Source organism: Streptomyces sp. NPDC097129, assembly GCF_055668065.1.
Map to the genome: position 1 here is coordinate 56,443 of NZ_JBVOQE010000013.1, position 57,487 is coordinate 113,929.

The window sequence follows — 57,487 nt, forward strand, 5'->3', positions numbered from 1 at the left end:
ATCGCCCCCGACCGGGTCATCGTCGACCCCGGCCTGGGCTTCTCCAAGGACGCCGAGCACGACCTCGCCCTCCTCGCCGACGCGCACCGGCTCCACGCGCTCGGCCACCCGCTGCTCATCGCCGCCTCCCGCAAGCGGTTCCTCGGCCGTGTCCTCGCCGGCCCCGACGGCGCGCCCCCGCCCGCCCGCGAACGCGACTCCGCCACGGCCGCCGTCTCCGCGCTCGCCGCGCACGCGGGCGCGTGGGCGGTCCGCGTCCACGAGGTCCGCGCCACGGCGGACGCGGTACGGGTCGCCCGCGCCGTCGAGGGAGCGCGTACGGCGCCCGGCGCGCACCCCGCCTCCTCCGCGCCCGCGTCCCCCGAGCCCGCGCCCGCGCGGCCCGCCTCCTCTCCCGAGCCCGGCGCCCACCGGCCCGAAGGAGCCCGGTGAGCGCCCCGCACACCGACGTCGAACAGGTCGAGGCCGCCAACACGGCCTTCTACGAGGCACTGGAACGGGGCGACTTCGAGGAGGTCGCCTCGACCTGGCTCACCCCGGCCGACCTGGGCGTCGACGAGACCTACCACGACCCGGCCGACGCCGGCGTGGTCTCCTGCGTGCACCCCGGCTGGCCCGTGCTCACCGGCCGCGGCGAGGTCCTGCGCTCGTACGCGCTGATCATGGCGAACACCGACTACATCCAGTTCTTCCTCACCGACGTGCATGTCTCGGTCACCGGGGACACGGCCGTGGTCACCTGCACGGAGAACATCCTCAGCGGCGGCCCCGCCCCCACCGACGGCGAGGAGCTGGGACCGCTCGTGGGGCAGCTCGTGGTCGCCACGAACGTGTTCCGGCGCACGCCGGAGGGGTGGAAGCTCTGGTCGCACCACGCCTCGCCCGTTCTGGCCGAAAACGACGAGGACGAGAGCGAGGAGTCACCCTCCTGAGTGGGTAGGCGATCTACGGGAACGCCCGCGGGACCAAGAAGTGGTTGGAATCACGGGCGCCCGGGTAGGGGCGGCTACCAGCCCGTGAGCCAGCGGGTTTCCCAGGGGAAACACGCGGTGAACCCTTCCCGACCCCGACCGGCCCGGCGCCCCGTGGCCCGGCCCTGTCAGTGCCCGCAGGTAGATTCGACTGAGGCCGACGCACCGCCCGCACGCGGTACGTACCGGCCGCACCCGACGATTGCAGGAGTGATTCGCGTGGATCGTGTCGCGCTGCGCGGCCTGAAGGCCCGCGGGCACCACGGTGTGTTCCCCAAGGAACGCGAAGAGGGCCAGACCTTCATCGTGGACCTCGTCCTCGGCCTGGACACCCGGCCGGCCGCGGCGGACGACGACCTGGCGAAGACCGTGCACTACGGCATCGTGGCCGAGGAGGTCGTGGCCGCCGTCCAGGGCGAGCCCGTCGACCTCATCGAGACCCTCGCCGAGCGCATCGCCCAGGTGTGTCTGAAGCACGAGGGGGTCAAGGAGGTCGAGGTGTGCGTCCACAAGCCGGACGCTCCGATCACCGTCCCCTTCGACGACGTGACCGTCACGATCACCCGGAGCCGAGTATGACCGCACCCTTCACCAAGGGCCACAGCGACCCGACCGTACAGCCGGTACCCGCCTCCGTGGTCGAGCAGGTCGACGCCGCCGACACCACGCTGCAGAACCCGAAACGGGCCGTGATCGCTCTCGGCTCCAACCTCGGCAACCGGCTCGAGACCCTCCAGGGCGCCATCGACGCCCTGGAGGACACGCCGGGCGTACGCGTCAAGGCCGTCTCCACGGTCTACGAGACCGAGCCGTGGGGCGTCGACCCCGGCAGTCAGCCGTCGTACTTCAACGCCGTGGTGCTGGTGAAGACCACCCTGCCCCCGTCCTCCCTGCTGGAGCGGGCGCACGCGGTGGAGGAGGCCTTCCACCGGACGCGCTCCGAGCGCTGGGGTGCGCGCACCCTCGACGTCGACATCGTCGCCTACGCCGGTGTCCTGTCCGACGACCCGCACCTGACTCTTCCTCACCCGCGCGCGCACGAACGCGCCTTCGTCCTCGCTCCGTGGTACGACGTCGAGCCCGACGCCGAACTCCCCGGCCGCGGCACGATCGGACAGCTCCTCGACTCCGTCACCCGCGAAGGTGTCGCGCCCCGCAAGGACCTGGAACTCCACCTGCCCGAGTAGTCGTTAAGGTCGAGGCGGGGCCGCGTGCGCGGCCGCACAGGACGGGAGCCGCCCGTCACCCGGTCCGGGGGAGCTGAAGGGTCACCGTGAAAGAGCTGCGCATCAGGGTGCTGGCCGGTGTGTTGGTCGTCGCCGGAATCCTGTCCTGGGCGGGCGCCCGCCTGTGGAACTCGGTGGGCACCCTGCCCAGCGTCCCCGTGGCCGCCCCGATCGTCCTCGCGCTGATCGCGGTGGTCCTGCTGGCCACGGCGCTGTCGCTGCGCGCCCGCCTCAGGGCGCAGCGCGACCGCGTCCCCGACGCCAAGGGCGTGGACCCGCTGATGGCGGCCCGGGCGGTCGTCTTCGGGCAGGCCAGCGCGCTGGTCGCCGCCCTCGTCGCCGGCATGTACGGCGGCACGGGCGTCCTGCTGCTGGAGCTCCTCGACATCCCGGCCCGCCGCGACCAGGCCATCTACGCCGGCCTCTCGGTCGTCGCGGGCATCTGCGTGATGGCGGCGGCGCTCTTCCTTGAGCGGGTCTGCAAGCTCCCGGAGGACGACGACCAGAGCAACAACAACGGGGCGGCACACCCGGCGTGAGGCCGCCCCGCGGGAACCCTCGGGCTCACTTGGCCATGATCAGGCTCATCGCCTCGTTGCGGGTCGCCGCGTCCCGCAGCTGACCGCGCACGGCCGAGGTGATGGTCTTCGCGCCCGGCTTGCGGATGCCGCGCATCGACATGCACATGTGCTCGCACTCGATGACCACGATGACCCCGCGCGGCTCGAGGATCTCCATCAGGGCGTCCGCGACCTGCGTGGTGAGCCGTTCCTGCACCTGCGGGCGGCGGGCGTAGACGTCCACGAGCCGCGCCAGCTTGGACAGCCCGGTGATCTTCCCGCTGGTGGACGGGATGTAGCCGACGTGGGCGACGCCGCGGAACGGCACCAGATGGTGTTCACAGGTGCTGAACACCTCGATGTCCTTCACCAGCACCATCTCGTCGTGCCCCAGGTCGAACGTCGTCGTCAGGACGTCCTCGGGCTTCTGCCACAGACCCGCGAATATCTCCCGGTACGCCCGGGCCACGCGCCCCGGCGTCTCCTTGAGGCCCTCGCGGTCCGGGTCCTCACCGACCGCGTAGAGGAGTTCACGCACGGCGTTCTCGGCGCGCTTCTCGTCGAACTCGCCGATCGTGCCCTCGCTGTCCAGCGTCACGGGGTCGGTCATCTGGGTTCCTCGTTCCTGTACCTGTCACGCGTGGGACGCCCACGCGATCCGAACCGCGGTATACGAAAAACCGCGCCCCCCAGGCTAAAACCCGGGGGGCGCGGCATCCATTCCGGCCCGGTGGCCGAAACGGCTAGCTCTCGGGACGGTCCTCACGCGACGGCTCGGTCGTGGAGGCGGGGTCCGCCGCCGTCGACTTCGCCGTGCTGATCGCGGCCGTCGCGCCGTTGGCGCCGTTCGTCATGGCGAGCTCCTTGGGGGAGAGCACCGGCGGACGGGTGGACGGCGTACGCCGGGAGGAGCCGGTCCAGGCGGGACGCGGCGGGCGCTTGACGATGGGGGCGAAGATCTCGGCGATCTCCTCCTTGCCCAGCGTCTCCCTCTCCAGCAGCTGCAGGACGAGGTTGTCGAGCACGTCGCGGTTCTCGACCAGGATCTCCCAGGCCTCGTTGTGCGCGGTCTCGATGAGCTTCTTGACTTCCTCGTCCACCAGCGCGGCGATCTCCTCGGAGTAGTCGCGCTGGTGAGCCATCTCACGGCCCAGGAACGGCTCGCTGTTGTCGCCGCCGAACTTGATCGCGCCGAGACGCTCGGTCATGCCGTACTGGGTGACCATCGCGCGGGCCAGGTTGGTGGCCTTCTCGATGTCGTTCGCGGCGCCCGTGGTCGGGTCGTGGAAGACCAGTTCCTCGGCCGCGCGACCGCCCAGCATGTAGGCGAGCTGGTCGAGCATCTCGTTGCGGGTGGTGGAGTACCTGTCCTCGTCCGGCAGCACCATCGTGTAGCCCAGGGCACGGCCGCGGGACAGGATGGTGATCTTGTGGACCGGGTCGGAGTTCGGTGAGGCCGCCGCGACCAGGGCGTGACCGCCCTCGTGGTACGCGGTGATCTTCTTTTCCTTGTCCGACATGATGCGGGTCCGCTTCTGCGGGCCGGCGACGACGCGGTCGATCGCCTCGTCGAGCATCTTGTTGTCGACCAGCTTCTGATTGGAGCGGGCCGTGAGCAGCGCGGCCTCGTTCAGCACGTTGGCGAGATCGGCACCGGTCATGCCGGGGGTGCGCCGGGCGACGGCCGACAGGTCGACGTCCGGGGCGACCGGCTTGCCCTTCTGGTGGACCTTGAGGATCTCCAGTCGGCCCTGCAGGTCCGGCGGATCGACGGCGATCTGCCGGTCGAAGCGGCCCGGACGCAGCAGCGCCGGGTCGAGGATGTCGGGCCGGTTGGTGGCGGCGATCAGGATGACGCCGCCCTTCACGTCGAAGCCGTCCATCTCGACGAGCAGCTGGTTCAGGGTCTGCTCGCGCTCGTCGTGACCACCGCCGAGGCCGGCGCCGCGGTGGCGGCCGACCGCGTCGATCTCGTCGACGAAGACGATCGCCGGGGCGTTCGCCTTGGCCTGCTCGAACAGGTCACGGACCCGGGAGGCACCGACACCGACGAACATCTCGACGAAGTCGGAACCGGAGATCGAGTAGAACGGGACGCCCGCCTCGCCGGCCACGGCGCGCGCGAGCAGGGTCTTGCCGGTACCCGGGCGGCCGTAGAGCAGCACGCCCTTGGGGATCTTGGCGCCGACGGCCTGGAACTTGGCCGGTTCCTGGAGGAACTCCTTGATCTCCTGGAGCTCCTCGACGGCCTCGTCACAGCCGGCGACATCGGTGAACGTCGTCTTGGGGGTGTCCTTGGTGATGAGCTTGGCCTTGGACTTGCCGAAGTTCATCACGCGGCTGCCGCCGCCCTGCATCTGATTCATCAGGAACAGGAAGACCACCACGATGAGGACCAGGGGCAGCCCGAGGGAGAGCAGGATCCCGAGGAACGGGTTCTGCTTCGAGGGCGAGACCGTGTAGCCCTTCGGGATCTGCTTGTCCTGGAACTTGGTCTGCAGCGTCCCGGCGATGGTCACGCCCTGGTCGCCGATGTAGCTGGCCTGGATCTTCGAGCTGCCGTCGACCTTGACGCCGTCCTTCAGCTCTACCTTGATGTTCTGCTCGTCGCCGGTGGTGAGCTTGGCCTGCTCGACCTTGTTGTCGTTGATGGCCTGGACGACCTGGGAGGTGTCCACCGTCTTGTAGCCGCCGGACGAGCCGACGACCTGCATCAACACGACCACGGCAAGGACGGCCAGCACGATCCACATGACCGGCCCACGGAAGTATCGCTTCACGTCCATCCACACGGAGCGGTGCCGCCCCGTCCCTCCTGCCATAGTGAGTTTGATAAGACAGTTCTTCTGACGGTACCCCAGCCTTGGCGTCCGAAGCCGCACGGGAGCGCTGGCGAACCCGTCTGCATGCTCCAACGGAGGGAGGCCCGCCGGGGTTCCCGATCGTCGCAGGAACCGTGCCCGGCTGGGCTAGCCGCCGTAGACGTGGGGCGCGAGCGTACCGACGAACGGCAGGTTGCGGTACTTCTCGGCGTAGTCGAGTCCGTAGCCGACGACGAACTCGTTGGGGATGTCGAAGCCGACCCACTCCACGTCGATGGCGACCTTGGCGGCGTCCGGCTTGCGCAGCAGCGTGCACACCTTCAGCGAGGCGGGCTCGCGCGAGCCGAGGTTGTTGATCAGCCAGGACAGGGTCAGGCCGGAGTCGATGATGTCCTCGACGATCAGGACGTGCCTGCCCTTGATGTCGGTGTCGAGGTCCTTGAGGATCCGCACCACGCCGGAGGACTGGGTGCCCGCGCCGTATGAGGAGACGGCCATCCAGTCCATGGTGAGGGGGGTGGACAGCGCCCGGGCCAGGTCGGCCATGACCATCACCGCGCCCTTGAGGACACCGACGATCAGCAGGTCCTTGCCCGCGTACTCCGCGTCGATCTTCGCGGCCAGCTCGGCCAGCTTCGCGTCGATCTCTTCCTTGGTGATGAGCACCTGCTGAAGGTCGGCACCCATGTCTTTCGCGTCCACCCGCATCACTTTCGGTCGGTCGTCCCACCGGCCGGTCCGGCCCCTGCCGCCGGTGCGGAGGGGTCGGGACTCAGCCTTGCCGAATCACCAGTCTGCCACCCTGGCGCTGGGCGACGACTTTGCCCGGCAGATTGATGGCTCCCTGACCGCGCCAGCCGGTGATCAGCCGGTCCATCTCCTCGATGTGCCGGGCGAAGAGGGAACCGGCCGGGGCGCCGGCCTCGATGGCGGCGCGGCGCAGGATCCGGCGGCGCACGGCGGGCGGCAGGGCGTACAGCTTGGCGCACTCCAGCCGGCCGGCCGCGTCGCGCACACCGGCCTCGGCCTGGCTGGCCCAGGCGTCGAGGGCGTCGGCGTCGTCGCGGGAGAGCTGGGCCGTACGGGCAAGGGCCTCGACGACGCCCTTGCCGAGGGCCTTCTCCAGGGCGGGCAGGCCTTCGTGGCGCAGCCGGGAGCGGGTGTAGGCGGGGTCGGCGTTGTGCGGGTCGTCCCAGACGGGCAGGGACTGGACCATGCAGGCCTTGCGGGCGGTCTGCCGGTCGAGCTGGAGGAAGGGACGCCGGTAACGGCCGCCGGCCCCCGAGACCGCGGCCATGCCGGACAGGGAGCGGATGCCGGAGCCGCGGGCGAGGCCGAGCAGGACGGTCTCGGCCTGGTCGTCGCGGGTGTGGCCGAGCAGGATCGCGGCGGCGCCGTGGCGTTCGGCGGCGTCGTCCAGGGCGGCGTAGCGGGCGTCGCGGGCGGCGGCCTCGGGGCCTCCGTCGCGGCCGACGGTGACCGCGGTGGACTCCACGGGCGCAAGGCCGAGGCCGGTCAGGCGCAGGACGACTTCGGCGGCGCGCAGGTCGGAGCCGGGCTGCAGGCCGTGGTCGACGGTGACGCCGCCGGCGCGGATGCCGAGGCGGGGGGCCTCGAAGGCGAGGGCGGAGGCGAGCGCCATGGAGTCGGCGCCGCCGGAGCAGGCCACGAGCACGAGCGGCGCGGGAGGGCGCTCGAGGACGGTGTGCCCGGCGGGGGCGGCAGCCGGGGAGGCGTGCTGTTCGGTGAGGATGTCGTGGAGGACGCGGCGGACCGCCAGGCGTATCGCCGCGACCGCGGGATGGGGACCCATGTCCGGTTCCCTTCAGGAAGCTCGTCGGGGGGTGAACCCGAGTCGGTCACTCAGAGTGTGTAGATGGTGACAGAAACGGGCGGTGACCCGAGCATTGCACGCCTGTCCACGGCTCACGGTCCCTCGGACGGGTGATTGAAGGGGCGTTCTCCTGCCGTCGGCCGGGTCGCGTTCACCACGGTGGTCCGCCGTTCACGCCTCGGGCCTGCGGTGCACCCGCGCGACCCAGTCCGCCGGTTTGGAGAGTTCCGCCTTGGTCGGCAGCGTGTTCGGAGAGGTCCACACCCGGTTGAAGCCGTCCATGCCGACCTCGTCGACGACCGCGCGCACGAAGCGCTCGCCGTCCCGGTACTGCCGCAGCTTGGCGTCCAGGCCGAGCAGCTTGCGCAGGGCGAGGTCCAGGCGGGAGGCGCCCTTGGCGCGGCGCTGCTGGAACTTCTCGCGGATCTCGGCGACGGAGGGCACGACGGACGGGCCGACGCCGTCCATCACGAAGTCGGCGTGGCCCTCCAGCAGGCTCATCACGGCGGTGAGGCGGCCGAGGATCTCCCGCTGGGAGGGGGTCTGCACCAGCTCAACCAGGGAGCGCCCGCCGTCGTCCTCCTCGCCCTCGGGGCGGCCGCCGGCCAGTGACTGCGCGGCCTCCCGGACGCGCTCCAGGATGGTCATGGGGTCGACGTCGGTCTCGGCGAGGAACGACTGGATCTCGCCCTCCAGGTGGTCGCGCAGCCAGGGCACGGCGCTGAACTGGGTGCGGTGCGTCTCCTCGTGCAGGCACACCCAGAGGCGGAAGTCGTGCGGCTGGACGTCGAGTTCGCGTTCCACGTGGACGATGTTGGGGGCGACGAGCAGGAGACGGCCGCCGCCGTGTTCGCCGGCCGGGAGCTCGCGGGTGGAGGGGGCGAAGGTCTCGTACTGGCCGAGGACGCGGGAGGCGAGGAAGGACAGCAGCATGCCCAGTTCGACGCCGGTGACCTTGCCGCCGACGGCGCCGAGGACCTGACCGCCGGGGGTGCTGCTGCGGCGCTCCTGCATCTTCTCCAGCAGCGGCTTGAGGATCTCGCGGAAGCCGGCGACGTTGGCCTTCACCCAGCCGGGGCGGTCGACGACGAGGACGGGGGTGTCGTGGATCTCGCCGGTCCCCATACGAGTGAAGCCCCGGACGTGTTCCTCCGAGGCCTTGGCGTGGCGGCGCAGTTCCGTGACGACGTCACGGGCCTCCTCACGGCTGACCTCGGGTCCCGGCCGTACGAGCCGGGTCGCGGTCGCGACCGCCAGATTCCAGTCGATCATCCCAGCAGATGCGGCACCACCGATGCTCGTCATGTGTCAACCGTACGTGAGCGTTCCCGCTTGGGGCAGGCCGTGGGAGCGGCCGAGCGGGTGGGCGCCGGGACACCGGGACCGCGGCGGCGACGGTGGCCGCCGGGCGTCCGGGGCGGCGCGGGGTTTCTCAGCCCGCCAGTGCTGTGGCCGCCCGGTCCAGGGCCCGTTGGGCCGCTTCGGGGTCCGTCGTGTCCGCGGCCAGGAAGGCGAAGGCCAGGACGTGGCCCTGGCGGTCGACGACCGTGCCGGCGAGGGCGTTGACGCCCGTCAGGGTGCCGGTCTTGGCGCGGACGATGCCGGCCGCTCCGTCGGCGTAGCGGGTGGTCAGGGTGCCGGTGAAGCCGGCGACGGGGAGGCCGGTGAGGACGGGGCGCAGGTCGGGGCGGGCCGGGTCGGCGGCGGTGACCAGGAGGGCTGTCAGGAGGTGTGCCGTGAGGCGGTCGGTGCGGTCGAGGCCGCTGCCGTCCTTGAAGGCGGCCCCGGTCAGCGGCAGCCCGAGCCCGGCGAGCTGCCGGTGGACGGCCTCGCCGCCGCCCGCGAAGTCGGCGCGGACGCCGGTGGCGAGGGCGGTCTGGCGGGCCAGGTGCTCGGCGATGTCGTTGTCGCTGTTGGTGAGCATCCGCTCGACCAGGTCGGACAGCGGCGGGGACGTCACCGTCGCGAGCGTCTGGGCGCGCGCGGTGGCCTTGGAAGGGCCGGGGGACTTGGTGCGGATGCCCTGGGCGTGCAGGAGGCCTGCGAAAAGGCGGGTGGCGTCCGCCGCGGGTTCGGCGGAGCGCGGCGCGGGACCGGACGCCGAGTCGTCGGTGCGGGCCTCGTCCACCATGAGGGCGGTGACGGGGGCGAGGTTCTCGTTGACCCCGATGGGGTGAAGTTCGGGACCGGCGTACAGGCTCGTGTCGTAGGACAGCGTCACCTCGTTCACGCCGCGCTTCCTCAGGGCGGCGGCCGTGGACGCGGCGAGGGTGCGCAGGCTCGCCCAGTCCCCGGCGTCCGCGCGGGCGGTCAGGGTGGGGTCGCCGCCGCCGACCAGGATCAGCTCGCGGGTGTCGGGCTCCAGCACCGCGCGCGTGGTGAGGCGGTGGTCGGCTCCCAGGGCCGAGAGGGCGGCGACGGCCGTGGCGATCTTCGTGGTGGAGGCGGGCGTGAGCGCGTCGTCGGCGCCGATGCCGTACAGGCGCGTGCCGGTGGTCAGGTCGACGACGACGGCCGCGTGCCGGTCGCCGAGGGCGGGGTCCCTCAGCAGCGGGCCGAGGAGTCCGGACAGGGCCGGCCCGCCGGGTGCGGACCGTACCGAGGTCGCGGGGCCGCCGAGGCCGGTCAGGACGGCGGGGGCGCTGGGCGCGGGCCGCGGCACCCCGCCCGCCGCGCCGGACGATCCGGACGAATCAGACGTACGGCCGTGATCTGCGCCACCCGTGCCTTCCTGGGCGGCGGCCCACTCCCGTTCGGCCGTACGCTGACCCGAGTCCCAGGGTCCGGCGGCGGTGACGACGCCGGCGGCCAGTGCGAGACCGACGGTGGCGGCACCGGCCGTGTACTGCCAGGTCCTGACGGGCTGCGTCCGGGTGGCGCGCATGCCGCGCAGCCGGGCGGCGGTGGTGGCGGCAGCGCGTCGCAGTCGCGGCCGTACGGTGTGCGCGATCCGCGCCATGTGCCCTCTCGCGGCCCGCCAGGGCCTCAGTTCCGGCACGACCACCAGCCCCTTTCGCGATCACACACTGGCGTGAGGGACACTTAATCACCCGAAGTATGTGTTGATCATGGAGGAGCCACCGGTGGAGTTCGACGTCACGATCGAGATCCCGAAGGGTTCGCGGAACAAGTACGAAGTGGACCACGAGACGGGTCGGATCCGCCTGGACCGGCACCTCTTCACCTCGACGGTCTACCCGGCCGACTACGGCTACATCGAGGGCACCCTCGGCGAGGACGGCGACCCGCTGGACGCGCTGGTCATCCTGGACGAGCCCACCTTCCCCGGCGTGCTGGTGAAGTGCCGCGCCATCGGCATGTTCCGCATGCGTGACGAGGCCGGCGGCGACGACAAGGTGCTGTGCGTGCCGGCGTCCGACCCGCGGATGGAGCACCTGCGCGACATCCACCACGTCTCGGAGTTCGACCGCCTGGAGATCCAGCACTTCTTCGAGGTCTACAAGGACCTGGAGCCGGGCAAGAGCGTCGAAGGCGCCAACTGGGTCGGCCGCTCGGACGCCGAGGCCGAGATCGAGCGCTCCATCAAGCGCCTGGGGGAGCACGGCGGCCACTGAGGCCTCCGCACGCCCCAGCAGACCGGTGACGGGCCGCACGCGCACGCGTGCGGCCCGTCCGGCGTCCGGGCGCATACTGAGGCCTACGGAGTGTCGTACAGGGAGTGCTGCTGCAAGTGAGCGAGGCGGAGGACCGCAAACCGCAGTCGGACGAGGCGAGGAGCAGCTACGACTCCGAGGTCACCTCGGAGTTCACCATTCCCGAGGGGCTCGCCGTGCCCAAGGTGGGCGGGGAGTCGGAGACGACGTCCGAGTTCGCGCTGCCGGACGGCCTGGAGGCGCCGCAGCCGGCCGGGGCGGAGCCGGAGGGGTCGGCGTTCAGCCCGCCGAGGACCTACAGCGCCAAGAGCGCCCCGCCGGCCTTCACCCCGCCGGGCGGGACACCCGCCGTCAGCCTCACCAAGGACGTCCCGTGGCAGGACCGGATGCGCACGATGCTGCGCATGCCGGTGACGGAGCGGCCGGCGCCGGAGAAGGCGCACAAGCCCGAGGAGGGCGGTCCGGCCGTCCCGCGCGTGCTGGACCTCACGTTGCGTATCGGCGAGCTGCTGCTGGCCGGCGGCGAGGGCGCCGAGGACGTGGAGGCGGCGATGTTCGCGGTGTGCCGCTCCTACGGCCTGGACCGCTGCGAACCGAACGTCACCTTCACCCTGCTGGCGATCTCCTACCAGCCCTCGCTCGTGGAGGACCCGGTCACCGCGTCGCGGACCGTACGGCGCCGGGGCACCGACTACACGCGGCTCGCGGCCGTGTTCCGGCTCGTGGACGACCTGAGCGACCCGGAGAACCACCTCTCCCTGGAGGAGGCCTACCGGCGTCTGGCGGAGATCCGACGCAACCGGCACCCGTTCCCCAGCTGGGTGCTGACGCTGGCGAGCGGGCTGCTCGCCGGCGCGGCCTCCCTGCTGGTCGGCGGTGGCGTGCAGGTGTTCGCGGCGGCCTTGGTGGGCGCGATGCTCGGCGACCGGCTGGCGTGGCTGTGCGCGGGACGCGGGCTGCCGGAGTTCTACCAGTTCACGGTCGCCGCGATGCCGCCGGCCGCGATCGGCATCACGCTGACCCTGGCGCACGCGGACGTGAACGCGTCCGCCGTCATCACCGGTGGGCTGTTCGCCCTGCTGCCGGGGCGCGCGCTGGTGGCGGGCGTGCAGGACGGCCTGACCGGCTTCTACATCACCGCCTCGGCGCGGCTGCTTGAGGTGCTGTACTTCTTCGTCGGCATCGTCATCGGCGTGCTGCTGATGCTCTACGTCGGCGTGCAGCTCGGGGCGCACCTCAACCCCGATGCGGCGCTGAGGCTCCAGCCACGGCCGCTGATCCAGATCGCCGCGTCGATGCTGCTGTCGGCGACCTTCGCGGTGCTGCTCCAGCAGGAGCGCTCCACGGTTCTCGCGGTCACCCTCAACGGGGGTGTGGCGTGGGTCGTGTACGGCGCGATGCACTACACCGGGCGCTTCTCGCCGGTGGCGTCCACGGCCGTGGCGGCGGGGCTCGTGGGGCTGTTCGGGCAGTTGCTGTCGCGCTACCGGTTCGTGTCGGCGCTGCCCTACACGACGGCGGCGATCGGGCCGCTGCTGCCGGGCTCCGCGACGTATTTCGGGCTGCTGTCGATCGCGCAGAACGACGTCGACAAGGGGCTGGTGTCCCTGACGAAGGCGGCGGCGCTGGCCATGGCCATCGCGATCGGGGTGAACCTGGGCTCGGAGATCTCCCGGCTGTTCCTGCGGGTCGGCTCCGCCGACAAACGCCGCGCCGCGAAGCGGACGAGGGGCTTCTGAGCTGTCCCTCAGCCCTGGTTGTACGGGTACTGGCCGTTGTGCGGCTGCTGCCGGCCGTAGTCCTGCGGGTGCTGCTGGGGGTACGGCTCCTGCGGGTACTGCTGCTGCGGGTACGGCTCTTGCGGGTACGGCTGCTGCGGGTACTGCTCGCCGTAGTGCTGGTCGCCGGAGTACTGGTTGCCGTACTGGTCGCCGTAGTACTGGTCGCCGTACTGCTGCGGGTGCTGGGGCTGGGGCTGGTGGTCCGGCGTCGGGTCGATGCGGCGCAGCTGGGTCGTCGCGTCGTCGCGCACCGGGGGCACCGCGGCGGCGGCCGGAACCGGCTGCTGCTGCCGCGGAGCCTTCTTGTTCTTCGCGCGGGCGCGCAGGAACTCGATGGCGATGGGGACCACCGACACGAGGACGATCAGGATCAGGATCGCCTCGATGTTGTTCTTGACGAAGTCGATGTTGCCCAGCCAGGAGCCCAGCAGGGTCACGCCCGCGCCCCACAGGACGCCGCCGATGACGTTGAACAGCAGGAACGAGCGGTACCGCATGCCGCTGACGCCGGCGACGATCGGCGTGAACGTGCGCACGATGGGCACGAAACGGGCCAGGACCAGGGACTTCGGGCCGTACTTCTCGAAGAACTCGTGCGCCTTGGCGACGTTCTCCTGCTTGAACAGGCGCGAGTCGGGGCGGTTGAACAGGGACGGGCCGACCTTCTGGCCGAACATGTAACCCACCTGGTCGCCGAGGACCGCGGCGGCGCAGATCAGGGCGATCGCTCCCCACAGAGGGAAGTTCAGCTGGTGGGACGTGATCAGCAGACCGCAGGTGAACAGCAGCGAGTCACCCGGCAGGAAGAAGCCGATCAGCAGCCCCGACTCCGCGAAGACGACCAGGAGCAGGCCCCAGATGCCGAACGTGTCGAGAAGGTAGTTCGGATCGAGCCAGCTCGGGCCGAGGGCAAGCGTCGTCACGGTTCCGGGCTCCTGAGAGGGTGGGGAAAGTACGGCGGCAGGTAGCGCCCGCCCAAAGCTATCAACGCACGGTGAACGGCCGGGGTTCCCCGGCCTCTCTCAGGATGCACCCCGCGCCGCCCGGTACGAAGCTGTGGACCATGGGCATCGACGATTACGGCGGCGGCCAGACGCCCCAGTCGGACGTACTGGTCGTCACCACGAACGACGTACCGGGTCACCGGGTGCAGCAGGTCATCGGCGAGGTGTTCGGCCTGACCGTGCGCTCCCGGCACATCGGCAGCCAGATCGGCGCCGGTCTGAAGTCGCTGGTCGGCGGCGAGCTGAGGGGGCTGACCAAGACCCTCGTGGAGACCCGCAACCAGGCGATGGAACGGCTGGTGGAGCAGGCACGCGCGCGTGGCGCCAACGCCGTGCTCGCGTTCCGCTTCGACGTGACGGAGGCGGCCGACGTGGGCACGGAGGTGTGCGCGTACGGCACGGCGGTGGTCGTGGGACCCGATCAGCCCACCTGACCGGGCGCTTCTTCCGCGTGGCCGGAGCGGGGAACCGCTGAGGTCCGCCCACCCGCTCGTGCCCGCCGTGCCCGCCCGTGCACCTCCGTGCCGGGCGCCGCGTGCGCGTGCTACGCGGCGGACGCGGCCACGGGTCCGGCCGTCGCGGCCCGACCGGTGAGTGCCGCGCGCTTGCCGCTCTGGTCGAAGACGTACAGCAGAGCCGGGTGCGTGGCCCCGAAGGCCAGGACGAAGCGGTTGAGTCCCATGAACTGCCCGATCCCGAGGTGGAAGAGCGTCATGGAACCGAGGAACGCCTTCGCCGCGGGCTGGGGCAGGACGAAGACCAGCGGGAAGCCGACCTCCGCGGCGATCGTTCCCCACGTCACGAGCTTCCCCGCCATCGGGTACTTGTGCACGAGCCGGTAAACGCGCTGGTCTCCGTAGTTGTGCGTGCGGATGACCCCGCTGAACGCCTCTCCGCTGAGCCAGACCGGCGACACCAGCTTCACCACGCCGGACGCGACGTAGGAGATGGTCGTCTCGAGCGCCAGCGCGCGCATGGCCACGTCGCGGGCCTTGTCGCCGTCCTTGAAGGTGCCGGTCGAGGCGAGGACGACGTTGATCACCTGCTGGAGCTGGTCGGCGCCATCCCCGCCGAAGGGGGAACGCAGCCGTCCGGCCGCGCCCGTCACCGCCAGGACGGCGCTGCCCGCCGTGCGTACTCCCCGCTTGTGGCCCCAGATCAGCGTCGCGGCGGAAGCACCCGCCTGCACCCCGTACAGGGCGATGGCCGCCTTCTTCGACTCGAGGGCGCGCGTCAGCCGGGGAAAGCGCCGGGCGAACCTGGGGCGCATGTTCGCCACCTGGCCGCTGAGCATTTCCCCGTCTTCGAACTTACGCGTCTGGCTCAGCATTTCCAGTGCGGAGACCAGCGTGCCCAGCGAAGCCACTCGGCGTGCCGTGACCTCGGGTGGAGCGCTGAGGAACATGGATGGGTGCTCCCGGTGATGTGATGCGAGTACGGTGGAATGGACAACGGCGGCACGGTATGCGTATCGGGCGTACCGTGCCGCCGTGTCGTTCATCAGGCGGAGTCAGGGATGCCGGTCGGCATCGCCTGCCGGCCCCTTGTTCAGCGCTGGATGTCCTTGGTGACCTCGTGCAGCGCGTAGGCGGTGGCGGAGGTCACGGCGACGCCCTCGGGGGTGGCGAGGGTGGCCAGCGGGGTCAGCATGGTCGGGGTCGCGTCGTTGCCGATGCGGCCCGGACGCACGTCGGTCAGCTCGGTGTTGGCGAAATCAGCCACGACAGACATGGTGGTGTCCTCTTTCTCTCAGGGATGGAGCGGGTTCTCCAGCCGTTCGGCGGGAGGGCGCGGACTCACGCGTCACCGGGGTGCCGAGTGAGCTCGCAGCTTCCAGTCGAGGGGGCCGGTCGGCTCGCTAGGCGGCTGCCGGCGACGGAGCGTCGGCAGGGGTGACATCCCCCTCCAGCGGGAACTCCAGGGAGACGAAGACCGGTTCGATGTGCCGGTCCTCGGGGCTGGTGGGGTACGAGTGCAGCAGCATGAACTGGCTGTGCGAGGCGCCGTCGGCGTGGGGCAGGTGGAGCTGGATGTACCGGGCCAGCAGCCGGTACCCCGATGCCGTGGTCACCGGGAGCACCTGCGAGCCGAAGGCGACCGCCTGGGCGAGGGTGTGCTGGGTCGCGTCGAACAGGGCCTTCGGGCTGCGGTTGCGCGCGTTCCATGCCAGCGCGTACCAGGGCCGGTCGTGCACGACCGGGACCTCCGTCCACTCGCCCGGCGTCCCGTCCGTGATGTCCCGGTAGAGCAGATGGTTGTCCTTCACTCCCGGGTTCGGCCCGAAGAAACGCCAGTTGGGAGTCGGTATGCGCAGCCGTCCGCGGTTGAGCAGCCCGTCGAACCGCTGCTCGGGGATCTGCGCCGCGGCGGTCGCGACCAGCCAGGCCGCGAGCGACGTGGTGACGGCGGCGACCTTCGCCCGTTCGGTGTTCACCTTGATGATCACGCCGGTTCCCTCTCCCGGTCCGTGGCACTCTCGTCGGCCCGGCGTCCCGTGGTGGACGGCCGCCACGAGGAGCCGAGCGGCCCCGACGGCGGGTCGCCGGCGATCAGCTGCGCCACCTCCTCGGCGTGCTGCCGTACCGCCAGCAGCGATTCGTGGTCGGAGCCGTCGACGAAGTGGTGCCGGGCCTGTTCGGAGATGACGGCGAGCCTGGCCTGGATGCCGGCGTGCAGCGTGTTGTCGCCGATGTTGTTCTCCGCCGTGACGACGGTCAGGGGGCAGTCCAGCGCGGTGAGTTCCGGGTAGGTCATCGCGTCCCGGTACTCCCGGTGGGCCGTGGCCCACGTGCGGGGCGTCGCCAGGAAGGCCCGGTAGCTCCGGTTGATTTCCGGGCGGTACTGCTGGTTGACGTTCATGGCGGGGCGGAAGACCGAAAGCCCCGTGGCGGCGAACAGCTGTTCCATCAGCATCCGCTGGTGGGACCAGCGGTCGACGTCGGTCCGGCGGGCGTGGCGCAGACTGACGACCTCGGTGGCGTCGATCATGACCACCTGGGTCACGCCGTGGACCGCGTCCGGATGCAGCGACGCGTAGGCCGCGACGAAGTACCCGCCCAGGGAGTGACCCGCCAGCACGAGGGGAAGGCCGGCGATGTAGGTGTCGCGCAGCTCCTGCAGCAGCTCGAAGTGCCCCTCGATGCCGTACTGGGTGTCCGGCGTGCTGAGCCCGTAGCCGGGACGGTTGAAGCGCACGTACCCCATGTCCTCGGGAAGCGCGTCGCAGACCCAGTCCCAGTACTCCTGGGGCGCGCCCATGCCGTTGTCGAGCAGAACGGCGCGCCGTGCCCGCGGCGGGATGTGCACGCACACCTCGACGAGCTTGCCGTCGGGCCTTTCGTGCAGCAGGTAGCGGCGCGCACGCTCGTTCCTGCCGGTGTACCGCGTTATTGCTCCGGTCAGAAGGCTTGCGCCGGCCAGTCCGGCAAGACCGACAGCGAACTGGCGCTCCAAAGACGCCACATTCCCTCCCCCGTGATGTGAAGTGACCGTCTGCCCGAAAAGCTAACACGCATGGCCGGGCCAAAATTATGAGTTAATTGACCATCCGTCCCGGGCGAGTTCTCCCACGGGGCTGCGGCGGGCGAACGCCCATGCCCCGCCCGTATTTCCGGAGTTCCATGTAGAGTTCGCCGATCGTTGCTTTCAGCATGGCGTTTTCTTTGGCGAGCTCGGCCATCCTGGACGCTTCTTCGGTGTCTTTGCCGCCTTCACCGGCGAGGCCGTTGCGGCCTCCCTCAAGAAACTGTCTGCGCCAGTTGGACACCGACTGCTCGGACACCCCTGCTTCCCGCGCGGCTTCCGCCGCTGTCAGTTCACCGCTCATCACTCTGACCACCAGGCCGAGTTTCTTGTCTACCGGAAGTGCTGGCGGACGCCCCACGGGCAACCCCCTCATGGCCTACCGCGTGCTGGGTGTGGTGTGCTCAGGGCTTGACGTAGCAGCACATGAACAGGGGCGCCGCGGCGCTGTACGGGGTGCCGTCCCACCGCGACATGCGGGACTCCGGCTCCAGCCCGGCCGCGCGTGCGTAGCCGTCGACGTCGTCGGGAGTGGTCAGCCGGGTGATCTCGTTGCCCACCCTGGTGGTGCCGTCGGCCTGGTAGAGGATGTGCGAGCACTGCCACAGACCGCCGTCGAGCAGGGTGGAATGGGTCTGCACCCCGGTCCCCGGCTCCGGGTACGGGACGAAGTAGGTGGTGCGGGCCCGGCCCTCGTGCAGTTCCAGGATGGCCGGCTTGTTGTGCGTCTCGATCACGAGCCGGCCACCGGGGAGCAGCAGGTCCGCCGCACGCTGGACGGCGCGCTGCTGGTCCTCGCGAGTGAGCAGGCAGGACAGGGTCGCGCAGACGCAGTACACCAGCCCGTAGCGGGAATCGGAGGTGTAGGTGCGGATGTCCCCGTGCACGGGCGTGACGTCGCCGCCGTCGGTCAGTTTGGCGCGCAGCGCGTCCAGCATCTCCAAAGAGGAGTCGACGCCGGTGACATGACCGACGCTCCGGGAGAGCGGGAGGGCGATCCGTCCGGTGCCGACGCCCAGTTCGAGGGTTCCGGCTTCGGGGGCGGGGTGGCGGGCCGCCAGTCCTCTCACGGCTTCGGCTGTGACCCTGTCGTCCGGGATCAGCCGGTCGTACCACCCCTTGAACTGCCTCCCGTAGCCTATGTCGTCGACTGTGGTTTCCACAGGTATTCCCCCTAGCACTGACCCCACTGCATACCGATGGGAGCGTCACTAAGCCGAGGGGCCGGCGGCCGGGCACAAAGACAGATGCCGGCTACATCGGTTGCGGACAGATCCGCAACCGCCCGCGTGGTTGGTCAGACGCAGCGCGGTAACGCCTCAACGGAGTCTGTGGGGTGACTTCGTTGTCTCCACCGTATCAAAGGCAATCCGGGCCGTCCCATGGATACCGGGCGCGGGCTGCGTCACACCGCACACTGGAATAACGGCAATTGAGGATTCATCAGCTCCGTGCATCCCGCGTTATGCCCGTCGCCGGCGATGTCGCGGGCGGCTCCCGGCCGGGGCCCAGGGCGGGAACGTCGCGTATCCCGAAACAATGGCGAAGTGCGGAGCGCGCGGCCAGATATCCCGACATTCCGTGCACACTGGGGCCCGGAGGAGTGGCCGCGGAACACAGAAAGACTCCGGGCAGCGGCGTGCGGTAGGGGTCGATACGGGGCACCGGTCGCGCGATGCTCTGGTAGAGCGTCATCGCCCCGGTGCCGATGTCGCCGCCGACGTAGTTGGGGTTGTACGCCTCGTACGCGGCAGCGGCGACGGAGCGATGTGCGACGACGGTGTCCGTGAACCCGGGGGCGTACCGCTCGATGCGCTCCCGGACCAGGTCGTACGGGTCGGTGGGGTCCCCGTTGGGCACGTGCGCGTACGCCCACACCGGGCGCTTGCCCGGCAGGGCCCGCCCGGGGTCGACCGCTGCCGGGTCCACCACGAGGACGAACGGCCTCCCCGTCCGCACTCCGCGGGCGTTCGCCGTCTCCTGCCGCACCATCTCGGCGTGCGTGCCTCCCAGATGCACCGTTCCGGCGCGGCCCACCGCCGGGTCGGCCCAGGGGATCGGCTCGGACACCAGGAAGTCGACCTTGGCGGCGCCCGGACCAGGACGGAACCGCTCGAGCCGGCGGGCGTACGCGCGGGGCAGCCGGCCGCCGGCGAGAGCCAGGAAGCCCTTGGTGCCGGTGTCGAGCAACACGGCCCGGGCACCGCGCAGTTCGGCCAGGTCCGTCACACGGTGTCCGGTGTGGAAGACGCCGCCGTGCGCGGTGATGTCGTCGGCCATCGCCTGGGCGATCCGGCCGCTTCCGCCGCGTGGCAGCGGCCACCCCGTCCCGTGCGCGAGGTGCCCCAGCAGCATGGCGACCGCCGCGGACGCGATGCTCGGCAGCCTGCCGACCGCGTGCGCGGCGACACCGGTGAGCAGCGCGGGCGCCTCCTCGCCCCGGAAAAGGGCCGAGCCGAGCCCGCTGCCGTGCAGCGCCACCCGGCTCGCCAGCAGCAGGGCCGCCGTGGGATCTTCGGGCAGCCGGCGCTGTCCGGACAGGACGAGGTCGACGACGGCCTCGCTGCGTCCCAGCAGCGGGCCCATCAGCCGCCTCCAGGCGGGACCGTCGACGCCCAGGTGCTCGCAGGTCTTCGCCAGGGAACGATGGGCGAGGGCGGCCCGGCCCCCGTCCAGCGGATGCGCGTAACTGATCTCCGGCCGCAGGAGCTCGACCCCGCGGGCCGCCAGGTCGAAGCGGCGGAAGAACGGGGAGGCGGCGGCCATGGGGTGGACGGCGGAACAGATGTCGTGCACGACGCCGGAGTCGAAGAGCGATGCGGTGCGCAGCCCTCCCCCGATGGTCTCGGCCGCCTCGTGCAGCTCCACGCGCAGACCGGCGCGCGCCATGACCACGCCCGCGGCCAGGCCGTTGGGCCCGGTGCCCACGATGGCGACGTCCGGAGTGCTCACCACTGCCTCTCATTCCTGCCGAGTCGAAGCTGCAACGTCTGCTCAACCGTTCCGGCGTACGCCGGCCGGCCGGCTGTGACGGGGGGCGTGGGCGCCCGCGGTTGTCCGTGTTGTTCGGCGGCGGCGCCGGGTGCGGCGCGCAGTTGGGATGCGGCGAGGCGCCGGTAGAGCTCGTCGCGCACCATCAGGTCGTCGTGCACGCCGACGGCCCGGACCCGGCCTTTCTCCAGCACCACGATCCGGTCCGCGTCGATCACCGTGGAGATCCGGTGGGCGATCGCGATGACCGCGCATCGCTCGGAGACCCGCCGCAGCACCTCGCGCAGGTCCCGCTCCGTCTCGGAGTCCAGGTGGGAGGTGGCTTCGTCGAGCAGCATGACCGCGGGTCGCTGCAACAGCGTGCGGGCGATGCACAGCCGCTGCCGCTGGCCGCCGGACAGCCCGCTGCCCTGGTCACCGAGTTCGGTGTCGAGGCCCTGCGGCAGACGCGCGATCACCGAGGTGAGCCCGGCCATCTCCACGGCTTCCCGGATGGCGTCCTCACCGGCGGTGGGATGGGCGTAGGTCAGGTTCTCCCGGAGGGTGCCGCGCATGGCCGCGCTGTCCTGCTGGACGTACCCCACCAGCCCGCGGACCGTGTCCAGGGGCAGGGCCTCGATGTTCCGCCCGCCGAGCCGCACGCGGCCCGCGTCGACCGCGTAGAAGCGTTCGATCAGCTGGAACAGGGTGGTCTTGCCCGCGCCCGACGGCCCGACCACCGCCGTCAGCCCCCGCGCCGGCACGCTGAAGGAGACTCCGTCAAGCACCTGCGTCCTCTCCGCCCGCTTCCCCCGCCGGTAGGCGAAGCGCACGTCCTGGAACTCGACCGCCGGCTCGTGCGGGTCCAGCACTCCGAGCGGAGCGGGGTCCGCACCGGCCGTCTCTTCGCCCTCCTGGGGCAGCCGGGCCAGCTCGTCCACCCTCTGAATGGCGGCCCGGCCCTGGACGAACTGGCCCACCCCCATGAAGAACATCACCAGCGGCGACACCAGCTGGAACAGATACATGATGAACGTGGTCAGACTGGCCATGTCCATCTCTTTGCGGGCCACCCAGGACATGCCGACCCCGACGACGACGGCCAGGGCGCCCTGCGTGCCGACGTTCATGGACGGCATCAGCAGCGCGTTGTACGCGTTGACCCGTATGCCCGAGCGGCGCACCCTCCCGGCCAGCTCGCCGACGCGGGCGGCCTCGCGTGTCTCGGCGCGGGACGCCTTCACCGTGGGCAGCGCGGCGAGCACACGCTGGGTGCCGTCGGCGAACGCGCCGGTGTCGTCCCTGTTGCGCAGCGCCTCCTTGCGGAGTTTGCGGGCGAGCACGACGGAGATGAGGCTGGCGGCTGCCAGGCAGCTCACGGTGATGAGCGTCAGCGGCAGATCGATGAGGAACATCAGCACGACGCCGCCGATGACCGTGGCGCCGCTGACGATCAACTGGGCGAGGCTCTGCGAAAGGGCGATCCGCACCAGTGAGGTATCGGTGACGGCGCGAGTGAGAATATCCCCCTGGGTTTGATGGGCGAATGCCGTGAGATCGACGCGCAGAATACGGCCGAGGAGAATGCGGCGGACGTCGAAGACGATGTTCTCCCCGGCCCGCCCGATGGCGTACGCCTGGAGGGAGGAGAAGAGGGCGCCGGCGCAGAAAAGCGCGACGAGGCGGGTGACGGGGCCGGTCATCGAGGTGCCCGCGCCCGCCGCCTCGATCAGCTGCCCGATGGCCCACGGCTGGGCGAGCGAGGCGCCCACTCCCAGCAGGCCGAGCAGTACCCCGGTGACCAGCAGCCCGGCGTGCTGCCGGGCGACGCTCGCGACCGACCCGGCGTGGTTGACGACCGACCCGGCGACGCTCGCGACCGACCCGGCGTCGTTCGCGGTTCTCCCGGCTCCCGGGCTCGCGTGTGCCCCGTGCATCGCCATCAGCGCGCTCCCCCCGCTTTGCCGACGGTCACGCGAAGATGCCCGGACCGAATATGCGGGCCGCCGCCAATGCCGTCGCCAAGGCGCTCAAGCTAACACGCGGCACTCTCTAAAGTTACGCGTTATTTGATCGACGGACGGCTGACGGACGGGCCGCTTCCGCTGTTTTCCGAAGCCCTGGGAGAAAGCGGCCCAAGTTAAGCGGCTTTTTTCGATGGCGGTCTTTTCGTCACCGGGTCACGGTCCTCAGGCCGCGTGCCGGGCCGCGTTCGCCTTCATGGCGTCGCGCATGTACACGGCCAGTCCGGGCCGGATGTTGTCGTAGGTGGCAGTGAAGCGCGGGTCGTCGACGTACATCTGCCCCAGACACGCGTGCAGCTCGCGCGAGCAGTCGTAGTAAGCCGAGCAGATGAAGAGACGGTGTTCCTCGGCGACGTCCATCGCGGCCTCGGAGTCGGCCGGCAGGCCCTGGTCGAGCAGGTCGGCCATCCGGCCGTGGAGGGCGTTCATCTCCCCGGTGAGCCGCTTCCAGTCCTCCTTGGTGTAGGAGGCGGTCCTGCGCTGCGACTGCCGGTACTGCTCGGTGTCGCCCCAGCGCTGCTCGACCTCGTCGGCGTACTGGTCGGGGTCGTTCTCCCCGAACACCTCGAACTTCTCCTCGGGCGTGAGCTGGATCCCCATCGTGCGTGCCTCCATGGCGTGTTCGACGGCCTCGGCCATCTTCTGCAGCTTCTCGATCCGGGCGGTCAGCAGCCGGTGCCGGCGCCGCAGGTGTTCCCGCGGGTCCGTGTCCGGGTCGTCGAGCAGGGCCGCGACCTCCTCGAGCGGGAAGCCGAGCTCCCGGTAGAACAGGATCTGCTGCAGCCGGTCGAGGTCGGCGTCGCTGTAGCGCCGGTGGCCCGCGTGGCTGCGCTCGCTCGGGACGAGCAGACCGATGCCGTCGTAGTGGTGCAGTGTGCGCACCGTGACCCCGGCGAAGCCGGCGACCTGTCCCACGGAGTAACCCACTTCCGCTCCCTTCTCGCTTGCGCACTCCACCCTGGGTCCTCACGCCGCGTGAGGTGCAAGCCGGCATGCGAGCCCGCAGCGGCAGACTTAGCGTCGTAGCCATGCCCCTGCACAAAGGCGCCGCGCAGCCCGCCGACCGTCCGCTGGCCGTCAACCCGTTCTACGCCGAGGCCAACCCGGCCGGCGGGATGACACAGGCCCCGCCCACGCACCGCCTCCCCGACACCCCGATGGCGCCGGCGACGGCGTATCAGCTGGTGCACGACGAGCTGATGCTGGACGGCAACGCGCGGCTGAACCTGGCCACCTTCGTCACCACCTGGATGGAGCCGCAGGCGGGGGTGCTGATGGCGGAGTGCCGGGACAAGAACATGATCGACAAGGACGAGTACCCGCGCACCGCCGAGCTGGAGCGGCGGTGTGTGGCGATGCTCGCCGACCTGTGGCACGCGCCGGACGCGTCGGCGGCCGTGGGCTGCTCCACGACCGGTTCCAGCGAGGCGTGCATGCTGGCCGGGATGGCGCTGAAACGGCGCTGGACGAAGCGCGCCGGCGACCGCTACCCCGGGGCGCGGCCCAATCTCGTCATGGGCGTCAACGTGCAGGTCTGCTGGGAGAAGTTCTGCACCTTCTGGGAGGTGGAGCCGCGGCTGGTGCCCATGGAGGGCGAGCGTTTCCATCTCGATCCGCAGGCCGCCGCCGAGCTGTGCGACGAGAACACCATCGGTGTCGTCGGCGTCCTCGGCTCCACCTTCGACGGCTCCTACGAGCCGATCGCCGGCCTGTGCGCCGCGCTGGACGCGCTCCAGGAACGCACCGGCCTCGACGTCCCGGTGCACGTCGACGGGGCGTCCGGTGCGATGGTCGCGCCGTTCCTCGATCCGGACCTGGTGTGGGACTTCCGGCTGCCGCGGGTGGCGTCGATCAACACCTCCGGGCACAAGTACGGGCTGGTGTACCCGGGGGTCGGCTGGGCGCTGTGGCGGGACGCGGCGGCGCTGCCGGAGGAGCTGGTGTTCCGGGTGAACTACCTGGGCGGCGACATGCCGACCTTCGCGCTGAACTTCTCCCGGCCCGGCGCGCAGGTGGTCGCGCAGTACTACACGTTCCTGCGGCTGGGCCGCGACGGCTACCGGGCGGTGCAGCAGGCCTCCCGGGACGTGGCGCGCACGCTCGCGGAACGGATGGAGGCGCTCGGCGACTTCCGGCTGCTGACCCGGGGCGACGAGCTGCCGGTGTTCGCGTGCACCACGGCCGAGGACGTCACGGCGTACGACGTCTTCGACCTGTCCCGGCGGCTGCGCGAGCGGGGCTGGCTGGTGCCGGCGTACACCTTCCCGCCGAAGCGGGAGGACCTGGCGGTGCTGCGGGTGGTGTGCCGCAACGGCTTCTCCACGGATCTCGCCGAGCTGTTCGTCGAGGACGTGACCCGTCTGCTGCCCGAACTGCGCCGGCAGCCGCATCCGCTGACCCGGGACCGGGCCGCGGCGACCGGCTTCCACCACTGAGGGGCCTGAGCTTCCACCGCTGAGGGCCCGTCGGCCCCGCCTACCGGGTGTCCCCCGGATGCCGCTCGCCCGTCGCGTACGGGTTCTCCTGACCCTCGGCGAGGACGCCGACGAACGGCGCGCCCTCGCCCGCGAAGGTGTACGCGCCGGCCTCGACACGGGCGATCAGGCCGCGGGTCCAGGCGGCCTCGCCGTCGGCCGTGTGCATCCACATGTTCATGATCTCGCCGATGTGGCCGTACTGCTGCGGCCCGTCCTCGGGGACGTAGTGCTCGGTGACGGTGTCCCGCCACTCGGCCAGCCGCCGCAGGCGCTCGCGCAGCAGCGCCACCACCTCCGCGCGCTCCAGGTCGACCATGAACCCGATCGCCGCGGAGAGCACGTCGGTGCCGCCCTCGCGGGTGACCAGGGCCTCCCGGAGCAGCGTGAAGTACTCCCGCGTGCCCCGCTCGGTGATCTCGTACTCGGTGCGGGGCGGGCCGCCGGCCGTGGACGGGGCCGTCTCGTGCGCGTGCAGCAGTCCCTGCTTCGCCATCTGCTTCAGGGCGTGGTAGATCGAGCCCGGCTTGGCGTTGGACCACTCGTGCGCGCCCCAGTACTCCAGGTCGCCGCGCACCTGGTACCCGTGGGCCCGCCCGTGCTGCCGGACGGCGCCCAGCACGAGCAGACGGATGGTTGACATGGGGACCAGGTTATGGCCGCACACCCCTCGGCAGCGCCCGCCCGGGCCCTGGATCCCGGTCCTCCGCCCCCCTGGCCCCCTGCTCCCTGTCCCACGCCGCCTGTCCCCCGTCCCCCGTACCGTCTATCCGGCCTGCCCCTGATCCGCCGCCTGCTCCAGGGCCACCAGTTCGAACGCGGTCTTGCCGTCCAGGGACTCGCGGATGATGTCCGCGTGGCCCGCGTGGCGGGCCGTCTCCCGGATCAGGTGCAGGCCCAGCCAGCGCAGCGACACCCGCTCGTCCGGCGGGAACCACGGGTCGTTCGGCAGCGCGAAGGTGTCGTCCAGGCTCGGCGCCGAGCGGAAGTACGCCTCCGTCTCGGCGGCGACCTGCTCCCAGTACGCCAGCTGCTGCGCGAGTGTCTCGCCCTCGACGAGCCGGAAGCACTCGTGCCAGTTCGACTCGTCCCGCTTGACCGCCGGCGGCTCGCCCTTGGCCCGGGCCACCCAGGTCTGCTCGACCTCGACGACATGCTTGAGCAGGCCGGACAGCGACAGCTCGCTCGCGCTCGGCCGGCTCGCGGCCTGCTCCTCGGTGAGCCCGAGCACCGCCCGGCGGATGCCGCCCCGCTGCTCCTCGAGGAAGGACAGCAGCGCCCCCCGCTCGTCGCCCAGGGCTTCGGCTCGCACGTGAGTGACCATGACCGGCCGCCTTTCGTCCGTCGTCGCCGGGCTTTCTGCCCGACACCGAAGACGTTACGGGCCCTTGCGGTCAGCCTCTGTCCGCAAGGGCCGACGGTTCACGTCGGACGCGCGTCAGAACGGTTCACATCGGACACGCGTCAGAACGGTTCACATCTGACGCGCGTCAGAACGGGAACCGGCTCCGTCCGTGCTGCACCGAGATCCACTTCAGCGTGGTGAACGCCTCCAGCGTCGACTCGCCGTTCAGCCGCCCGATCCCGGAGTGCTTCTCACCGCCGAAGGGAACGATCGGCTCGTCGTGCACGGTGCCGTCGTTCACATGGAACATCCCGGTGTCGATCCGCCGCGCGAACCGCACGCCCCGCTCGACGTCGGCGGTGAAGACCGCACCGCTCAGCCCGTACGGGGTGTCGTTGACGAGCCGTACCGCCTCCTCCTCACCGTCGAAGGGGATGACGAAGGCGACCGGGCCGAAGACCTCCTGCCGCAGCAGGGGCGAGTCGGCCGGGATCCCGGTCAGGACGGCCGGCTCGACCAGCGTGTCCGTCGTGGCGCCCCGCACCAGCGCCGTCGCCCCCTCGGCGAGGGCCTGCTCGATCACCCCGGAGACGTCCTCCGCCTGCCGGGAGTCGATCAGCGGCCCGATGACGGTCGCCGGGTCGCTCGGGTCGCCGGCCTTGAGCCCCGCGACCCGCTCGGCGAACTTCGCGGAGAACTCCTGTGCCACGGACCGGTCGACCAGCAGCCGGTTGGCGGCCATGCAGACCTGCCCCTGGTGCACGAACCGGCTGAAGACGGCGGCGTCCACGGCGTAATCGACGTCGGCGTCGTCCAGGACCACCAGGGCGCTGTTGCCGCCCAGTTCGAGCACGACGCGCTTGAAGTGGGCGGCGCAGACGGTGGCCACGTGCCGGCCGACCCGGTCGGAGCCGGTGAAGGAGATGACCTTCGGCACCGGATGCTCCAGGAACGCGTCGCCGATCTCCGCTATGTCGCTGACGACGACGTTGAGCACCCCGGCGGGCAGCCCGGCGTCCTCGAACAGCTTGGCTATCAGCGTGCCGCCGACGACCGGCGTGTTCTGGTGCGGCTTGAGCACCACGGCGTTGCCGAGCGCCAGCGCCGGGGCGACCGACTTCAGCGACAGCAGGAAAGGCACGTTGAAGGGGCTGATGACGCCGACCACCCCGACCGGCACCCGGTAGACGCGGTTCTCCTTGCCGTCGATCGGCGACGGAACGATCCGCCCCTCGGGGCTGAGCGCCACATGGGCCGCCTCGCGCAGGAACTCCTTGGCCAGGTGCAGCTCGAAGGCGGCCTTGCCCCGGGTACTGCCCAGCTCGGCGATCATCGCCTCGGTGATCTCCGCCTCGCGCTCCTCGACGAGGCGCAGCACCTTCTCGAACACCGTCCGCCGGGCGAACGGGTTGGTGGCCGCCCATTGCTTCTGGGCGCGCTCGGCGGCACGGTAGGCGGCGTCGACCTCATCGACCGTGGCGATCGTGATCGACGCCAGCTTCTCGTTGTCATACGGGTTGAGGTCGATGATGTCCCAGGAACCCGTGCCCGGGCGCCACTCACCGTCGATGTACTGCTGCGCCAGGTCGGAGAAGTACGGCGACATGCGATCCCCCTGAATCCCTGCCTGCCGGGGCAGGCGAGTCGGCCTCGCTCACCTCGCGGTCTGATCGCACGTCATCGTACTTGTGTGTCAGGAGAGTTGGAGGAGCCCTCGCAGGAGGTCGCGGGTCTCGGACGGCCCGGGGCTGTCCTGCTGCAACTCCTTCAGCGCCTGTTCGTACTGGGCGACGTCCTCCGGCTTGTCCAGGTACAGCGCGCTGGTGAGCTGCTCGGTGAAGACCACGTCCGACAGGTCGGACTCCGGGAAACTGAGGATGGCGAACGCGCCGGACTCGCCCGAGTGCCCGCCGAAGCTGAACGGCATCACCTGCAGCCGGACGTTGGGCCGCTCGGACATGTCGATCAGATGCTGGAGCTGCTCGCGCATCACCGCGCGGTCGCCGTAGGGGCGGCGCAGGGCGGCCTCGTCGAGGACGACGTGGAACTCGGGGCCGTTCTCGGCTACGAGGTACTTCTGCCGCTCCAGCCGCAGCTGCACACGCTTTTCGACGTCGGCGTCGCTCGCGCCCTTCATCCCGCGCCGCACCACGGCACGCGCGTACGCCTCGGTCTGCAGCAGGCCGTGCACGAACTGCACCTCGTACGCGCGGATCAGGGACGCGGCGCCCTCCAGCCCGACGTAGGTGGGGAACCAGCTCGGCAGGACGTCGGAGTAACTGTGCCACCAGCCCGCCACGTTGGCCTCGCGGGCGAGGTTGACCAGGGCCGTGCGCTCCGCTTCGTCCGTGATGCCGTACAGCGTCAGCAAGTCCTCCACGTCCCTCGTCTTGAAGCTCACCCGGCCCAGCTCCATCCGGCTGATCTTCGACTCGGAGGCACGGATCGAGTACCCCGCCTGCTCGCGCGTGATCCCGCGTGCCTCGCGCAGCCGCCTGAGTTGCGAGCCGAGCAGCATGCGCCGCACCACTGATCCAGGCTCTCCCGCACTCACGTCCGCTGCCTCCCTGCCGACTCCAGGGCTCGCAGTCTGCCACCAAAACACTTCGAGCAGTACTCGTCCGATTACAGAGACGGAAAAGACTCCTGTCGCACTCGTGCGACTTCAGGCCATCAAGGGGTCGGGAAGATGAGGGAGTTGGGTGGGAAGAAGGCAGAAAAAATGGCCAAGAAGCGGCACGGGCGCATCCATTTCGGTCACGTGCACGTGCATCTGCCCTTGCATCTGGTCTACGCATCCGAAACCATGGTCCCGCGCCACCGCTGCATCGCAACGACCGCGAACTCCCGGGAGTGCCTCGCATGGGGACGAATGGATCGACCATGCTCCAGCCGTTACGGCAGGGCCTTCCGCCGCTGGATCCCGCGGCCGTCTCCAACGCCGCCTCCTGCTCCCTGCCCGCCCGTTACGAAGCCGTCCGCGAGGCGCGCCGGTTCACCCGCGGCACCCTGGACCAGTGGCAGCTGGGCGACCGCTTCGACGACGTGTGCCTGGTCGTCTCGGAACTCGTCACCAACGCGCTGCGCCATGCCACCCCGGCCGGGGACGGGCCGGCCGGTGATCCGCTGACGCCCGTGCGGCTGCACCTGATGCGGTGGAGCGAGCGACTCGTGTGCGCCGTGCGCGACGCGAGCAAGGACGGCCCGGTGGCGCGCGCGAGCGACGACTTCGCGGCGGAGTCCGGCCGCGGGCTGTTCCTCGTCGAGTCCTTCAGCGACAGCTGGGGCTGGCATCCGCTCACGGGCACCCTGGGTGGGAAGGTCGTCTGGGCCCTGTTCCGGTTGCCCTCCACGTGACAGCCTCCGGCGTCCTTCGACGCCGGATGTCTACGCGCGTTGAGCAAGCGCTGTCACACTGGACGCACGGAAGCGGGATCATCCGCCGACGAGATGGTCGAACTCCCCGTCCTTCACGCCGAGCAGCATGGCCTCGATCTCCGCCCGCGTGTAGACGAGCGCGGGGCCGTCGGGGAACCGGGAGTTGCGCACGGCCACGTCTCCGCCCGGCAGCCGGGCGAACTCCACACAGGATCCTTGGGAGTTGCTGTGCCGGCTCTTCTGCCAGGACACCCCGTGCAGGCGCGCGGCGGCGATGCCGTTGTACACGCCGGACGCGTTCTCAGCGTCGTACACGTCGTGGTCCACAGTCGCTCCCCGTTGGTGCACTGGCTGATGAGGCCATTGATGCAGTGGTCAACTGATCCGGATCATAACCCCGTTCACATGCAGATGCGTGAGCAAATGCACGTGCACGCCCGGTGTTCCTCCGGTTACAGCTTTTGACGAGCGCTTTGCGAGAACCTTCCCATCGCCTGCCCCGGAGCAGGCAGGACATGCGCGGCGGGGCGGGGCAGGGGGCGAAGCCGGTGCACCAGATGGAGACGCGTTCGGTACCTCTCCTGTTCCAGCCCCTGTTCCCGGCCGCCAGGCCCCCCGGCCGCCAGGTCTCCGACGCACCTGAGGTCTGGCAAGGCCTCCATACCCGTTGGTAGCGTGCCCAGGTGACCTCCCGGACCCCCGCACCCCGCCGCCGGCTCACCGCCGCAGCGGCCACCGCCCTCACCGCCGCGCTGACGCTGGCCGCGTGCAGCAGCGGCGGCAGCAGCAGCGACGACAACGGGAAGAGCACACCCCCCGCAGCCACCTCCACCCAGCAGCCCTCCGCAGGCACGGGCACCGGTACCCCCGGGCCCACCAGCGCCCTGCAGGGCAACTGGCTCACCACCACCAACGGCAAGGCGGTCGTCCTGGTCCTCACCGGCCGGCAGGCCGCCCTCTTCACCACCGGCGGCAGCGTGTGCAGCGGCCCGATCCAGGACCGCACGATCCGCCTCCAGTGCAAAGGCACCGCCACCGGCCACAGCACAGGCCACATCGACTCCGTGGACAAGACCACCCTGAAGGTCACCTGGGTGGGTGACGTCGGCACGGAGACATACACCCGCTCCGAGAGCGGCGGAATGCCCTCGCGCTTCCCGACGGCGGGCCTCGGCTCGTAGGACCCGGCCCCCCGCATGCGCGATGATCCTGGGGCACCGTCTCGATCTCAGGGGATTCCACACATGCGCGCCATGCCGATCACCGTCACCGCCCTCGCGGCGGCCCTTCTCCTCACCGCCTGCGACAGCGGCACCGACAGCAACGCCAAGGCGGACGGCGGCGACGCCAAGGCCGCGAAGAGCACCGCCTGCCGCCTCGACGGCGTGGGCGCCGAGGTCGGCCCGGTCAGCGCCGCCCCCGCCGCGGGCGACATCGGCACCGTCACCGTGACGCTCACCAACAAGGGCGCCGACTGCACGCTGGAGGGCTTGCCGAAGGTCGTCCTCCAGGCCGGCGACACGAAGGCGGCCGTACCCGCCGACCCGGCCGCGCTGAGCCAGAAGCTGACGCTGGCCAAGGGCGGGACGACCTCGTTCACGATCATCTACACGCGCGCTGCGGCGGCAGCCGGCACGCACAGCCTGGCCGTGAAGACGGCGACGTTCGCCCTGCCCGGCGCGGAGGACACGCACGACTTCCCGTGGTCGTACGGCGAGGTCGGGCTCAAGGGCAGCACGCCGGACGCCACGGTCGGCGGCTTCGAGCAAGCGGGCGACTGACGACGCCGCCCCGCTGGTGACTCTCACGGGGCCCGCGGTCCTACCGCAACGCAGGACCGCGGTCGCCCCGCACCGTACGACTGCGCTCGCCCCGCCCTGCGCCCGCATCCCCACCGGGCCGCATGCCCGCATCCCCACCGGGCCGCATGCCTGCACCCCCACCGGGCCCTACGGCCGCGGTCGTCACGCGGAGCGTCACGGCAGCCGCCGTCGTCACGCGGAGCGTCACGGCAGCCGCCGTCGTCACGCGGAGCGTCACGGCAGCCGCCGTCGTCGCGCGGAGCGTCACGGCAGCCGCCGTCGTCGCGCGGAGCGTCACGGCAGCCGCGGGCGGTCCGCCATCCGCGCCCGGTCCGCCGCGAGGGAGCCCTCGGTCCAGCCCGCCGCGTCGCTCACCCCGCGCAGCCGGGTGGAGACGGTCGCGGGGAACATGCGGTCGGCCGCGGCGCCGACGGCGACCTCGCGGGAGGCGAGTACCGGCAGCAGGTCGTCGCTCACCTGCGTCTGCGCGGCAGTGGCGAGCCGCCCGCCTATCCGGTGCGCGTAGGCGGCGAGGAACGACTGCCGAAACGTCTTCGTCCGCCTGCGACCGCCCTTGCGCTGCGCGGCCTCCGCCGTGGCCAGCGCCGACTGGGCCTGCACCAGCAGCGAGGTGTAGAGCAGTTCGACGACCTCCAGGTCTGCCTCGAAACCGACGACGGTGGAGAAGCACAGCGCCTCGTTCCACACCGCGCGGCAGTGGTTGGCGGTGGCGACCGCGTCGAGCAGGACCGCCTTGGCCTGCTCGTACGGCGGCTCGACCCCGATCCGGCAGGCGCCGGGCGCGTCGGGGGCGGGCGCCTGCGCGTCGAGCAGCGCCTCGTCGACGCTGTGCCGGGCCATCAGCTCCTGCGCCTTGGCGGTGAGGGCCTCGGCCTCCTCCGGGTATCCGGTCGCCTCCGCCTTGGCCAGGAGCGCGCGGATCCGGCCCAGCATCCGGGAGCCGGAGCTGTGCGGCCGGCGAGGTTCCTCCAGGGGCTCCAGAGCAGGCAGGCGCACCAGCAGGCGGTACAGCTCCAGGACCACGGTGGCGTGGGTGAACCGGTCGGCGCGCGCCGGAGGCGGACCGGGCAGCTCCTCCACCTGCGCCCGCCAGCGCGCGCCGCGGGCCCGGTCGTCCGGCGCCTGCGCCCGCACGAGATCGGCGACCAGCCGCACATGGACGTCGTCCAGCTCGCGGCGCACGATCCGCACGAGGTCGGCCGGCTGCCAGCCACGCCGCCAGAGCACCGCGACGAACTCCCGCCCACGCCGCTCGAGGTCGGCGTCGGCCGCGGGGTCGGCGGCCAGCAGGGAGGCACCGGTGTCCAGGGCGGACACACCGGTGTCGTACAGGGCGGCCTCGAAGGCACGGTCGGCAGTGCTCACCCGACGATCGTGACACGGGGCACTGACAACGCGGGGACCGGTTTCCGCCCGGGGGCCACGAGGTCCTGCGCCCCGCCGACAAGCACCCGCCAGCTGTCAACCAACGGTTGACAGGCATCATTCGTCAACCTACGGTTGACACATGGCGAAGAATCCCGCTGTCACGACTTCCGTCCGCCTCGACGACCTCATCGCGGCCATCAAGAAGGTTCACGAAGAACCCCTCGAACAGCTCGAGGACGCGGTGATCGCTGCGGAGCACCTCGACGAGGTGGCCGATCACCTGATCGGCCACTTCGTCGACCAGGCCCGGCGCTCGGGCGCCTCCTGGACCGACATCGGCAAGAGCATGGGCGTCACCCGGCAGGCGGCGCAGAAGCGGTTCGTGCCCAAGGAGTCGACCGACATCGACCCCAGCCAGGGCTTCAACCGCTACACCCCGCGCGCCCGCAACGTCGTCGTGGCCTCCCACAACGAGGCCAAGGCGGCACACAGCGCCGAGAGCGTCCCCGAGCACCTGGTCCTCGGCCTGCTCGCCGAACCCGAGGGGCTGGCCGCCAAGGCGATCACAGCCCAGGGCGTCACCCTCGACGCGGTCCGCGAGGCCGCGCGGGCGGCCCTCCCGCCGGCCGTGGAGGACGCGCCCGAACTGGTGCCGTACAGCTCCTCGGCGAAGAAGGTCCTGGAGCTGACCTTCCGGGAGGCGCTGCGCCTCGGCCACAACTACGTCGGCACCGAGCACATCCTGCTGGCCCTGCTGGAGCACGAGAACGGCGAGGGCGTCCTCAGCGGACTGGGTCTCGGCAAGCCGGCCTCCGAACGGCACGTCGCGGAGTTCCTCACGGCCGTCCAGGCGGACGGGCAGGACTGACCCCGCGAGGTCAACAGCGGCCCGGCAGCGGCCATCCGCCCAGCTCAACGGCCTGTGTCAGACCCCTCTGCCACACTCACGACATGGCCGACCGGTGGGCACTCGCTCCGGCCGAGGACGGTGGCGTGGACGTCGCCCCCCTCGGCCCGGACGGGCTGCCCGCCGGTCCCGTCCGGCGGGAGGAGGACGCGGCCCGAGCCGTGCGCAGCCGTCCGCACGTCGCGCGCTGGGTGTGGCGGTCCACGGCCGAGATCTATCCGCGTCTGCTCGCCACGGGGGTGCGAGTCGAGCGGTGCTACGACGTCGAGGACGCCGAGACCCTCCTCCTGGGCCACGAGGGGCGCTCCGGCGAACCCCGTTCGGCGGCCGCCGCGCTCGCCCGCCTGCGCGGCGGCCCCGTACCGCCGGATCCGCCCCAGCGGTCCGCCGACCCGGGCGCCCAGTCCCCGCTGTTCGAACCGCAGGGCGCCCGCCTGCCGCTCACCGACCTCCTCGAGGTCTACGCCGAGCAGCAGCGCCGGCACGCGCGCGCCGAACACCCCGACCGGATGCGGCTGCTGACGGCCGCCGAGTCGGCGGGAACGCTGGTGGCGGCCGAGATGAACCACGCGGGTCTTCCCTGGCGCGCGGACGTGCACCGCGCGCTGCTGCACGACCTGCTCGGCGAGAGGTACGCGGGCGGGGGCGAGCCGCGCCGCCTGGCCGAGCTGGCGGACGAGGTCTCCGCGGCCTTCGGGCGCCGCGTCCGCCCCGACCTGCCCGCCGATGTGGTCAAGGCGTTCGCGCAGGCCGGGATCAAGGTGAGGTCGACCCGCCGCTGGGAGATCGAGTCCGTCGACCATCCCGCGGTGAAGCCCCTGCTGGAGTACAAGAAGCTCTACCGCATCTGGGTCGCCCACGGCTGGTCCTGGCTGCAGGACTGGGTGCGCGAGGGCCGGTTCCGCCCGGAGTTCCTCGCGGGCGGCACGGTCACGGGACGCTGGGTCACCAACGGCGGGGGCGCGCTGCAGATCCCCCGCGTGATCCGCCGCGCGGTGGTCGCCGACCCCGGCTGGCGGCTCGTCGTCGCCGACGCCGACCAGATGGAGCCGCGGGTCCTGGCGGCGATCTCGCGCGACCCCGGGCTGATGGAGGTGGCTGGCCGCGACAGCGACCTCTACCAGGAGGTGTCCGACCGCGCCTTCGCCGGTGACCGCACCCAGGCCAAACTCGCCGTGCTCGGCGCGGTGTACGGCCAGACCTCCGGCGACGGCCTGAAGAACCTGGCCGCCCTGCGCCGCCGCTTCCCCAAGGCGGTGGCGTACGTCGACGACGCGGCCCGGGCCGGCGAGGAGGGCCGCCTGGTACGCACCTGGCTGGGCCGGACCTGCCCACCGGCGGCGAGTGCGGCCGACGACGCGGGCGAGGGCATCCCGGTCGCCGCGGACGACTCCGGGGAGCGGACCTGGGTGCCGGGCTACGCCTCGACCGACGCCCGCGCGCGGGGCCGCTTCACGCGCAACTTCGTGGTCCAGGGCAGCGCCGCCGACTGGGCCCTGCTGCTGCTCGGCGGGCTGCGGCAGCGGTGCGCGGACCTGGCGGCCGAGCTGGTGTTCTTCCAGCACGACGAGGTGATCGTCCACTGTCCGGAGCAGGAGGCCCCCGCGGTCGTCGCGGCGATCCGGGAGGCGGCCGAGGTGGCGGGCCGGCTGACGTTCGGCGAGACGCCGGTGCGGTTCCCGTTCACGACGGCGGTGGTGGAGTGCTACGCCGACGCGAAGTGACCGCGCCCGCCGCCGGGCTGTGAGCGGCCACTTGCTGCTGGGCCGTGAGTGACGACTTGCTGCCGGGCCGTAAGTGGCATCTTGCCGCTGGGTCGTGAGTGGCCACTTGCGGCCGGGCCATGAGTGGCCACTTGCTGCCGGGTTGTGAGTGATCGCTTTCGGCCGGGCCGTGAGTGATCACCTCCCGCCCGGCCGGGAGCGGGCGGCTCGCGCCCGGGCAGAGCTGGTGGTTCGCGCCCGGCCAGGAGCGGGGGGCTCGCGCCCGGCCGAAATCAATCGGCTGTCGATCGGCTGGTTTTTATGTGATCATGACATCCGATCCCGGCCCGACGGTGCGCGCGGTGCACATCGTGCACGCGCTGCTCGGGGGAGTGCCGCCGCCGTGGCCGGGTCCGGGGACACACGAGGACCCTGGCCGGCAGAGGTGACCGACCGGGGCCCTCGTCCCCACCCTCTCCGACCTCCCGGGCTCTCTGCCCTCCCGGGTTCTCTGACCGCCCTGTCTCTCTGACCGCCGGGTTCTCTGACCGCCCGGGCTCTCCGACCGCCCGGGAGGTCTAACCGCCCGGCCTCTTCCGCCGCGGCTCAGATCACCGGGGGCCGCCCCAGCCGGGTCAGGCGCCACACCGTGCGCCAGCGCATCGGGCACCGTTCCCCGGCCGGTTCGCGCAGCCCCTCGGCGAACCCGCCGAACCAGGCCCGCAGCCCGGCCGCCGAGCGGGTGCGCAGCAGGGTGACGGTGATCCACACGCCGAGGTGGACGGGGATGAGCGGCAGCGGCAGCCGGCGCCGTACGAGCCAGACGCGGTTGCGGGCGGTGACGCGGTGGTAGATCGCGTGCCGGGCGGGCGAGGTCTTCGGGTGCCGGAGCAGCAGCTCGGGCGCGTAGAGGATCTTCCAGCCCGCGTCGGCGGCCCGCCAGGCCAGGTCGGTCTCCTCGTGCGCGAAGAAGAACTCCGCGGGCCAGTCGCCGACTTCGTCCAGCATGGCCGTCCGGAAGGCGTGGCCGCCGCCCAGGAACCCGGTGACGTACCCGCCCCGCAGCGGGTCGGCGTTCCCCGCCCGCGGCACGTGCCGGCGCTGCGTCTCCCCGTTCTCGTCGGCGATGCGGAACCCGACGATGCCGAGCCGCGGATCACCGGCGAACAGCTCCGCCACGCGACGCAGCACATCCGCGTCGACGAGCAGACCGTCGTCGTCGAGCTCCACCACGGCGTCGACGTCACCGAACTCCCGCAGCCGGGCGAGGGCGACGTTGCGCCCGCCGGGGCAGCCGAGGTTCTCCTCGGTCTCGATCACGGTGACTTCGCCCGGCAGCGACAGCCGGCGGGCGAACTCGGGCAGCCGGCAGCCGTTGCCGACGATCACGACCCGAGCGGGCGCGAGATCCTGCTTGGCCACGGACTCCAGCAGGGCGTCGACCTCGGCGGGCCGGTTCCCCATGGTCACCACGGAGACCGCGATCCTCGGCTCCACCAACGTCCTTCACCCCATCCGGCCGTCGACCGCGCCCACGTCCTCGCCGCGCGGACCGTCGTTCACCAAGATGTTGCCTCAGGGCCGGGGGTTGTCCGGGAACCGATTCGCTTTGCGCCCTCTTTACGCCGTTTTCCTCACAGCGGCGGAACGCGCCGTGCCCGACCTCGGTCACGCTGATCTCGCGCGCCGTCGAGCACTTGGCGATGGACGCCCCCTGGTTCGCGCCCGTGTGGTCCGCTGTGGTGAGGACCACGCGGTAGGTACAGATCCGGGCGACCGCGAAGGTTCTCGTCCTGTTCGGGCGTCACCTCGGCGCCCGGCGCCCGAAAACGACGAAACCCCAGGTCAGCTAATACCTGACCTGGGGTTCCAGGGGAGCCGCTTTCGGGATTCGAACCCGAGACCTACGCATTACGAGTGCGTTGCTCTGGCCATCTGAGCTAAAGCGGCACGCTGCCCGCACTATGGTGCGATCGGCGACGTCGGTAAGTCTACACAGTTCCCGGGGGTGCTTCGTACCGGCCCCGGAGCGCGGGCCGCGGGGCCGGTCGCGGGGCTACGAGCAGCGCTTTCCGGCGGCCGGTGGGGTGCCGCGCAGCAGGTAGGCGTCGATCGCCGAGTCGATGCAGGAGCTGCCGCGGCCGTAGGCGGTGTGGCCGTCGCCGACGTAGGTGAGCAGGCGGCCCGAGGCCAACTGGCCGGCCAGGGACTGGGCCCAGCGGTAGGGGGTCGCCGGATCGCGGGTGGTGCCGACGACCACGATCGGGGCCGCGCCCCGGGCCTCGATGCGCTGCGGTTCGCCGGTCGCCTTCACGGGCCAGTACGCGCAGTTCAGGGAGGACCAGGCGAGGCCCGCTCCGAAGACCGGGGACGCCTTCTCGAAGGCGGGCAGCGCCTTCTCGACCTCCTGAGGGCTGGCGAAGGCGGGCGGCAGGTCCAGACAGTTCACGGCGGCGTTGGCGAACATCAGGTTCGCGTAGCGGCCGCCGGCGTCCCGCTCGTAGTAGCTGTCGGCGAGGGACAGCAGTCCGGCGCCGTCGTTCTGCTTCATCGCCGAGGTCAGGGCCTCACGCAGCTGCTCCCAGGCCGCCTCGTCGTACATCGCCGCGATCACCCCGGTCGTGGCGAGCGCCTCGCCGAGCTTGCGGCCGTCGGCGTCACCGGCCGGAATGGGATGCGCGTCCAGCTTCCGGAAGAACGCCTTCAGGTTGTCGCCGACCTGCCGCGGCGACGTGCGCGGGCCGCCGAGCGGGCAGTCGGTGTGCTTCACGCAGTCCTTCGCGAAGGACTGGAACGCCGTCTCGAAGCCCGCCGTCTGGTCCAGGTTCATCCGGCGCGCGGCCAGCGAGGGATCCATCGCGCCGTCCAGCACCAGCCGCCCGACGCGGTCCGGGAACAGCCCGGCGTACGTCGCCCCCAGGAACGTCCCGTACGACGCCCCCACGTAGTTCAGCTTCCGGTCGCCCAGCGCCGACCGCACGATGTCCATGTCCCGCGCCGCCTCCACCGTGGAGACGTGCCGCAGCAGCTTCGCCGAGCGGGCGCCGCAGCCCTCCGCGAACTTCTTGTACGCCTGGACCAGATCGTCGGTCTCCTCCTGGTCGTCAGGGGTGACGTCGGTCTGGGTGAAGGCGTCCATCTGGCGCCCGTCGAGGCAGGTGACGGGCTCGCTGCGGGCCACGCCGCGCGGGTCGACGGCGACCATGTCGTAGCGGGCGCGGACCTCGGCCGGGTAGCCGACGCCGGCGTACTCCTGGAGGTAGCCGACCGCCGAGCCGCCGGGGCCGCCGGGGTTGACCAGCAGCGACCCGAGGGGCTTGCCCGGCCCGGTCGCCTTCTTGCGGGCCACCGCGAGGCGTACGTCCCCGGCGCTGGGCCGGGCGTAGTCGAGCGGGGCCCTGAGCGTGGCGCACTGGAAGCCGGGGACACCGCAGGCGCGCCAGCTGGGTTTCTGGCCGTAGTACGACGCCAGTGCCGACGGTGTGGCGTGTGGCAGCGGGGCCAGAGCCACCTGGGCCGCCTGGGCCGCCGTCGAACTGCGGGTGACCGTCGAACCGCCGTCGGAGCAGCCGGAGACGAGCACCGCCACGGCGGCCAGAAGGCCGGCAGCGGCGCGGGACCTGCGGAGAGTGCGCCTTGTGTGCATTCGGCGAGCGTAACGCTGCGCGACGAGCCGAGCGCGCTGCGTGCTCCGCGTGACCCGTACGAGTTACGGTGCGCGCCCCCGGCACCGCCCCGGCACCGGTCGCTGCGACGGGCCGCTCACCGCGGTACTCGGACGCGCCGGTCTCAGCCCGCTCTCAGTGCCATCGTCATCGCCTCCACCGCCAGCAGCGGCGCCACGTTGCGGTCGAGGGCGTCACGGCACGCGGTGACGGCCTCGATGCGGCGCAGGGTGGACTCCGGCGTGCCCGCGCGGGCGAGGCGTTCCAGCGCGTCCTCGGCGTCGGCGTTGGCGATCGCGACGCGGGAGCCGAGCTGGAGGGCGAGCACGTCACGGTAGAAGCCGGTGAGATCGGTCAGCGCCAGGTCCAGACTGTCGCGCTGGGTCCGGGTGCGGCGTCGCTTCTGCTTGTCCTCAAGATCCTTCATCACGCCCGCCGTACCGCGCGGCAGGCGACCGCCCTGCGCCGCGCCGAGCGCCGCCTTGAGCTCCTCGGTCTCCTTGGCGTCCAGTTCCTCGGCGAGCGCCTTGGCGTCCTCGGCGGCGGCGTCGACGAGCTCCTGGGCGGCCCGCAGCGCGCCGCCGACGTCCTCGACGCGCAGCGGCAGCTTCAGCACGGCGGCCCGGCGTTCGCGCGCGGCCGGGTCGGTCGCCAGCCGGCGGGCCCGGTCGACGTGCCCCTGCGTGGCGCGGGCCGCTGCGGCCGCGACGTCCGGCTCGACGCCTTCCCGCCGTACGAGCATGTCGGCGACCGCGGCGACCGACGGCGTGCTCAGGTTCAGGTGGCGGCAGCGGGAGCGGATCGTGGGCAGGACGTCCTCGATGGAGGGGGCGCACAGCAGCCACACCGTGCGCGGGGCGGGCTCCTCCACGGCCTTGAGGACGGCGTTGGCGGACTTCTCGTTCAGCCGCTCGGCGTCCTCGACGAGGATGACCTGCCAGCGGCCGGTCGCCGGCGACGTGAACGACTTGCGGACCGTGTCCCGCATGTCCTCCGCGAGGATCTGCGTGCCGACGGCGGCGACGGTCGTGACGTCGGCGTGCGTGCCGATCAGCGCGGTGTGGCAGCCGTCGCAGAAGCCGCAGCCGGGGACGCCGCCCAGCGCGCGGTCGGGGCTCACGCACTGCAGTGCGGCGGCGAAGGACCGCGCCACCTGGATGTGTCCGGCGCCGGGCGGCCCCGTGAACAGCCAGGCGTGCGTCATCTTCGACGCCTGAGGCGCCGGCCCGCCGGCCGCGACCGCGGTCACCAGGGCATCGGCGTCCCGGGCGGCGGCGGCGAGCTGCTCGCTCACCCGCTCCTGCCCGACCAGGTCGTCCCATACGGTCATGGGTCACCCCGCCCTTTCGTCCTGCGTCACTTGCGGGATCCATTGTGCGGGGGGCCACTGACAACCGATGCCGCCGCCCGGTTCCGGCGGGGGATCAAGGCGACCACCGGGCCGGTCCGGGCGCGGCCGGTCCAGACCGTGTCGGCCGGCCGACACGGCCCGGAGGCTCAGCGTCCCCGGCCGCGGCCCCGGCCCCGGCGGTCATCGTCGTGCTCCTCGTCGTCGTGGCGCGGACCCAGCAGTTCGTCCGCCAGGGTCGGCAGGTCGTCCAGCGGGGTCTCCTCGGCCCAGTCCGAGCGGGGACGGCGCGTGGGCATACCGTCCGCGTCGAGCTGCGGCAGCTCACGCGTGCGGTCGTCGGAGCCGTCGGGTCGCGGGGTCGCCGGCTCGTCGCGGAAGTACCCCGGCGGGACCCGGTCCACGAGGCTCTCCTCGCGCACGGACGGCAGGACCGCGGTCTCCTCCGCGTCCAACGGCCTCACCGGCGGCAGCACGGCCGTCTCGTCCGCCGCGCGGGGCGGCACCGGCGGCTGCGGGAGTTCCGCCGTCACTTCGGCCTGCGGCAGTTCCGCCGTCACCTCGGCGTCGGAGGCCTCGGCGGGCTTTCCGGCGCGGTGACCACCGGACCGGTGTTCCTGCGGGGTGTCCTCGGGCCGCTCGTCGCGGACCGGGCGCAGGACCGCCGTCTCCTCCAGGGGGCCGCCCGTGGCGTTGGTCGGCGTGACCACCGGCGTCGGCACGGTCGCCGCGTCCGGCGTCACCGCCGGCGGCGTCGGCCTGGGGCCGGCCTGTGCGGTCGCCGCGGCCTCCTCCGCCGCCCGGCGGGCCTCCTCGGCGCGCAGCAGCGCCTCCTCGGCCTTGCGCTGCTTCTCCAGGCGCTGGCGTTCGGCCTCGGCGCGCAGCCGGGCCTCCTCCTCGGCCTGCTTGCGCCGCTGCTCCTCCTCGGCCTTGCGGCGGGCCTCCTCCTCGGCGCGGGCCTTCTCCTCGGCGAGCAGCCGGGCCCGCTCCTCCTCGGCACGGCGGCGTGCTTCCTCGGCCCGCTGCCGGGCCTCCTCGGCCTGCCGTTCGGCCTCGCGGCGCTGGGCCTCCTCCAGCTCGCGCCGCTTGCGCTCCTCCTCCTCGGCGCGCAGCCGGGCCAGCTCCTCCTGGCGCTCACGCTCCAGGCGCTCCTCCTCGGCCTTGCGGGCGGCCTCCTCCTCGGCCTTGCGGCGCGCCTCTTCCTCGGCCTTGCGCCGTGCCTCCTCCTGGGCCTTGATCTCGGCCTCGGACAGCGGCAGCACCTGGTCGAGCCGGTGCCGGATGGCGGTCGTGACCGCCTCGGGCTCCTGACCGGCGTCGACGACCAGGTACCGCCCGGCGTCGGCGGCGGCCAGCGTGAGGAAGCCGGAGCGCACGCGCGCGTGGAACTCCGCCGGCTCCGACTCCAGCCGGTCGGGCGCCTCCGTGAACCGCTCGCGCGCGGTCTCCGGCGCCACGTCCAGCAGCACCGTCAGATGCGGCACGAGGCCGTCGGTCGCCCAGCGGTTGATCCGGGCGATCTCCGTCGGGGACAGGTCGCGGCCCGCGCCCTGGTAGGCCACGGACGAGTCGATGTACCGGTCGGAGATCACGACCGCTCCGCGCTCCAGGGCGGGCCGTACGACCGTGTCGACGTGCTCGGCGCGGTCGGCGGCGTACAGCAGCGCCTCCGCGCGGTGGGACAGGCCGGCCGACGACACGTCCAGCAGGATCGAGCGCAGCCGCTTGCCGACCGGCGTGGCGCCCGGCTCGCGGGTGACGACGACCTCGTGGCCCTTGCCGCGGATCCACTCGGCGAGCGCCTCGGCCTGCGTGGACTTGCCGGCGCCGTCGCCGCCCTCCAGGGCGATGAAGAAGCCGCCGGCTGCGGGCGCCTGCACCGGGTCGTCGCCGAGCAGCGCGTCGCGCAGGTCGTGCCGCAGGGGCACGCCCGCGCGGTCGTCGACCTTGGCCAGCACCAGCACGGCCACCGGCAGCAGCAGCGCGCCGACGAGCATCAGCGTGAACGCGGCGCCGCCGTGTGCGAAGACGAACTTGCCGTTCTCCAGGCGGTGCGGCCCGATCCCGGCGGCGATCAGGGGCGCGACCACTGCGGCGAGGGCGACCAGGACCCGGACCACGGCGTGCAGGTGCTCGGTGGTGCGGGACCGGCGGTGGTCCTCGGTCTCCTGGTCGAGCAGGGTGTGCCCGGTGTTGGCGGCCACGCCCGCGCCGACGCCGGCCAGCGCGACGAGCAGCAGGACGCTGGTGACGTCCGGGACGAGGCCGGCGGCGAGCAGGGCGATGCCGGTGAAGGCGATCGACAGCGACAGCAGCCGGCGCCGCGACAGCGACACCAGCACCTTCGGGGCCGTACGGATGCCGACCACGACGCCGCCGGTCAGCGCGGCGACCAGCAGGCCGTACAGCACCGGGCCACCACCGAGGTCCTTGGCGTGCAGCACGCACACGGCGACGGCGGCGGAGATCGCCGCGGCGACGGCGCCACAGGCGAAGACCAGCAGCGGGATCGCGCCGGTGCGGCCCTTGTCGACGCCGGTGCCCGTCTTCGGGCGGCGCAGGCCCTCCAGGGGCGACTTGGCGCGCGGGGTGCGCGTGGCGGGCAGCTCGAGGAAGGTCAGCACGGACAGGGAGGCGGCGAACAGCCCGGCCGCCAGGTACGAGGCGAGGGCCGCCTTGTGCTGGTCGAACCAGTCGACGCCGGTGCCCAGCAGATTGTTCAGCAGCGCGGCGACGACCAGGGCGGCCGCGCCGAGCGGGACGGAGGCGAAACCCGTCCGCAGGGACAGACGGCGCAGGGCGTCCAGGTGGTCCGGCAGCGGCCGTACCGTGGCGCCCTCGGGCGGCGGAGCGGGCAGCAGGGCGGGGGCGGCGCTCTCCCGGCACACCGCCCACACGCGCTCGGCGACCGAGGTGAGGAAGGCGGTGACCAGCAGGACGGCGAGGGCGTTGCGCGGCGTCCAGTCGATCCACAGGGGCGCGACGATGAGCAGCGCCGCCCGTACGCCGTCCGCGCCGACCATGGTCCAGCGGCGGTCGAGCGGGCCGTCCGGCGAGGTCAGGCTGGTCAGCGGCCCGAGGAGGATCGCGCCGAAGATCAGGGTGGCCAGTATGCGGACCGCGAAGACGGTCGCCACTGCGAATGCCACGCCTCGGTAGCCGCCGCCGAAGGAGCCCTGGCCGATCGCCGCCTGCAGGGCGAGCAGGACCAGGACGAGCAGGGCGAGGACGTCTCCGACACCGCCCACCAACTGTGCGCTCCACAGTCGCCTGAGCTGGGGATGGCGCAGCAGCGCACGGACGGCGCGCTCGCGGGAGTCCGCTACCAGGGCGTCGTCCGGGACCGGGTGGGGGGCCGTTGGCTGGTCGGCTCGCGTCATGCATTCAGACTATCGGGCGCCACCGACAGTCACCGGCGACCGTCCGAACAGACGCGCGCCCCGACACCGATATGGGTGCCGGGGCGTGCTTTTTCGCGAACGCCGGGCGTGTCATGTGCCGGCCGGGGCCGGACAGCGCGTCGCCCGACGGGCCGTCAGTCCTCGGCGGCCGCCTTGGACGCCGCGGTCTTCTTCGCGGTCGTCTTCTTGGCCGCGGTCTTCGCCGTGGTCGTCTTCTTCGCCGCGGTCTTCTTGGCGGTCGTGGTCTTCTTCGCCGCCGTGGTCGCCTTCTTCGCCGTCGCCTTCTTGGCGGGCGCCTTCTTCGCCGTCTTCTTGGCGGGGCTCTTCGCGCGCTTCTCGGCGAGCAGCTCGAAGCCGCGCTCCGGGGTGATCGTCTCGACGCTGTCGCCGGAGCGCAGGGTCGCGTTGGTCTCCCCGTCCGTGACGTACGGCCCGAAGCGGCCGTCCTTGACCACGACCGGCTTGCCGCTGACCGGGTCCTCGCCCAGCTCCTTCAGCGGCGGCTTGGCCGCGGCCCGGCCGCGCTGCTTGGGCTGCGCGTAGATCTCCAGCGCCTCTTCCAGCGTGATCGTGAAGAGCTGCTCCTCGGACTGCAGGGACCGCGAGTCCGTGCCCTTCTTCAGATACGGCCCGTAGCGGCCGTTCTGGGCGGTGATCTCCTGGCCCTCGGCGTCGGCGCCGACGACCCGCGGCAGCGACATCAGCCGCAGCGCGTCCTCGAGGGTCACCGTGTCCGGGGACATCGACTTGAACAGCGACGCCGTGCGCGGCTTGACCGCGTTCTTGCCGGTCTTCGGGGTGCCCTCGGGGAGGATCTCCGTGACGTACGGGCCGTAGCGGCCGTCCTTGGCGACGATCGTGTGGCCGGTCGCCGGGTCGGTGCCCAACTCGTAGTCGCCGCTCGGCTTGGCGAGCAGTTCCTCGGCGAGCTCGACGGTCAGCTCGTCGGGCGCCAGGTCGTCCGGGACGTCGTGGGACTGGTACTCCTCGGTGCCCTTCTCGCCGCGCTCGACGTAGGGCCCGTAGCGGCCGACGCGCAGCACGATGTCGTTGCCGACGGGGAACGAGGACACCTCGCGGGCGTCGATCGCGCCCAGGTCGGTCACCAGTTCCTTGAGGCCGCCGAGGTGGTCGCCGTCGCCGTTGCCGGCGTCGGCCGCGGCGCTCTCGGCGTTGCCCTCGCCGAAGTAGAAGCGCTTCAGCCACGGCACGGCCTGGGCCTCGCCGGCCGCGATGCGGTCGAGGTCGTCCTCCATCTTCGCGGTGAAGTCGTAGTCGACGAGCCGGCCGAAGTGCTTCTCCAGCAGGTTGACCACGGCGAACGACAGGAAGGACGGCACGAGGGCCGTGCCCTTCTTGAACACATACCCGCGGTCGAGGATCGTGCCGATGATCGACGCGTACGTCGACGGGCGGCCGATCTCGCGCTCTTCCAGCTCCTTGACCAGCGAGGCCTCGGTGTAGCGGGCCGGCGGCTTGGTCGCGTGGCCGTCGACGGTGATCTCCTCGGCGCTCAGCCGGTCGCCCTCGGAGACCTGCGGCAGCCTGCGCTCACGGTCGTCGAGCTCGGCGTTCGGGTCGTCCGCGCCCTCGACGTAGGCCTTGAGGAAGCCGTGGAAGGTGATCGTCTTGCCGGACGCGCTGAACTCGACGTCGCGCCCGTCGGCGGCCGCACCGCCGATCTTCACGGTGACGGAGTTGCCCGTCGCGTCCTTCATCTGGGAGGCGACGGTCCGCTTCCAGATCAGTTCGTACAGCTTGAACTGGTCGCCGGTCAGGCCGGTCTCCGCGGGCGTGCGGAAACGATCGCCCGAGGGGCGGATCGCCTCGTGCGCCTCCTGCGCGTTCTTCACCTTGCCGGCGTAGGTACGCGGGGCGTCGGGGAGGTACTCGGCGCCGTAGAGCTGCGTGACCTGGGCGCGGGCGGCCCTGATCGCGGTCTCGCTCAGCGTCGTGGAGTCCGTACGCATGTACGTGATGTAGCCGTTCTCGTACAGCTTCTGCGCGATCTGCATCGTCGCCTTCGCGCCGAAGCCGAGCTTGCGGCTGGCCTCCTGCTGCAGCGTCGTCGTACGGAACGGGGCGTACGGCGAGCGGCGGTACGGCTTGGACTCGACGGACCGCACGGAGAACTGCGTGTTCTCCAGGGCGGCGGCCAGGGCGCGGGCGTTCGCCTCGTCGAGGTGGAGGGTGTTCGCGCTCTTGATCTGTCCGAGAGAGTCGAAGTCGCGGCCCTGCGCGACCCGCCGGCCGTCGACGGTCTGCAGGCGGGCGACCAGCGACGACGGGTCGGACGAGTCCCCCGCGCGGCCGGTCGCGAAGGTGCCCGTCAGGTCCCAGTACTCAGCAGAACGAAACGCGATGCGCTCGCGTTCCCGCTCCACCACGAGACGGGTCGCGACGGACTGGACACGCCCGGCGGACAGCCGCGGCATGACCTTCTTCCACAGCACCGGGGAAACCTCGTAGCCGTAGAGGCGGTCGAGGATACGGCGGGTCTCCTGGGCGTCGACCAGCTTCTGGTTGAGCTGGCGCGGGTTGGCGACGGCGGCCTGGATCGCGGACTTGGTGATCTCGTGGAAGACCATCCGCTTGACCGGGACCTTGGGCTTGAGCACCTCCTGGAGGTGCCAGGCGATCGCCTCGCCCTCCCGGTCCTCATCGGTGGCGAGGTAGAGCTCGTCGGAGTCCTTCAGCAGGTCCTTGAGCTTCTTGACCTGGGCCTTCTTGTCGGCGTTGACGACATAGATCGGCTGGAAGTCGTGCTCGACGTCCACGCCGAGGCGGCGGACCTCGCCGGTGTACTTCTCGGGCACCTCCGCGGCGCCGTTGGGAAGGTCACGGATGTGCCCGACGCTCGCTTCGACGACGTAGCCGGGGCCGAGATAGCCCTTGATCGTCTTCGCCTTGGCAGGCGACTCGACGATGACGAGTCGGCGGCCGCCCTGTGCGGTCTCGCTGGTCGGGGACAACTTCGCTCTTCTCTCCGGTCGACGCTGGGCCTCCCCAGGCCTGGTCTCCCGGGGTCGGGTCTTCACTTCGTGGCGCGCTCGCCGTGGGGCTCTACGGCCGGTCCCGCCGGCGCGCTCGCTGGTGACGCTGCGGAGTGTGACGGTACATCCCGCCTCCGTGTCAAACGGCGAAAGCCCGCAACGGCCACTCGAACGGTAACCCGAGAAACGCCGATCCTGCCGCCCGGAGTGCCCACCCGCCGTTTCGGCCCTGTCCGGAGCGTCACATTCCCCTTACCCGCGGTCGAGCTCGCGGTCAGGCCTCAGACCTGGGTGAAGCACCACAGGCCGGCCCCCAGGGCGGCCACCGCCAGGAGCACCGCGAGGGTCGCCGATGCGACCGGCCTCACACCGTGGGCGACCGGCTGGCCGCGCCGGACCCGGACCCCGGTCCACACCGTCAGTGCGCCTCCGAACAGGGCGAACACCGCTCCTGCGAAGATCGCCGGTCCGCTTTCCATGGCTGGCGTGCCCCTGTTCTCCCGTCCGCGCGTGCCCGGTGCCGGGAGAGTGGCACGCGCGCACGGCGGGCAGGCGAACCCGGGATGAACGGCACGCCGCCGATCACCCCGCAGCGCGTCCGGCTGGCTCACCGGGACAACTTTCCGCCGATTTTTTCGCCCCGCGACTTTTCCCGTTTTTGGCGCCGCGAACTGTTCCCGCCCGCCTGCTCCCGCCCGGTGGGCCACCCGCTGCCCGGTGGGCCGCCTGCTGCCCGGTGGGCCGCCTGCTCCCGCCCGACGTGCCGCCCGCTGCCCGGTGGGCGGCAGGGCGTGGCGGTCGCCCTCCCCGGTGCGCGGCCTCGCACGGCGGTCGCGCCCCCCGGCGGGCGGCCTCGGACGGGGTGGGTGCTCGCACGGCGGGCGGCCTCACACGGCGGCCGCACTCCCCGGTGGGCGGCCTCACACGGGGTGGGTGCTCGCACGGCGGGCGGCCTCACACGGCGGCCGCACTCCCCGGTGGGCGGCGTCACACGGGGTGGGTGCTCGCACGGCGGTCGCGCCCCCCGCAGCGGGCGCGCCCGCCCCTCACAGCGGGCGCGCCCCTCACAGCGGGTGCGGCCCCCACAGCGGGCACGTCCCCACAGCGGCCGGACGCCCGCATGCGGGCGTCCTCACTCGGCGGGCTCGAGGAACCCCTGTTCCACCAGCAGCCGGATCTGCGCGGGCGTGCGGTCGCGCAGCAGCACCGGGTCCTCACCCATCAGCTGGGCGATCGCGTCCAGGATGCGGCCCGCGCTCAGCGTGCCGTCGCACACGCCGGCGAAGCCCGCGCCGACCGTGTCGACCTTGGTGGCCCGGCGCATGCCGCGGTTCTGCCGCAGCACGACGTGCTCCGGGTCCTCCGCGCCGGGCAGCCCGACCTGTTCCTGGACCACCTCGGCGGTCAGCCGGTAGCTCGCCGCGAGCAGCGCCGCGTCGTCGTGCGCGCGCAGATGGTCCAGGCGCCGGAAGTGGGCCCGGACGGTGTCGCCGAGCGGCTGCTCGACCGGGTGCGGCCACTCCTCGACGGTGATCGACGGCTCGTCGGAGTCCGTGCGCCGCAGGGTGATCCAGCCGAAGCCCACGGCCTTCACCTTGCGCGCCTCGAACTCCTCCAGCCACGCGTCGTACCGCGCCTGGTACTCCGTCGCGTCCGCACGGTGATCGCCGGCGTCCCTCAGCCACAGCTCGGCGTACTGCGTGACGTCCTGCACCTCGCGCTGCACGATCCACGCGTCGCAGCCGCGGGGCACCCATGACCTGAGTCTGTCCTGCCAGTCCTCCCCCTCGACGTGCTGCCAGTTGGCGAGGAACTGCGCGAACCCGCCCACGTTCAGCCGTTCCCCTGCCCCCTGAACGAGCGAGCGGCACAGATCGTCCCCGCCCATCCCACCGTCCCGGTAGGTCAGCCGGGCGCCGGGCGAGATCACGAACGGCGGATTGGACACGATCAGATCGAAGGTCTCGTCGTCCCGCAACGGCTCGAACAGCGACCCCTGCCGCAGATCGGCCTCGGGCGCCCCGGACAGCGCCAGCGTGAGCGCGGCGATGTGCAGCGCCCGCGGATTGACATCGGTCGCGGTCACCCGCGTGGCGTGCTGAGCGGCGTGCAGCGCCTGAATGCCCGACCCGGTGCCGAGGTCCAGCGCGGCGGCGACCGGCGTACGAACGGTGATGCCGGCCAAGGTCGTGGAGGCCCCGCCGACCCCGAGCACCACCTCTTCGTTCCGGCTGCCGATGCCGCCGGCGCCCCCGACCGCACACCCCAGGTCGGAGACGATGAACCAGTCCTCCCCGTCGACCCCGCCGTACGGCCGCACGTCCACGGCGGCGGCCACCTCGTCCGCGCCGACCGCGACGAGCCACCCGGTCTCCAGGCACGCGTCCACGGGCAGCACGCCGGCGACTCGCGCGAGCGGCACCGGCTGCTGCAGCAGGAACAGCCGTACGAGCGTCTCCAGCGGCGTGTCGCCACGGGTCGCCCGCAGCGCGGGAACGGTCTCACTGCGCGCCAGCGCCGCGTAGGCGGGCGCTCCGAGCAGATCGAGCAGCCCGTCAGCGGTGAAGGCGGCCCCGAGCAGGGCATCGCGCAACCGCCCGGCAACATCGCGATCGACGGAGGGCAGGGGGAAGAGGGTGGCATCACTCACGCCCCCATTGTGTCCCGCGCCGCCCGGGACGTCCGCAACCCGCGCCCGGGACGTCCGCAGCCCGCGCCCGGACGTCCGTACCCGCGCCCGGACGGGCGGACGGCCGCGCACGGCGGGAAGGCCGCGCTGAAGCCGCTGCACCAGCCCACCGCCGGACAGCAGGGGGCCGCCGCAGGCACATCAGGGGCGCGGGGAACGGCGCGACCAGCCACAACGCACCCCGCACCCGCCGACGCACACAGACGCACACAGACGCGGCAGACGAGAAGGCGCCTCAGGCCAGCCGCACCGTCATCGCACCGTCACCCCCACCGCCACCTCGCCGTCAGCTCTTCGTGGCCGAAGGCGCAGCCGGCGCAGACGCGCTCTTGCAGCTCTCCTGCTTGCTCATCGCCTTCCCGACGTCGCCCTCCTCCAGATTCTTCAGCGCATCGCTTCCGCTCTTGCTGAGCTTGTCCAGCTCGGTGGCGATCCCCTTCAGCCCGTCGGCGAACTTCCCCTGGTCCGAGGTGTTCAGCGCGTCGACCTGCTTCTTCAGCGCGGCGTACTTCGCGGACAGCGCGTTCAGTTCCGTCACCGCGTCGCGCTGCTTCTTCTCGCCGTCGCCCACGTTCGGCGCACCGGCGCGCTGTACCGCGGCCCCGATCGCCTTGTAGGCGTCGGACATGTCCTGGAAGGCCCGCGCGTCGGTCGCCTGGACGTCCTTGGGCGCGCTGTTGTCCGAGGTCTCCTTCTGGATCGCGGCGTTCGCGGCCTCGATCTTCTTCGCCTGCGGCTGGACGGCGTCACAGACCTGCTTGGCCCAGGCGTCCAGCTTCTCGTTGCCGTTGTCGCTGCTGCACCCGGACACTGCCAGTACCAGTACCGCACCGCCGGACAGTGCGGCCGCGAGCTTCTTGTTCACCGGATTGGTCCCTTCCATGGCTCTCGGCCCCGGAACATACACGCCGCCCGCGCACCACCCGCACTCGGGTTGACCGATTGATCCCTTTTTGAAGCCATTCGCACCAAGCGAGAGAAGGCTCACGAACCCGGTTCACACACCCACCGCGCACCCGCCGCACACAGCGGAGCGGGCGGCCACCGCGCCAACGCGCGCGGCCCGCCCGCTCTTTGAGGGCAACCCCTTGACTCGGTCGCCGGTCAGGACCTCACCCGGTCTACGAAACGACCGCCGGATCAGCCGACTTGGACGACGGCTCGGCGTCATCGCCCTCGTCGCCCACGGCGATACCGCGCCGCTTGGAGACGTAGACCGCCACGAGGATCACCAGGAACGCGAGCACCGCGACCGCCACCCGCACGCCGATGCTCTTGTCCGCACCGTAGGAGAACTTGATCACGGCGGGCGCGATGAGCAGCGACACCAGGTTCATGACCTTCAGCAGCGGGTTGATGGCGGGGCCCGCGGTGTCCTTGAACGGGTCGCCCACCGTGTCGCCGATGACCGTCGCCGCGTGCGCCTCGCTGCCCTTGCCGCCGTGGTGGCCGTCCTCGACGAGCTTCTTGGCGTTGTCCCAGGCGCCGCCGGAGTTGGCGAGGAACACCGCCATCAGCGTGCCCGCGCCGATCGCGCCCGCCAGATACGCGCCGAGCGCGCCGACGCCGAGCGTGAACCCGATGAAGATCGGCGCCATCACCGCGAGCAGTCCGGGCGTGGCCAGCTCCCGCAGCGCGTCCTTGGTGCAGATGTCGACGACCTTGCCGTACTCCGGTGTCTCCGTGAAGTCCATGATCCCGGGTTTCTCACGGAACTGCCGGCGCACCTCGAACACCACCGAACCCGCCGACCGCGACACCGCGTTGATCGCCAGCCCCGAGAAGAGGAAGACGACCGCCGCGCCCGCGATGAGGCCGACGAGGTTGTTGGGCTGGGAGATGTCCATGGACAGGGTCAGCGGAGCGCCCGCGCCGGTGAGCTTCTCGCCCACGTCGCGGACGTTCGTGGTGATCGCGTCGCGGTACGACCCGAACAGCGCCGACGCCGCGAGCACGGCCGTGGCGATGGCGATGCCCTTGGTGATGGCCTTGGTGGTGTTGCCGACCGCGTCGAGGTTGGTGAGCACCTGCGCACCGGCGCCTTCGACGTCGCCGGACATCTCGGCGATGCCCTGGGCGTTGTCGGAGACCGGCCCGAAGGTGTCCATCGCCACGATCACGCCGACCGTGGTGAGCAGACCGGTGCCGGCCAGCGCGACCGCGAACAGCGCGAGCATGATCGACGTACCGCCGAGCAGGAACGCCCCGTACACGCTCAGGCCGATCAACAAGGCCGTGTACACGGCTGATTCGAGGCCGACGGAGATGCCTGCGAGGACGACCGTGGCGGGACCGGTGAGGGATGTCTTACCGATGTCCCTGACCGGGCGGCGGGTGGTCTCGGTGAAGTAGCCGGTCAGCTGCTGGATCACGGCGGCCAGCAGGATGCCGATCGCCACCGCGACGAGCGCGAGCACGCGCGGGTCACCGTCCTTGCCGCGGATCGCCAGGTCGGTGACCCCGTGGAGGCCGGAGTACTTCGCTGGAAGGTAGATGAAGACGGCGACCGCGACCAGCACCAAAGAGATCACCGCGGAGATGAAGAAGCCGCGGTTGATCGCGCTCATGCCGCTGCGGTCGGCGCGGCGCGGCGCGACGGCGAAGATGCCGATCATCGCCGTGAGCACGCCGATGGCGGGGACGAGCAGCGGGAAGGCGAGACCGGAGTCGCCGAAGGCCGCCTTGCCGAGGATCAGTGCGGCCACCAGGGTGACCGCGTAGGACTCGAACAGGTCGGCGGCCATGCCGGCGCAGTCGCCGACGTTGTCGCCCACGTTGTCGGCAATGGTCGCGGCATTGCGCGGATCGTCCTCCGGGATGCCCTTCTCGACCTTGCCGACCAGGTCGGCGCCGACGTCGGCGGCCTTGGTGAAGATGCCGCCGCCCACCCTCATGAACATCGCGATCAGTGCCGCGCCCAGGCCGAAGCCCTCCAGCACCTTCGGCGCGTTCGCCGCGTACACCAGCACCACGCAGGACGCGCCCAGCAGGCCGAGCCCCACCGTGAACATGCCGACGACGCCACCCGTACGGAAAGCGATCTTCATCGCTTTGTGTGAAACGGCGGTGAGATCCTTTTCCGGCTCACCGGGTGCCGGCGTCGCTTCCCGGGCCGCCGCGGCGACCCGCACATTGCTGCGCACGGCGAGCCACATGCCGATATAGCCGGTGGCCGCCGAGAAGGCCGCGCCGATCAGAAAGAAGATCGACCGTCCGGCCCGCTGATTCCAGTCGTCCGCGGGCAGCAGCATGAGCAGGAAGAACACGACGACGGCGAATACGCCGAGCGTGCGCAGCTGCCGGGCCAGATAGGCGTTCGCGCCTTCCTGGACGGCGGCCGCGATCTTCTTCATGCTGTCGGTGCCCTCGCCCGCCGCGAGCACCTGGCGCAGGAGCACGCCCGCGACCGCCAGTGCGGCCAGGGCGACGACGCCGATGACCATGATCAGGATCCGGTTGTCGTCGGTCAGTACCGCGGCTGCGAGAGTCGAGGGGTGGCCCAATCGATGTGAGATGGAAAGCTCCGCCATTCGTCCTCCTTGACGCTTGGGCTGAGCTCACGATGTGGACGGATTGTAGGTACCCGTGCCCGATGTAAACAGGGCCCGGGAAACGGAATTCGCCGCCGCCTGGTAACGCCCTGAAAGCATTCCCGGCGCGGTTTTCCCGACACCTCTCCGGTGAAACATAGATCGTGAATCGCTTCACGAAATGCATCGCCCCTTACGCGTCACGTCGGAGACGATGCGCTGCGTGAACCACTGTAGGGGCGGCCACTGACATCCGCACACGACGAAGGGCCCCACGAGGGGGCCCTTCGTCGTGTGCGCGGTGATCGCCGGGCGATCAGGTGAGCGTCGTGGCCGGCGGTGCGGCCGGCCAGGTCATACGGATCTGCCCGCCGTGCTCCCCGGCGGTGACCTCCACGTCGTCGACGAGGCCGGAGATGACCGCGAGGCCCATCTCGTCCTCCTCGACCTCCGCGTCGGTGGCTGCGCCGTCGGCGCCGGCCGCCCCCGAACCGGGGGTGGCGTGCCGCGCCTCGTCACCGACCTCGATGGAGAACTGTTTCTCCTCCTCGATCAGCAGCACCTTCACGGGGGCGCTGATGCCCCCGCTCTGGTGCAGTCCGACAGCACGCGTGCACGCCTCGCCGACCGCGAGCCTGACCTCGTCGAGGACGGCCTCGTCCACTCCGGCCCTGCGCGCCACCGCTGCCGCCACCAGCCGGGCGGTCCTGACGTGCTCGGGCAGCGCGCTGAAGCGGAGTTCAACGGTGGCCATGCATCCCCCTCGCGACTACGGGCGTGCTGTCGAGGGGCCGGGCCGCACGGGCCCGGTCCCCCTGCTGTTCAACTCGGCCGTCCCGGCGTGCCGGGGCGGCATGCTCAGTCGGTGGCCGCCACCGCTTCGTCGACCGAGGTGTGGATCGGGAACACCTTGGTCAGACCGGTGATACGGAAGATCTTCAGAATGCGCTCCTGGTTGCAGACCAAGCGCAGCGAGCCCTCGTGGGCGCGCACCCGCTTGAGGCCGCCCACCAGCACGCCAAGTCCGGTCGAGTCGAGGAAGTCCACGCCCTCCATGTCGACGACGAGGTGGAAATTCCCGTCGTTCACCAACTCGACCAACTGCTCGCGCAGCTTGGGCGCGGTATATACGTCGATTTCGCCACCGACCTCGACGACCGTACGATCGCCGACGGTACGGGTCGACAGGGACAGGTCCACGGATCCTCCAGCACCTTGCTATCGAGCGGTCGTCCCTCGGGACACCTCGGCTTACAGCCCCAAGGACGGTTCGCCAGCCGCGATGGCATTCAATCACTTACCGGCAGGCGTGCACGACGCCTTGGCTCCATTGTCCGTCACGCCAGTGACACACTCGGTGCCGATGGCCAAGAATCACCGATCCGATCGACCCGCCCCGGACCTCGTGTCCCGCCCGGAGCCGGGTGCTGTCCTGGGCAGGCTCGCCTCGGGCCCGAACCGGGCGTCGCGCATCACTCATACGGAGCACTTGCCCCCGCGCGCGGGCCGCCATGCCGTCTGGCCGGACCGGATCCGCCCGGAAGTGATCGCGGCCGTGCAGGCGTGCGGGATCGAGCATCCCTGGGCCCACCAGGCCGAGGCCGCCGAGCACGCCCTGGACGGCGAGTCGGTGGTGGTCGCCACCGGCACCGCCTCCGGCAAGTCCCTCGCCTACCTGGTGCCCGTCCTCTCGGCCCTGCTGGACGGCTCCGAGGCCCCGAACGGCCGCGGCGCCACCGCCCTGTACCTGTCCCCGACCAAGGCGCTTGCGGCGGACCAGTGCCGGTCGGTGAAGGAACTTTCACAGCCGCTCCGACACGCCGTGCGGCCTGCGGTCTACGACGGCGACACCCCGTTCGAGGAACGCGAGTGGATCCGCCAGTACGGCAATTACGTGCTGACCAACCCCGACATGCTGCACCGCGGGATCCTGCCCTCCCACTCGCGCTGGGCCTCCTTCCTGAAGTCCCTGCGGTACGTCGTCATCGACGAGTGCCACACCTACCGGGGCGTCTTCGGCTCGCACGTCGCCCAGGTGCTGCGCCGGTTGCGCCGTCTGTGTGCCCGCTACGGGTCCTCCCCGGTGTTCCTGATGGCCTCCGCGACCGCTGCCGAGCCCGCCGTGGCCGCCCGGCGGCTGACGGGGCTGCCGGTCGTCGAGGTGGCCGACGACGCCTCCCCGCGCGGTGAACTGGTGTTCGCCCTCTGGGAGCCCCCGCTCACCGAGATGCAGGGCGAGAAAGGTGCACCCGTTCGGCGTACCGCCACCGCCGAGACCGCCGATCTGCTCACCGACCTCGCCGTGCAGGGCGTACGCACCGTCGCCTTCGTCCGCTCCCGGCGTGGCGCCGAGCTGATCTCGGTGATCACGCAGGAGCGGCTCGCCGAAGTGGATCGCTCACTCGCCCGGCGTGTCGCGGCCTACCGCGGCGGTTACCTCCCCGAGGAGCGCCGCGCCCTGGAGCGCGCGCTGCACTCCGGCGAGCTGCTCGGTCTCGCCGCGACGACCGCCCTGGAGCTCGGCGTGGACGTCTCGGGCCTGGACGCCGTCCTGATCGCCGGTTACCCGGGCACGCGCGCGTCGCTGTGGCAGCAGGCCGGCCGGGCGGGCCGCTCCGGCCAGGGCGCCCTGGCGGTGCTGATCGCCCGCGACGACCCGCTGGACACCTTCCTCGTCCACCATCCCGAGGCCCTGTTCGACCGACCGGTGGAGTCCACGGTCCTCGACCCCGACAACCCCTACGTGCTCGCCCCGCACCTGTGCGCGGCCGCAGCCGAGCTCCCGCTGGTCGAGGACGACCTGGAACTGTTCGGCCCGGCCTGTGCGGACGTGATCCCCCAGCTGGAAGCCGCCAAGCTGCTGCGCCGCCGGACCACGGCCTGGCACTGGACCCGCCGCGAGCGGGCCGCCGACCTCACCGACATCCGCGGGGCGGGCGGCCGCCCGGTACAGATCGTCGAGACCGGTACGGGCCGCCTCCTCGGCACGGTCGACGCCGCGGCCGCCCACAGCACCGTCCACGAGGGCGCCGTCCACCTCCACCAGGGCCGCACCTACCTCGTGCGCTCCCTGGACCTGGAGGACTCGGTCGCCCTGGTGGAACAGGCGAGCCCGCCGTATTCGACCGTCGCCCGCGACACCACCGCGATCTCCGTCCTGGAGACGGACGTCGAGATCCCGTGGGGCGAGGGACGCCTGTGCTACGGCTCGGTGGAAGTCACCAACCAAGTGGTCTCCTTTCTGCGCCGGCGGCTGATCACCGGAGAGGTGCTCGGCGAGACGAAGCTCGACCTGCCTCCGCGGACGCTGCGCACGCGCGCGGTGTGGTGGACGGTCACCGAGGACCAGCTGGACGATGCCCGGATCACCCCGGAGATCCTCGGCGGCTCCCTGCACGCCGCCGAACACGCGTCCATCGGCATGCTGCCGCTGTTCGCGACCTGCGACCGCTGGGACATCGGCGGCGTCTCGGTGCCGCTGCACCCCGACACGCTCCTGCCGACGGTCTTCGTCTACGACGGCCACCCCGGCGGCGCGGGCTTCGCGGAGCGCGCCTTCCACACCGCCCGCGCCTGGCTCGCGGCGACCCGCGAGGCCATCGCCTCCTGCGAGTGCGAGGCCGGCTGCCCGTCCTGCATCCAGTCCCCCAAGTGCGGCAACGGCAACGATCCGCTCCACAAACGCGGCGCCGTGCGCCTGCTCACGGTGCTGCTGCGCGGGGCACCGGAGGAGAAGCCGGACGGGAAGCCGGGCCAGGAACAGAACGAGGAGCAGGGCGAGGAACAGAACGAGAAGGCGGAGGAGATGCCGAAGGAGAGTCCGGTGGAGCGCCGGGCGCAGGAGCCGGGCGCGGGGACGGCGCAGGATCCGGCAGAGGATCCGTCGGTGTCCGCCCGGCAGGGCCCGCTCTCGCCCTGACCTCCGCGGCGAACGGGGCCTGTCCCGACGCCGCCGTGACGTCCGAGGTCTCGCCGACGATCGCGCACCGCACCAGCCGTACGTCCTGGGCCCGCGCGACACCGGCCGCCCGGGCGCAGGCCGCGGTGGTGCCCTCGGCCCAGTGGTCCGCCGCGGCGAGCGCCGCGAGGTCCGCACCGCCGGCCGCGCGGTGCCGGACCACGACAGCGTGCCCGAGCGCCAGCACGGCCGCGAACACCGCACACAGCACGGCGATCACCCCGACGCTCCATACGGTCGCCGAACCGCGGTCCCGGCCGGACGTGCACCGGCCGCGCCCGACCCCACAGCTGGACCTGAACCAGCCGAACCCGGACCAGCTGGACATGCACGGGCCGAAGGCCCACCGGCCGTACGCGCGCGGCTCTCCCCGCCCGTCCGCGCCCAGCCGCCTCACGGCTCGGCCCCCACCGTCTCCTCCGCCAACGCCACGGCCTCCTCGCGCAGTTCGAAGGACAGCCCGCGCAGCAGGGCGGGCCTGGCCTCGACGACCACCCGGACGTGATCGCCCTCCCGGCCGACGGTGATCCGGGCCCCCGGCGGGGCCGTGTCCCGCGCCGCCCGGATCACCTCCTCG

Annotated in this window: 49 protein-coding genes, 1 tRNA gene and 1 pseudogene (2 of these 51 running past the window's edge); 15 read left to right on the plus strand and 36 right to left on the minus strand. The window is 71.7% G+C overall.

The features are described 5' to 3' along the window. The 5 genes from folP to AC0B9F_RS31300 all read left to right on the plus strand — a co-directional run. Positions 1 to 432: the 3' portion of a dihydropteroate synthase gene (gene folP / locus AC0B9F_RS31280; RefSeq protein ID WP_472008197.1), read on the plus strand. Its footprint begins 540 nt before the window's first position; 432 of the gene's 972 nt are visible here — the last part of the coding sequence; its start codon lies off the left edge, out of view; its stop codon occupies positions 430 to 432. Continuing rightward, complete coding sequence (locus tag AC0B9F_RS31285; RefSeq protein WP_472008198.1) at positions 429 to 932, plus strand: nuclear transport factor 2 family protein; 504 nt, start codon at positions 429 to 431, stop codon at positions 930 to 932. Before folP ends, AC0B9F_RS31285 begins: the two co-directional genes overlap by 4 nt. Before the next feature lie 258 nt (positions 933 to 1,190). Then, positions 1,191 to 1,550: a dihydroneopterin aldolase gene (folB, locus tag AC0B9F_RS31290; protein WP_472008199.1), complete on the plus strand. Its 360-nt coding sequence runs from the start codon at positions 1,191 to 1,193 to the stop codon at positions 1,548 to 1,550. Next, positions 1,547 to 2,158, plus strand: coding sequence for a 2-amino-4-hydroxy-6-hydroxymethyldihydropteridine diphosphokinase (folK, locus tag AC0B9F_RS31295; RefSeq protein WP_472008201.1), 612 nt, complete (start codon positions 1,547 to 1,549; stop codon positions 2,156 to 2,158). Before folB ends, folK begins: the two co-directional genes overlap by 4 nt. Positions 2,159 to 2,244: 86 nt before the next feature. After that, positions 2,245 to 2,736 (plus strand): DUF3180 domain-containing protein, encoded by a 492-nt coding sequence (locus AC0B9F_RS31300; RefSeq protein WP_472008202.1) that lies wholly within the window; start codon positions 2,245 to 2,247, stop codon positions 2,734 to 2,736. A gap of 25 nt (positions 2,737 to 2,761) precedes the next feature. On the opposite strand, the gene folE is transcribed toward AC0B9F_RS31300, so the two are convergent. The 6 genes from folE to dacB all read right to left on the minus strand — a co-directional run bounded on the left by folE (position 2,762) and on the right by dacB (position 10,417). Beyond that, positions 2,762 to 3,367, minus strand: coding sequence for a GTP cyclohydrolase I FolE (folE, locus tag AC0B9F_RS31305; RefSeq protein WP_472008203.1), 606 nt, complete (start codon positions 3,365 to 3,367; stop codon positions 2,762 to 2,764). A 133-nt stretch (positions 3,368 to 3,500) separates the two neighbouring features. Continuing rightward, positions 3,501 to 5,543 carry an ATP-dependent zinc metalloprotease FtsH gene (gene ftsH, locus AC0B9F_RS31310; RefSeq protein WP_472008500.1) on the minus strand — a complete coding sequence of 681 codons (2,043 nt, stop codon included), beginning with the start codon at positions 5,541 to 5,543 and terminating at the stop codon, positions 3,501 to 3,503. A gap of 183 nt (positions 5,544 to 5,726) precedes the next feature. Next, positions 5,727 to 6,287, minus strand: a complete 561-nt coding sequence (gene hpt, locus AC0B9F_RS31315) for a hypoxanthine phosphoribosyltransferase (protein WP_184975300.1) — start codon at positions 6,285 to 6,287, stop codon at positions 5,727 to 5,729. A gap of 64 nt (positions 6,288 to 6,351) precedes the next feature. Continuing rightward, positions 6,352 to 7,392, minus strand: coding sequence for a tRNA lysidine(34) synthetase TilS (gene tilS, locus AC0B9F_RS31320; protein ID WP_472008204.1), 1,041 nt, complete (start codon positions 7,390 to 7,392; stop codon positions 6,352 to 6,354). A gap of 192 nt (positions 7,393 to 7,584) precedes the next feature. Next, positions 7,585 to 8,718: a zinc-dependent metalloprotease gene (locus tag AC0B9F_RS31325; RefSeq protein ID WP_472008205.1), complete on the minus strand. Its 1,134-nt coding sequence runs from the start codon at positions 8,716 to 8,718 to the stop codon at positions 7,585 to 7,587. 127 nt (positions 8,719 to 8,845) lie between these two features. Further along, a complete protein-coding gene (dacB, locus tag AC0B9F_RS31330) occupies positions 8,846 to 10,417 on the minus strand; it encodes a D-alanyl-D-alanine carboxypeptidase/D-alanyl-D-alanine endopeptidase (protein ID WP_472008207.1) in 1,572 nt (523 codons plus the stop codon). A 79-nt stretch (positions 10,418 to 10,496) separates the two neighbouring features. On the opposite strand from dacB, the gene AC0B9F_RS31335 reads away from it, so the two are divergent. Further along, positions 10,497 to 10,988 (plus strand): inorganic diphosphatase, encoded by a 492-nt coding sequence (locus AC0B9F_RS31335; RefSeq protein WP_472008502.1) that lies wholly within the window; start codon positions 10,497 to 10,499, stop codon positions 10,986 to 10,988. A 116-nt stretch (positions 10,989 to 11,104) separates the two neighbouring features. After that, the gene (locus tag AC0B9F_RS31340; protein ID WP_472008209.1) at positions 11,105 to 12,766 is read left to right on the plus strand and encodes a threonine/serine exporter family protein; all 1,662 of its coding nucleotides are present in this window, start codon (positions 11,105 to 11,107) and stop codon (positions 12,764 to 12,766) included. 8 nt (positions 12,767 to 12,774) lie between these two features. Here the strand turns inward: AC0B9F_RS31340 and AC0B9F_RS31345 are convergent, their stop codons facing one another. Next, entirely contained in the window at positions 12,775 to 13,731 is a 957-nt protein-coding gene (locus tag AC0B9F_RS31345) for a DedA family protein (RefSeq protein ID WP_472008210.1), read from the minus strand. Positions 13,732 to 13,871: 140 nt separating this feature from the next. Between AC0B9F_RS31345 and AC0B9F_RS31350 the strand changes: the two genes are divergently transcribed. After that, positions 13,872 to 14,246 carry a YbjQ family protein gene (locus tag AC0B9F_RS31350; protein ID WP_472008212.1) on the plus strand — a complete coding sequence of 125 codons (375 nt, stop codon included), beginning with the start codon at positions 13,872 to 13,874 and terminating at the stop codon, positions 14,244 to 14,246. Positions 14,247 to 14,356: 110 nt separating this feature from the next. Here the strand turns inward: AC0B9F_RS31350 and AC0B9F_RS31355 are convergent, their stop codons facing one another. From AC0B9F_RS31355 to AC0B9F_RS31395, 9 genes are all read right to left on the minus strand, one after another. Next, entirely contained in the window at positions 14,357 to 15,217 is an 861-nt protein-coding gene (locus AC0B9F_RS31355; protein WP_472008214.1) for a hypothetical protein, read from the minus strand. A gap of 143 nt (positions 15,218 to 15,360) precedes the next feature. After that, positions 15,361 to 15,534 carry a linaridin family RiPP gene (locus tag AC0B9F_RS31360; RefSeq protein ID WP_472008216.1) on the minus strand — a complete coding sequence of 58 codons (174 nt, stop codon included), beginning with the start codon at positions 15,532 to 15,534 and terminating at the stop codon, positions 15,361 to 15,363. A gap of 136 nt (positions 15,535 to 15,670) precedes the next feature. Next, on the minus strand, positions 15,671 to 16,258 hold the full coding sequence (locus tag AC0B9F_RS31365; RefSeq protein WP_472008218.1) for a hypothetical protein: 588 nt from the start codon (positions 16,256 to 16,258) through the stop codon (positions 15,671 to 15,673). Next, on the minus strand, positions 16,255 to 17,274 hold the full coding sequence (locus AC0B9F_RS31370) for an alpha/beta fold hydrolase (protein WP_472008220.1): 1,020 nt from the start codon (positions 17,272 to 17,274) through the stop codon (positions 16,255 to 16,257). The genes AC0B9F_RS31365 and AC0B9F_RS31370 overlap by 4 nt, the downstream gene beginning before the upstream one ends. A gap of 73 nt (positions 17,275 to 17,347) precedes the next feature. Next, on the minus strand, positions 17,348 to 17,710 hold the full coding sequence (locus AC0B9F_RS31375; protein WP_472008222.1) for a transposase: 363 nt from the start codon (positions 17,708 to 17,710) through the stop codon (positions 17,348 to 17,350). 28 nt (positions 17,711 to 17,738) lie between these two features. After that, the gene (locus AC0B9F_RS31380) at positions 17,739 to 18,497 is read right to left on the minus strand and encodes a class I SAM-dependent methyltransferase (protein WP_472008224.1); all 759 of its coding nucleotides are present in this window, start codon (positions 18,495 to 18,497) and stop codon (positions 17,739 to 17,741) included. Positions 18,498 to 18,777: 280 nt separating this feature from the next. Further along, positions 18,778 to 20,286 carry a phytoene desaturase family protein gene (locus AC0B9F_RS31385; RefSeq protein ID WP_472008227.1) on the minus strand — a complete coding sequence of 503 codons (1,509 nt, stop codon included), beginning with the start codon at positions 20,284 to 20,286 and terminating at the stop codon, positions 18,778 to 18,780. After that, the gene (locus AC0B9F_RS31390; protein WP_472008229.1) at positions 20,283 to 22,247 is read right to left on the minus strand and encodes an ABC transporter ATP-binding protein; all 1,965 of its coding nucleotides are present in this window, start codon (positions 22,245 to 22,247) and stop codon (positions 20,283 to 20,285) included. The genes AC0B9F_RS31385 and AC0B9F_RS31390 overlap by 4 nt, the downstream gene beginning before the upstream one ends. 246 nt (positions 22,248 to 22,493) lie before the next feature. Beyond that, positions 22,494 to 23,255, minus strand: coding sequence for a MerR family transcriptional regulator (locus AC0B9F_RS31395; protein ID WP_472008231.1), 762 nt, complete (start codon positions 23,253 to 23,255; stop codon positions 22,494 to 22,496). A 101-nt stretch (positions 23,256 to 23,356) separates the two neighbouring features. Between AC0B9F_RS31395 and AC0B9F_RS31400 the strand changes: the two genes are divergently transcribed. Continuing rightward, positions 23,357 to 24,763, plus strand: a complete 1,407-nt coding sequence (locus AC0B9F_RS31400; RefSeq protein ID WP_472008233.1) for a glutamate decarboxylase — start codon at positions 23,357 to 23,359, stop codon at positions 24,761 to 24,763. Positions 24,764 to 24,803: 40 nt separating this feature from the next. On the opposite strand, the gene AC0B9F_RS31405 is transcribed toward AC0B9F_RS31400, so the two are convergent. The 4 genes from AC0B9F_RS31405 to AC0B9F_RS31420 all read right to left on the minus strand — a co-directional run bounded on the left by AC0B9F_RS31405 (position 24,804) and on the right by AC0B9F_RS31420 (position 28,665). Continuing rightward, positions 24,804 to 25,445, minus strand: coding sequence for a PadR family transcriptional regulator (locus AC0B9F_RS31405; RefSeq protein ID WP_472008235.1), 642 nt, complete (start codon positions 25,443 to 25,445; stop codon positions 24,804 to 24,806). A gap of 123 nt (positions 25,446 to 25,568) precedes the next feature. Further along, entirely contained in the window at positions 25,569 to 26,126 is a 558-nt protein-coding gene (locus tag AC0B9F_RS31410) for a DinB family protein (protein ID WP_472008237.1), read from the minus strand. A 166-nt stretch (positions 26,127 to 26,292) separates the two neighbouring features. Next, positions 26,293 to 27,753 (minus strand): aldehyde dehydrogenase family protein, encoded by a 1,461-nt coding sequence (locus AC0B9F_RS31415; RefSeq protein ID WP_472008239.1) that lies wholly within the window; start codon positions 27,751 to 27,753, stop codon positions 26,293 to 26,295. 87 nt (positions 27,754 to 27,840) lie between these two features. After that, positions 27,841 to 28,665: a helix-turn-helix domain-containing protein gene (locus AC0B9F_RS31420; RefSeq protein ID WP_472008503.1), complete on the minus strand. Its 825-nt coding sequence runs from the start codon at positions 28,663 to 28,665 to the stop codon at positions 27,841 to 27,843. 344 nt (positions 28,666 to 29,009) lie between these two features. Here AC0B9F_RS31420 and AC0B9F_RS31425 point away from each other — a divergent pair, with 344 nt between their 5' ends. Further along, the gene (locus AC0B9F_RS31425) at positions 29,010 to 29,504 is read left to right on the plus strand and encodes an ATP-binding protein (RefSeq protein WP_472008241.1); all 495 of its coding nucleotides are present in this window, start codon (positions 29,010 to 29,012) and stop codon (positions 29,502 to 29,504) included. Between the two features lie 78 nt (positions 29,505 to 29,582). Here AC0B9F_RS31425 and AC0B9F_RS31430 read toward each other — a convergent pair whose 3' ends face one another. Then, positions 29,583 to 29,852, minus strand: coding sequence for a DUF397 domain-containing protein (locus AC0B9F_RS31430; protein ID WP_472008243.1), 270 nt, complete (start codon positions 29,850 to 29,852; stop codon positions 29,583 to 29,585). A 356-nt stretch (positions 29,853 to 30,208) separates the two neighbouring features. Between AC0B9F_RS31430 and AC0B9F_RS31435 the strand changes: the two genes are divergently transcribed. After that, complete coding sequence (locus AC0B9F_RS31435; protein WP_472008245.1) at positions 30,209 to 30,706, plus strand: hypothetical protein; 498 nt, start codon at positions 30,209 to 30,211, stop codon at positions 30,704 to 30,706. A gap of 63 nt (positions 30,707 to 30,769) precedes the next feature. Beyond that, complete coding sequence (locus AC0B9F_RS31440) at positions 30,770 to 31,306, plus strand: DUF4232 domain-containing protein (protein ID WP_472008247.1); 537 nt, start codon at positions 30,770 to 30,772, stop codon at positions 31,304 to 31,306. 315 nt (positions 31,307 to 31,621) lie between these two features. Here the strand turns inward: AC0B9F_RS31440 and AC0B9F_RS31445 are convergent, their stop codons facing one another. After that, positions 31,622 to 32,713 (minus strand): DUF2786 domain-containing protein, encoded by a 1,092-nt coding sequence (locus tag AC0B9F_RS31445; protein WP_472008248.1) that lies wholly within the window; start codon positions 32,711 to 32,713, stop codon positions 31,622 to 31,624. A 142-nt stretch (positions 32,714 to 32,855) separates the two neighbouring features. Here AC0B9F_RS31445 and AC0B9F_RS31450 point away from each other — a divergent pair, with 142 nt between their 5' ends. Next, on the plus strand, positions 32,856 to 33,584 hold the full coding sequence (locus tag AC0B9F_RS31450; RefSeq protein WP_472008250.1) for a Clp protease N-terminal domain-containing protein: 729 nt from the start codon (positions 32,856 to 32,858) through the stop codon (positions 33,582 to 33,584). A gap of 83 nt (positions 33,585 to 33,667) precedes the next feature. Continuing rightward, positions 33,668 to 35,347 (plus strand): bifunctional 3'-5' exonuclease/DNA polymerase, encoded by a 1,680-nt coding sequence (locus AC0B9F_RS31455; protein WP_472008252.1) that lies wholly within the window; start codon positions 33,668 to 33,670, stop codon positions 35,345 to 35,347. Between the two features lie 585 nt (positions 35,348 to 35,932). On the opposite strand, the gene AC0B9F_RS31460 is transcribed toward AC0B9F_RS31455, so the two are convergent. The 12 genes from AC0B9F_RS31460 to bldG all read right to left on the minus strand — a co-directional run bounded on the left by AC0B9F_RS31460 (position 35,933) and on the right by bldG (position 54,152). After that, positions 35,933 to 36,826: a glycosyltransferase family 2 protein gene (locus AC0B9F_RS31460; protein ID WP_472008255.1), complete on the minus strand. Its 894-nt coding sequence runs from the start codon at positions 36,824 to 36,826 to the stop codon at positions 35,933 to 35,935. A 376-nt stretch (positions 36,827 to 37,202) separates the two neighbouring features. Beyond that, positions 37,203 to 37,276, minus strand: a tRNA-Thr gene (locus AC0B9F_RS31465). Between the two features lie 106 nt (positions 37,277 to 37,382). Continuing rightward, positions 37,383 to 38,972 carry an alpha/beta hydrolase gene (locus AC0B9F_RS31470; RefSeq protein WP_472008257.1) on the minus strand — a complete coding sequence of 530 codons (1,590 nt, stop codon included), beginning with the start codon at positions 38,970 to 38,972 and terminating at the stop codon, positions 37,383 to 37,385. A gap of 143 nt (positions 38,973 to 39,115) precedes the next feature. Beyond that, positions 39,116 to 40,321 (minus strand): DNA polymerase III subunit delta', encoded by a 1,206-nt coding sequence (locus AC0B9F_RS31475; protein ID WP_472008259.1) that lies wholly within the window; start codon positions 40,319 to 40,321, stop codon positions 39,116 to 39,118. Between the two features lie 167 nt (positions 40,322 to 40,488). Beyond that, entirely contained in the window at positions 40,489 to 43,719 is a 3,231-nt protein-coding gene (tmk, locus tag AC0B9F_RS31480) for a dTMP kinase (RefSeq protein WP_472008261.1), read from the minus strand. A 155-nt stretch (positions 43,720 to 43,874) separates the two neighbouring features. After that, a complete protein-coding gene (gene topA / locus AC0B9F_RS31485) occupies positions 43,875 to 46,712 on the minus strand; it encodes a type I DNA topoisomerase (protein WP_472008262.1) in 2,838 nt (945 codons plus the stop codon). Positions 46,713 to 47,014: 302 nt separating this feature from the next. Next, a complete protein-coding gene (locus AC0B9F_RS31490) occupies positions 47,015 to 47,212 on the minus strand; it encodes a hypothetical protein (RefSeq protein WP_472008263.1) in 198 nt (65 codons plus the stop codon). 653 nt (positions 47,213 to 47,865) lie between these two features. Continuing rightward, positions 47,866 to 49,383 carry a DUF7059 domain-containing protein gene (locus AC0B9F_RS31495; protein WP_472008264.1) on the minus strand — a complete coding sequence of 506 codons (1,518 nt, stop codon included), beginning with the start codon at positions 49,381 to 49,383 and terminating at the stop codon, positions 47,866 to 47,868. 325 nt (positions 49,384 to 49,708) lie between these two features. Continuing rightward, entirely contained in the window at positions 49,709 to 50,305 is a 597-nt protein-coding gene (locus tag AC0B9F_RS31500) for a small secreted protein (RefSeq protein WP_472008265.1), read from the minus strand. Positions 50,306 to 50,543: 238 nt separating this feature from the next. After that, positions 50,544 to 52,952 carry a sodium-translocating pyrophosphatase gene (locus tag AC0B9F_RS31505; protein WP_472008266.1) on the minus strand — a complete coding sequence of 803 codons (2,409 nt, stop codon included), beginning with the start codon at positions 52,950 to 52,952 and terminating at the stop codon, positions 50,544 to 50,546. 316 nt (positions 52,953 to 53,268) lie between these two features. Beyond that, positions 53,269 to 53,706, minus strand: a complete 438-nt coding sequence (locus AC0B9F_RS31510; RefSeq protein ID WP_472008268.1) for an ATP-binding protein — start codon at positions 53,704 to 53,706, stop codon at positions 53,269 to 53,271. A 104-nt stretch (positions 53,707 to 53,810) separates the two neighbouring features. Further along, entirely contained in the window at positions 53,811 to 54,152 is a 342-nt protein-coding gene (bldG, locus tag AC0B9F_RS31515; RefSeq protein WP_009189842.1) for an anti-sigma factor antagonist BldG, read from the minus strand. 82 nt (positions 54,153 to 54,234) lie between these two features. Here bldG and AC0B9F_RS31520 point away from each other — a divergent pair, with 82 nt between their 5' ends. Next, positions 54,235 to 56,871: a DEAD/DEAH box helicase gene (locus AC0B9F_RS31520; protein WP_472008269.1), complete on the plus strand. Its 2,637-nt coding sequence runs from the start codon at positions 54,235 to 54,237 to the stop codon at positions 56,869 to 56,871. On the opposite strand, the pseudogene AC0B9F_RS31525 reads toward AC0B9F_RS31520, so the two are convergent. Further along, positions 56,834 to 57,238: pseudogene (locus AC0B9F_RS31525) on the minus strand (Rv3654c family TadE-like protein); the annotation flags it as partial. The gene AC0B9F_RS31520 and the pseudogene AC0B9F_RS31525 overlap by 38 nt on opposite strands. Positions 57,239 to 57,303: 65 nt before the next feature. Continuing rightward, positions 57,304 to 57,487, minus strand: partial view of a TadE family type IV pilus minor pilin gene (locus tag AC0B9F_RS31530; protein ID WP_472008271.1) — the 3' portion only. It continues 182 nt past the right edge of the window; only the last 184 of its 366 coding nucleotides appear in the window; its start codon lies off the right edge, out of view; the stop codon is at positions 57,304 to 57,306.

Bases quoted from the DNA above. Each gene is read 5' to 3' on its own strand.
- folK (WP_472008201.1), top strand. From the start codon at position 1,547: ATGACCGCACCCTTCACCAAGGGCCACAGCGACCCGACCGTACAGCCG.
- folE (WP_472008203.1), bottom strand. From the start codon at position 3,367: ATGACCGACCCCGTGACGCTGGACAGCGAGGGCACGATCGGCGAGTTC.
- ftsH (WP_472008500.1), bottom strand. From the start codon at position 5,543: ATGGACGTGAAGCGATACTTCCGTGGGCCGGTCATGTGGATCGTGCTG.
- hpt (WP_184975300.1), bottom strand. From the start codon at position 6,287: ATGCGGGTGGACGCGAAAGACATGGGTGCCGACCTTCAGCAGGTGCTC.
- tilS (WP_472008204.1), bottom strand. From the start codon at position 7,392: ATGGGTCCCCATCCCGCGGTCGCGGCGATACGCCTGGCGGTCCGCCGC.
- AC0B9F_RS31325 (WP_472008205.1), bottom strand. From the start codon at position 8,718: ATGACGAGCATCGGTGGTGCCGCATCTGCTGGGATGATCGACTGGAAT.
- AC0B9F_RS31350 (WP_472008212.1), top strand. From the start codon at position 13,872: ATGGGCATCGACGATTACGGCGGCGGCCAGACGCCCCAGTCGGACGTA.
- AC0B9F_RS31355 (WP_472008214.1), bottom strand. From the start codon at position 15,217: ATGTTCCTCAGCGCTCCACCCGAGGTCACGGCACGCCGAGTGGCTTCG.
- AC0B9F_RS31375 (WP_472008222.1), bottom strand. From the start codon at position 17,710: ATGAGGGGGTTGCCCGTGGGGCGTCCGCCAGCACTTCCGGTAGACAAG.
- AC0B9F_RS31390 (WP_472008229.1), bottom strand. From the start codon at position 22,247: ATGGCGATGCACGGGGCACACGCGAGCCCGGGAGCCGGGAGAACCGCG.
- AC0B9F_RS31400 (WP_472008233.1), top strand. From the start codon at position 23,357: ATGCCCCTGCACAAAGGCGCCGCGCAGCCCGCCGACCGTCCGCTGGCC.
- AC0B9F_RS31405 (WP_472008235.1), bottom strand. From the start codon at position 25,445: ATGTCAACCATCCGTCTGCTCGTGCTGGGCGCCGTCCGGCAGCACGGG.
- AC0B9F_RS31410 (WP_472008237.1), bottom strand. From the start codon at position 26,126: ATGGTCACTCACGTGCGAGCCGAAGCCCTGGGCGACGAGCGGGGGGCG.
- AC0B9F_RS31415 (WP_472008239.1), bottom strand. From the start codon at position 27,753: ATGTCGCCGTACTTCTCCGACCTGGCGCAGCAGTACATCGACGGTGAG.
- AC0B9F_RS31420 (WP_472008503.1), bottom strand. From the start codon at position 28,665: ATGCTGCTCGGCTCGCAACTCAGGCGGCTGCGCGAGGCACGCGGGATC.
- AC0B9F_RS31425 (WP_472008241.1), top strand. From the start codon at position 29,010: ATGGGGACGAATGGATCGACCATGCTCCAGCCGTTACGGCAGGGCCTT.
- AC0B9F_RS31440 (WP_472008247.1), top strand. From the start codon at position 30,770: ATGCGCGCCATGCCGATCACCGTCACCGCCCTCGCGGCGGCCCTTCTC.
- AC0B9F_RS31450 (WP_472008250.1), top strand. From the start codon at position 32,856: ATGGCGAAGAATCCCGCTGTCACGACTTCCGTCCGCCTCGACGACCTC.
- AC0B9F_RS31455 (WP_472008252.1), top strand. From the start codon at position 33,668: ATGGCCGACCGGTGGGCACTCGCTCCGGCCGAGGACGGTGGCGTGGAC.
- AC0B9F_RS31470 (WP_472008257.1), bottom strand. From the start codon at position 38,972: ATGCACACAAGGCGCACTCTCCGCAGGTCCCGCGCCGCTGCCGGCCTT.
- AC0B9F_RS31475 (WP_472008259.1), bottom strand. From the start codon at position 40,321: ATGACCGTATGGGACGACCTGGTCGGGCAGGAGCGGGTGAGCGAGCAG.
- tmk (WP_472008261.1), bottom strand. From the start codon at position 43,719: ATGACGCGAGCCGACCAGCCAACGGCCCCCCACCCGGTCCCGGACGAC.
- AC0B9F_RS31490 (WP_472008263.1), bottom strand. From the start codon at position 47,212: ATGGAAAGCGGACCGGCGATCTTCGCAGGAGCGGTGTTCGCCCTGTTC.
- AC0B9F_RS31500 (WP_472008265.1), bottom strand. From the start codon at position 50,305: ATGGAAGGGACCAATCCGGTGAACAAGAAGCTCGCGGCCGCACTGTCC.
- AC0B9F_RS31505 (WP_472008266.1), bottom strand. From the start codon at position 52,952: ATGGCGGAGCTTTCCATCTCACATCGATTGGGCCACCCCTCGACTCTC.
- AC0B9F_RS31510 (WP_472008268.1), bottom strand. From the start codon at position 53,706: ATGGCCACCGTTGAACTCCGCTTCAGCGCGCTGCCCGAGCACGTCAGG.
- AC0B9F_RS31520 (WP_472008269.1), top strand. From the start codon at position 54,235: ATGGCATTCAATCACTTACCGGCAGGCGTGCACGACGCCTTGGCTCCA.